The following is a 57,671-nucleotide window of genomic DNA, read 5'->3' as shown; positions in this document are numbered from 1 at the left end:
GGTGGCCAGTGCTTTCAGATCTTCATGGACCTTTTCCGCTTCCTTGCTCTTGCTGTAGGCGCGGCGGCCCAGTTGGCTGTAGATCGCGGTATCAGTGAGCTTTTCCAGCAGTTCGCTGCGCTCTTTGTCATCGGCCTTGAGGAAGGCGCTGAACTCGCTTTGCGCCAGCATGACGGCGCGGGTGAACTGTTCGAAGTTCAGGCCCAGGCGCGCTTCGAGCATGGCTTTGTATTCGGTTTTGTTCTGGCTGCTCAGCACCCGTTCGCTGTCCAGATCGGTCAGGGTCTGGCGGCTGGCCTGGAGTTTTTTGCTGGCGTTGTCCCGTGCGCGGTTGGTTTCCCAGCGGGCGCGGTAGCGGCGGTTATCGATGCCGATGAAATCCACTTCGGCATAACCGCTGCCGGTGCCACGCCGCAGCAAGGTGCGCGGGTCGTTGGTGCTGATATCGCCGTCGATCTCCGGCACTTTGGACTGCCCGACATTGCTCAGCCGTGGGATGGCGCCGAATAACGCCAGGCACAGCGCGTCGAGCAGGGTACTTTTGCCGGCCCCGGTCGGCCCGGTGATTGCGAACAAACCAGCACTGGCCAACGGTTCAGCGGTGAAATCCAGCTCGAACGGACCGGCGAGGGAAGCGAGGTTTTTCAGGCGAATGGCGAGAATTTTCATGGCTGTTCGCTCTCCAGTTGCACGTCCTGCAAGAGCGTGGCGAAATCCTTGAGGGTTTGTTCGTCGACCTCGCTGCCGTAGCTGTCCTGCCAGGCGCGGCTGAACAGTTCCAGCGGGCTGAGTTGGTCAAGGTCGATCAGGCCGTTGCCGCTGTCATCGCCCCCGGCGCCGCCGTTGCCCGCATATTCGGTGGCGATGCGCACCAGACGTACGGCCTTGCCTTGCAGGACGGTTTCGATTTGCTGGCGCAGATCGGGCTGTGGCTCGTCGAGGCGCACCCGAACTTCCAGCCAGGGTTGGCGCTCGATGTCAGCCAGCAGATCGATATTCGGCAAGGACCCCAGTTGCACCAATAACTCGGCCAGAGGAGCCGGTCCGACGCGTTGCAGATTGACTGCGCGAGGAATCAGGCAGGGTTCGACGCTGATCAGTTGATCGCCGTCGCAATTGATTTCGAGAATCTGATGCTGATAGCCGATCTCGGAAAACGATAGCGGGATCGGCGAGCCGCTGTAGCGGATGCGATCTTCACCGTTGACCTTCTGCGGTTTGTGCAGGTGGCCAAGGGCAACGTAGGTGATGCTCGGACCGAACAGACTGGCGGGCAGGGCCTCGGCGTTGCCGATGATCAGGCTGCGTTCAGAGTCTTCGGACACCGAGCCACCGGCCATGTGCGCGTGGCTGATGGCGATCAAGGCCTGTCCCGGTTGGCGCTTGAGGTTGGCGGCTTCGATCAGCAGTTCATGGACCCGACCAATACCGCGCAGGTAGTCGTCGCCCAGGGTGGCGCCCGTGACTTCAGCGGGCCGAAGAAACGGCAGCGCCAGGCACCAGGCGCCGATGTCGCCGTTGGCCTTGGGTAACGGCAGCAACAGCCGCTCGGCATCCAGTTGTCCGTCATCAAGCCACAACACCCGCCCCAGGGCATGGGTGCGCAAACGGCGCATCAGTGGTGCAGGCAGTTCGATGCGCGAGCCGGAGTCGTGGTTGCCGGCGATCATCACAATAGTCAGCAACGGGAGCTGTTCGTGAGCGTTGACGATGAAGTCGTACAGGCGCTCCTGGGCTTTGACCGGCGGGTTGACGGTGTCGAAAATGTCCCCCGCGATCAACAGCACGTCAGGTTGGCGGTCGACCAGGCGGCCCAGCAGCCAGGTCAGAAAGCAGGCGTGTTCGAAGTCTCGCTCCTGGCCATGCAGGTTCTGGCCGAGGTGCCAGTCGGAGGTGTGGAACAAACGCATGGGGAATCCTTGTACAGCCTGTAGGAGCGGACTTGTCCGCGAAGAGGCCGGGTCAGTCAATGAAGATCGAATAAAAACCGCAGATATTCAGCATTATTTCGGGTACAGCGGTGGCAGGCTGGTGTCGGTGGCCGGATTTTGAACCCGCTCACCTGCTGGCAAGGTACGCACGGCGCGCCACAGCTCTTCACCTTGCCAGTACTGGCCGGCCTCGCTGTACAGCGCGCCGTTCAGGCCGTCGAGGGCGTCGGACAAGGGCACGAAACGTGCTGCCATGTCGGCCAGGGTTTCCGGTTGTTGGCGAGCCCAGGCATCCAGAGCCTGACGGGTCGCCTGTGGATCGTTGGCCTGACTGGCACGCCTGAGCTCATCGAGCACGGTGCGCGGGCTCGGACCCGTTTGCACAACCCGAGACACTGCCGGTTGCCAACGCGCGCGCCACCACAGGCCAAAGCCGAGCAGGGTAGTGCAGGCCAGAAATAACGTACTCAGTTGCCACGCCCACAACGTTTGCCCGGTGATGGTCAGGCCGTTCGCGTCGGTGCCCATCGGAGCGTCCATGGACAGACTCGGGTTATTCACCACCTGCAGGGTGCGCGCGGGGAGGCTGCTGTGTTCCAGATGATCTTCAAGGGTGTTCCACCAGACCACGTCCACCGCCGGCAAATCGATTGCGCCTGTGCGTGTTGGCACCAGGGCTTCGCGTTCTTCGCGGCTGCCGATCAGGCCCCGTTCGCTGGTCAGGTTGGCCAATTGAGGCTGATCGGGGTAACGACGCAGGCCACTGACGTCGGTGCCGGGCAGTGGCGTCAGTTGCGCGCTGGACAAACCTTCGGCGCGGATTGTCAGGCTGCGGGTCAGGGAGTCGCCGACCTGGCTGTGTTCCGGCTCCGGGTTCCAGGTCTCGCTCAAGCTCACGCTGCGTGCGGGCAACCATGGAGCGTCGGCAGGGTAGTCGGCGGGCTGGGGTTTTATCCACAGGGGGATTTCGGCGGAGCTGACGTGCACCTGCTTGCCTGGCTTGGGACCGGTCGGGTTGACACCCTGGGCTTGCCCCTGATTCTGGGCCTGAGCGTCCTGCACCAACGTTGCACTGAAGACTTGCGCGGGAATCAGCAACTCGCCGCTGTGCTGTGGATAAATCGCATAGCGTATCTCGATGACGCCGTGGCGAATGCCATTGATCAGTTTTTCATAGGTGCGCGAATCACCGAGTTTCTCGATCCGTGCATCCTGGATCTGCAAGGGCGTCAGGTTGCTGTCGTCGAACAGTGCGACCGAGTGATAGATGCGCAGGGTCAGCACGACTTGAGCTTGAACGTAGACGCTTTCCTGATCGAGGCTGGCGTCGATGAACACCGGCGCCAGCGTGCCCTGGTCCTGGGCTTCGCTTTGCACCACTTGCAACGTGATGGGCTGGCTTTTCAGTTCGCCCAGTTGCAACGAGGGGATGATCACGGTGCCATTCTGCTTCGGCAGCAGGGTAATGATCCATCGTGTGGTGGCTTGAGCGCCGCCATCCAGAGTGGTCAGGTGGTTGATCTGGCGCGTGCCGCGTACGTCGAAATCAGCCTCCAGCGTGGTCAGATCGGGTTTGCCGAACAACGTGACGTCATTGGATTCCAGGGTCAGCTCTACGGTCTCGCCGGAGTTCAGGCGCGCACGATCGACGCTGGCCACCAGCTCGGCAGCCTGAGCCGACAGAGCCATAAGACCCAGCATGAGGCTGATCAATAAAGTGTACGGGCGACTCATCGGGTCTGTTCCTGACGCTGTTGCTGTTCATACCAGAATTTACGTCGCAACAATTCGCCGGGGTCGTCCGGGATCTGTCGCAACCATTGTTCCAGAGCTTGCCGTCGCTCTCCGTCGAGGGCGGTTTCGGCGGGTTTGATCGGTGGTCGGGTGGTGTTTTCATCGCCCAGTTGTGAGCCTGGAACGTCGTTGCCGCCAGCCGGGCTGTTCGGGTTGCTGGTAACGGTGTTGTTATTGGCGCTGCTGTCGTCACCTGACGGAGGCTGATTTGAATTCTGCGGTGCTGTCGCCGCGCCAGCTTGTGGGTCTTCGCCGATGTCGTCTTTTTTGCTGTCGTCCGGCTTGCTGGGGCTGGAGGCCTGTTGCTGCTTGTCCTGTTCCAGCAAACGCTCGACCAGGGCTTTGTTTTTCAACGCCGGCTGCAGATCGGGTTGGCGTTCCAGGGCCTGTTCATAGGCATCCAGCGCGGCTTCCAGTTCGCCAGCCCTGGCCAGCGCATTGCCGCGATTATAGTGGTCGGCGGCGTTGTTGCTTTCAGCAAATCGCTGAGCGGCACTGGCATAGTCGCCGGCCTGGTACAGCGCCACGCCTTGCCATTGCCTGTCCTTGAAGTGTTGCGCAGCTTCGGCGGGCTGACCTTGTTCGAGCAGGCGCTGGCCCTGTTGGTCGGGCCGCAACCACAGGTCGTTGAACTCGAAGGCATAGCTGGGCTGCGGAAGCATGAACAACAGCGGCAGGCACAACAACCAGCCTCGGCGCCCGGCGCAGGCCGCAAGCAACAATAACGGCAGCAGCAGCCAGGGCCCCTGGTCGTCCCAACTGTCCAGATGCACGGTCTGGCCATCGCTGCGAAGGCTTTGCGGACTGTCGAACAGGCCCAGCCCTCGCAGGTCGGAGTCATCCAGTCGGGCCTGTCGATAGCGCCCGTCGATCTGGCTGGCGAAGTCCTTCAGGCTTGGGCTGTCCAGACGGGGCAGCAGGATTGCGCCCTGTGGGTCTCTGAGAAAGCCGCCTTTTTCCTGCGTGACCGGGGCACCGTCAGCGGTGCCGACGCCGAGGATCAGCAGCGGCGGCGACTGACGGCTCAATGCTTCGCGGATGCCTTGGCGTTCCTGTTCGCTGAGTGACGAGCCGATCAACAGCAAGCGGCCCTGGCCCTGCGCACTTTGCTTGAGCAGGGCAAGCGCTTTGGTTACCGCCAGATCGGCGCGGTGCCCAGCCTCGGGCATGATCGAGGGCTTGAGCGCTTCGAGCAGATTGCGACTGGTGGCCAGGTCGTCAGACAGCGGCACCAGGGTGTGAGCGCTACCGGCATAGACGATGATCGCCGTCTGCGAATCGCTGCGGCTCTGCAACAGGTCGAGCAGTTTACGTCGCGCCTGCTCCAGCCGAGTCGGTGGAGTGTCGGTGGCGAGCATTTCCGGGGTTAGCTCCAGCAACACCACCAATGGGTCGGCGGGCTTCTGGCTGGATTGCTCGACGTGCTGCCAACTCGGGCCGAGCAACGCCAGCACGGCGAGGGTCCAGGCCAGGCCCAGCGCAACCCACGGCAATTTGCTGTCGCGACCACTGCCGCCTCCGAGCAATACCGCGTGGAAAGCCACAGGCAGGATCATCTGCCAGCGTCCTGCACGTTTTTGTCGGTGCCAGAGTTGCCACAGCAACCAGCCCAGCAGCGGCAGTAACAGCAACCACCAAGGCCTGAGCCAGTGCGGCCAGAACGTGATCATCGACGCCTCCGCAAACGCTTGAGTCGCTGACGCCATTGCTCATTCGACGGCAGAAAAACTTTCTGTTTGAAAAAGCGTTGCAGCACGTTGTTCGGAAAGCGTTCGCGGATCACCAACAGCATGCTTAATAGCAGCGCGGCGGCCAGCGGCCAGTGATACAACGCCTGGGCCGAGCGTGCCTGGGTCGGTTGTTGGGCGACCGGCTCCAGGGTGTCGAGGGTTTGTCTGATTTTTTGCAATTGCTGGCCGTCACGTGCGCGAAAATATTTGCCCCCGGTGATGTCGGCAATGTGTTTGAGGGTGGGCTCGTCCAGGTCCAGGCTCGGGTTCAACCCCGGTATGCCCAGCGTTCCGCCTTGTTCCGGGTCGGCGCCAATGCCGATCGGGTAGATTTTTACCCCTTCACTGGCGGCCAGGCGTGCGGCGGTCACCGGATCGATTTCGCCGCCGTTGTTGGCGCCGTCGGTGACCAGCACCAATACCCGGCTTTGTGCCGGGCGCAGACGCAGACGCTTGAGACCCAGGCCGATGGCGTCGCCGATAGCTGTATTTTTCCCTGCAATGCCGATCCGCGCTTCGTCCAGCCAGATGCGCACGGTGTGTCGGTCGAACGTCAGGGGGGCCTGGAGATAGGCCCGGCTGCCAAACAGAATCAGCCCGACCCGATCACCTTCGCGATGTTCGAGAAAGTCCCCCAGCAAGTGCTGGACCAGGGTCAAGCGGCTGACCTCATCGTTGTTCCAGTGCATGTCGGGGTAGTCCATGGAACCGGAGACGTCCACGGCCACCAGCAAGTCGCGACCGCTGGCGGCGATCGGCAACGGTTCACCCAGCCACTCTGGACGGGCAGCGGCCATCAGCAATAACAGCCATAGCAGAATAAACGGTGCCTGCTGCCGCCAGCCGGGCAGATGAACCCGCGCCCGACGCCCGGCCAGACTTTCCAGTTCGCTGAGAAAGCTGACCTTGAGCGCCGCTTCACCGCTGTCTGCCGCAGGCAACAGTATTCTCATCAGCCAGGGCAGTGGCAGCAGGGCGAAGACCCACAGCCAGGCGAACTCAAACATGTTTGCGAATCCAGGTCTCGACCGCCTGATTCAGGCCGGTGATGGCTTTGTCGTCGAGTTTGCACTCCGGTTTGTACGCGCCTTCGACCAGCACCATCCAGCGGGTCAGACCGGCAGCGGGACACCGGTTGTCGAGAAAGGCCAGCCACTTGCGGCCGTTCAAGGTGTGACTTTGGCTGTAGGGATAGTGGTTGCGACACAGGCGCTTGAGCAGCGCGTTGATCTGCTGCAGCCAGGCGCCAGCAGGTGCGCCGTCGTAAGGCTTGGGCAGTCCGGCAAGTTCTTCCAGGGCAGCCACCCTCACAGGGTCCAGCGGTTGCTCGGCGCGGCTGACCGGGCGCTTGCCAGACCAGTATCGACGCAAACGCCACAGCCCCCACGCCGCCACTGGAAGCAAGAGCAGGAGCAGCCACCAGCCCGGCGCCGGTGGCCAGAAGCTCACCGCTGCGGGGGGGATCAGCGGTTGCAGTTGCTCCAGGGTATTCATCGTTGTTTACCGGGGCGCTGGGGGTTCAGGTATTCGCGCAGTTGCTCGACCATCTCGCTTTGCGTGCTCAGTGGCATCGATGGCACACGCAGTTTTTGCGCGAGTAATTCCCAGCGTGCGACCCGGGCTTCGCCCTGAGCACGATAGGCCTGGCGCAAGTCCGGTTTGAGGGTGTCGAGTTCCAACTGTGCGCCGCGTTCGGAGAAACGTAACAGGCCGGCTGCCGGCAAAGCGTGATCCAGTGGGTCGGACAGCGGCAACAGCAGCAGATCGCAATGCCTGGACAGCAGACTCAGTTGCTGCTCGGCCGCATCGGACAGCGCCCGCTCATCGCAGATCACGATCACCAGACTGCCGGGGCGCAGTACTTCACGGGCGCGGCGCAGGGCGGTGCCAAACGCGTCGCGGTCGGCGGGGATTTCGGTGTGCAGCGATTGATTGACCCGCACCAGCCGGTTGAGCAACTGCAACAGGCTCTGCTTGCTGCGCCGGGGTTTGATCTCATAGTGCTCGTTGTCGCCGAACACCAGCCCGCCGACCCGGTCGTTATGGCCCAGGGCGGCCCAGCCGATCAGTGCCGCAGCCTGAGCGGCGAGGACCGATTTGAACATCAGGCCCGACCCGAAAAACAGCCGTCGGCTTTGTTCCACCAGAATGAAGATGGGGCGCTCGCGCTCTTCATGGAACAGCTTGGTGTGCGGCTCCTGGGTGCGGGCGGTGACGCGCCAGTCGATGGTGCGCACGTCGTCGCCGGCCTGGTAAACCCGCACCTGATCGAAGTCCACGCCACGCCCGCGCAGCTTGGAGTGGTGCAGGCCGATCAACGGGCTGCGCTGGCTCGGGGTGGAAAACAGTTGCACTTCGCGCACGCGATGGCGCATCTCGATCAGCTCGGCGAGGCTGACGCGTATTCCCGGCTCGGCAATCGGTTGGGGTTGCATGGGGTCAGGCGACAGCCACGACGTCGAGGATGCGCTGGATCACGCGGTCCTGATCTATACCGGCGGCTTCCGCTTCGAACGACAGAATAATCCGGTGGCGCAACACGTCGAACAGCACCGCCTGAATATCTTCGGGGCTGACGAAATCCCGGCCAGCCAGCCAGGCATGAGCCCGCGCGCAACGGTCCAGGGCAATCGAACCGCGCGGGCTGGCGCCGTAAGCGATCCAGTCGGCCATTTCCGGGTCGAACTTGGCGGGTGTGCGCGTGGCCATCACCAGTTGCACCAGGTATTCCTCCACCGCATCGGCCATGTACAGCCCGAGGATTTCCTTGCGTGCGGCGAAAATCGCCTGCTGGCTGACCCGGCGTTCTGGCTTGGTTTCGCCATTAAGTGCTTCGCCGCGAGCCTGCTGAAGAATTTTGCGTTCGACTGCCGCGTCCGGGAAACCGATTTTGACGTGCATCAGGAAGCGGTCGAGCTGGGCTTCGGGCAGCGGATAGGTGCCCTCCTGCTCGATGGGGTTCTGCGTCGCCATCACCAGAAACAGCGGTGACAGTTCATAGGTGCTGCGCCCGACACTGACCTGACGTTCGGCCATGGCCTCCAACAAGGCTGACTGAACCTTGGCCGGGGCCCGGTTGATTTCGTCGGCGAGCACCAGATTGTGGAAGATCGGCCCCTGTTGGAAGACGAAGCTGCCCGTTTCCGGACGATAGATCTCGGTGCCGGTGATGTCGGCAGGCAGCAAATCAGGGGTGAATTGAATGCGGTGAAATTGTGCTTCCACGCCTTCGGCCAGTTCCTTGATCGCCTTGGTCTTGGCCAGACCCGGTGCGCCTTCGACCAGCATATGGCCGTCTGCGAGCAGGGCAATCAACAGCCGTTCGATCAGTTTTTCCTGGCCGAGAATCTGCGTTGAGAGAAAGGTTCGCAGCGCAATCAGCGCTTCACGATGTTCCATCGTTGACTGTTCCTGGCAGGGTGACCGACAGCGTCAAATGACACTGAGGTTGGGGGCGTTACTTTAATCCATCCGGGGCTGTGCCGACTAACGGCTATGGGCTTTTTTCTGGGATTATCAGATTAAGACTGCGGAAGTCTCGGAATTGTCTGACGTGTCGTGTCGAAGCTGTGTAGGAAGTTGGTGCTGGGTAGATCTCCATCACAGCCTTCTGCAGTACTTACACCCGATAAAATGCCGCCGCATTGTCCCAAAGCGCCAGCCGTGCGCCTTGTTCGCCCACTGCATCGATCAGCAGCTCGATATCGCTCGCTGCAAACGGCCGTGGCGCGCGGGTGGAGGGCAGGTCTGTGCCGAACATCAGGGCGTGGGGGTTGGCGGCGAAAATGTCTTTCAGGGCCGAGGCTACCGGGAAGTCCACCCGACCAAAACCACAGGCCTTGATACGTACGCCTTTTTCGGCCAGGCGCAGGACACTGGGCAGACCTTCTTTGCTCAAACCCAGATGATCAATGCTGATCGCCGGTAATTGCAGCAGGCGTTGTTCAATCTCGGGCAACTCGCGGGAGTCGATGTACAGCTCGGAGTGCCATCCCACTTGCTCATGCACGCGATGGGCCAGCGCTTCAAGCTGGTCCAGTTGCTCCGAACCGCCGCGTTTGAGGTTGAACCGCAGTGCGCGCACCCCAAAGCCATTCAGGGTTTGCAGTTCGGCGTTGGTCACGCGACCAGGTAATTGGGTCACGCCAACGAAGCCTGACCCCAGTCGATGCAGGGCGTCGAGCAGATAACCCTGGTCGAAGCCCTGGAAAGAGCCGGACACCACGGCGCCGCCGGTGACGCCCAGTGGCCGGGTTTGGGTCAGGTAATCCTCGACGCTAAAAGGCTCGGGCAGATAACCGTTGTTGGGCACCAGGGGAAAGCGCGAATCAATGATGTGGCAGTGAGCATCGAAAATCGATGGGGTCATGACTGTTCCCGTCTTGGTGTCGGTTAACGATCAAACGATGGGGTTCAGGCAATTTCGCTGACGTAGGTGCCGATGTCTTCCAGAATGATCTCCAGGGTTTCCTGGACATCACGCAACTCGTCCGCCGGTGTCGAGTGACGAATTTCATAGGTGACATGACCCTCGAGCTGCTCAGCGTCGGCGGGGTCGATTTCAACCAGCAGGCGTTCGGCGCTGAGGGTGACTTTCAAATTTTCCAGGGTGATTGTCTTGTCGTCACCGACCGTGATCTCCACCTGATTCTCGTCAGGGAAGCGGGTGAGCGAGAACAGATCGCCTGTTTCCCCGTGGCAGCAGAACAAGGCCATGTCGTCGTATTCGTCATCGCATGGGTTGACGATGAGGGCGGTCGTGTTGATTTGCATGATGGTTTCCTGATCTATCGAGACGGGCGGAATGCGATTTTGCCAGTCTCGGCGATTGTTTGTCGGTTAATTACACGCTATGTCCCAGCGGCCCGCTAGGTTTTTATTGGTCGGGGCAGGGGCTATAATGCGGGCCATTACACCTTCGTAATGCTTAAGAATGTTTACTCGATATGACCCTGATTGTTAGAGACAGCAATGGCACCCAACTGGCCGACGGCGACTCAGTGACGCTGATCAAGGACCTTAAAGTCAAAGGCACTTCGGTTACCCTGAAGCGCGGCACCATGGTCAAGGGCATTCGCCTGACCGATAACGAAGACGAAGTTGAATGCAAGGTCGAGAAAGTCAAAGGCCTGGTATTGCGTACCGAGTTCTTGAAAAAAGCCTGATCCCTGATCATCGGCTGCTTGTCCAGGGGTGCGCAATCGCACCCCGTGACGTTTTACCCACAATCCCCCGCTTCATCCTGCTGGCTGTGATCCTCTTCTCAGTATCGGCAATGCCTTCCCTTGATCATTCAAGAACACCTCATTCGGTGTCGACCTCTGTTTAGAGGGGATTTCGCGCGCCTGTTACGTGCCGATGACCGAATATGTCGCAGCACCGCAAGCAGGGCCGGGCCCGCTATCGTTAAGCTTCGCAGCAGGATGGACACCTCTAAAGACACAGCCCGCCTGGGCAGTCGTTTTTGTAGATGCCCATTTTCTTCGCCGGGTTCACTCCCGGGAAAATGAATGTGACTACCCGATCGTGACGAGCGTTTGTTCTTTAGCTTCACTACCCTGTCATGCTGTGCTGCTTTTGTTTGAAACCCAGCACGCGTGATGGCGATCCCCTGAACGGGATGCGACGCTTCCATCAATAAAAAGCCCAAGCGGAGTACCACAGATGGCGTTCTTCACCGCAGCCAGCAAGTCCGACTTCCAGCATCAACTGCAAGCGGCACTGGCGCAGCACATCAGTGAACAGGCACTGCCACAAGTGGCGCTGTTCGCTGAGCAATTCTTCGGCATTATTTCCCTTGATGAACTGACCCAGCGCCGGCTATCCGACCTGGCCGGTTGCACCTTGTCTGCCTGGCGACTGCTTGAACGTTTTGAACATATTCATCCGCAAGTGCGGGTCTACAACCCTGATTACGAGCGCCATGGCTGGCAATCGACCCACACCGCGGTCGAGGTTCTGCATCACGATCTGCCGTTTTTGGTGGACTCGGTTCGTACCGAGCTGAACCGTCGCGGTTACAGCATTCACACCCTGCAAACCACCGTGCTGAGCGTGCGTCGCGGCAGCAATGGCGAATTGCTGGAGTTGTTGCCCAAGGGTTCTCACGGCGAGGACATCCTGGAAGAATCTCTGATGTACCTGGAGATTGATCGCTGCGCCAATGCTGCCGAAATGAATGTGCTGGTTCGTGAACTCGAGCAAGTGCTGGATGAAGTACGGATCGCGGTCGCTGACTTCGAGCCGATGAAGGTCAAGATCAACGAACTGCTGGCCGGTATCGACACCCTTGAGTTTGCCGTTGAAGAAGGCGAGAAGTCCGAGGTCAAGGTCTTCCTGCAATGGCTGGTGGACAACCACTTCACCTTCCTTGGCTACGAAGAATTCGAAGTCCGTAATGACAATGGCGGCGGCTACCTGGTGTATGACGAGTCGTCCTTCCTCGGTCTGACCAAGCTGCTGCGCGCAGGGCTGACCAAAGAAGACCTGCACATCGAAGACTACGCAGTGAATTACCTGCAAGAGCCGATGTTGCTGTCGTTCGCCAAGGCTGCACACCCAAGCCGCGTGCATCGCCCGGCGTACCCCGATTACGTGTCGATCCGCAAGATCGATGCTACCGGCAAAGTGATCAAGGAATGCCGCTTCATGGGTCTGTACACCTCGTCGGTGTACGGCGAGAGCGTGCGTCAGATCCCTTACATTCGCCGCAAGGTTGCCGAAGTCGAGCGTCGTTCCGGTTTCGACGCCAAGGCGCATCTGGGCAAGGAATTGGCGCAGGTGGTGGAAGTACTGCCGCGTGATGACCTGTTCCAGACCCCGGTGGACGAGCTGTTCAGCACCGTGATGTCCATCGTCCAGATCCAGGAGCGCAACAAGATTCGCGTGTTCCTGCGCAAAGACCCGTATGGCCGCTTCTGCTACTGCCTGGCCTATGTGCCACGCGACGTTTACTCCACCGAAGTCCGGCAGAAAATCCAGCAAGTACTGATGGATCGCCTGAAGGCCAGCGATTGCGAATTCTGGACCTTCTTCTCCGAGTCAGTCCTGGCGCGCGTGCAGTTGATCCTGCGAGTGGACCCGAAAAGCCGTCTCGACATCGACGCACAGCAGCTGGAAAACGAAGTGGTACAGGCCTGCCGTTCGTGGCAGGACGATTACTCCAGCCTCGTTATCGAAAGCTTTGGCGAAGCCCACGGCACCAATGTGCTGTCCGACTTCCCTAAAGGTTTCCCGGCCGGTTACCGCGAGCGCTTCGCTGCGCATTCGGCCGTGGTCGACATGCAGCATTTGCTCAGCCTGACCGAAGCCAATCCGCTGGTGATGAGCTTCTACCAGCCGCTGGCGCAAGCCGGTAAGCAGCAACTGCATTGCAAGCTGTATCACGCCGATACCCCGCTGGCCTTGTCCGACGTCCTGCCGATTCTGGAAAACCTTGGCCTGCGCGTGCTGGGCGAGTTCCCTTATCGCCTGCGTCGAAAAAATGGTCGCGAGTTCTGGATTCACGACTTTGCCTTTACGGCGGGTGAAGGCCTGAACCTCGACATTCAGCAGCTCAATGACACGCTGCAAGATGCGTTCGTGCACATCGTGAGCGGCGATGCGGAAAATGATGCGTTCAACCGTCTGGTATTGACGGCGGGTCTGCCATGGCGCGATGTCGCGTTGCTGCGTGCTTATGCCCGCTACATGAAACAGATTCGTCTGGGCTTTGATCTGGGTTATATCGCCAGCACCCTGAACAATCACACCGATATCGCTCGCGAGCTGACACGGTTGTTCAAAACGCGCTTCTATCTGGCGCGCAAACTGACTGCCGACGACCTTGAAGACAAGCAGCAGCGTCTGGAACAAGCGATTCTGGCGGCACTGGACAACGTTCAGGTGCTCAACGAAGACCGCATCCTGCGTCGCTACCTGGACCTGATCAAAGCTACCTTGCGGACCAACTTCTACCAGCCAGACGCCCAAGGTCATAACAAGAGCTACTTCAGCTTCAAGTTCAACCCGCGCCTGATTCCCGAGCTGCCCAAGCCGGTGCCGAAATTCGAGATTTTCGTCTATTCGCCACGCGTTGAAGGCGTTCACCTGCGTTTCGGTAATGTTGCTCGCGGCGGCCTGCGCTGGTCGGACCGTGAGGAAGATTTCCGTACCGAAGTGCTGGGTCTGGTAAAAGCCCAACAAGTGAAGAACTCGGTCATCGTGCCAGTGGGCGCCAAAGGTGGCTTCATTCCGCGTCGCCTGCCGTTGATTGGCGGCAGCCGTGACGAGACTCAGGCTGAAGCGATCACCTGCTACAAAATCTTCATTTCCGGTTTGCTGGACATCACCGACAACCTCAAGGACGGTGGCCTGGTGCCGCCGACCAATGTAGTGCGTCATGACGAGGATGATCCCTACCTCGTCGTTGCTGCCGACAAAGGCACCGCAACGTTCTCCGATATCGCCAACGGCATTGCCATCGATTACGGCTTCTGGCTCGGTGATGCTTTCGCCTCGGGTGGTTCGGCCGGTTACGATCACAAAAAAATGGGCATCACCGCTAAAGGCGCGTGGGTCGGTGTGCAGCGTCACTTCCGTGAACGCAACATCAACGTCCAGCAAGACAGCATCAGTGTGATCGGTATCGGTGACATGGCCGGTGACGTGTTCGGCAACGGCCTGTTGATGTCCGACAAGCTGCTGCTGGTTGCTGCGTTCAACCACCTGCACATCTTCATCGATCCTAACCCTGAGCCGGCTAACAGCTTCGTCGAGCGTCAGCGCTTGTTCGATCTGCCGCGTTCGGCCTGGAGCGACTACGACGCCAGCATCATGTCCGAAGGCGGCGGGATCTTCTCGCGCAGTGCGAAAAGCATCGCCATCAGTCCACAGATGAAAGAACGCTTCGACATCACGGCCGACAAGCTGACCCCGACCGAACTGCTCAATGCCTTGCTCAAGGCGCCGGTGGATCTGCTGTGGAACGGCGGTATTGGTACGTACGTCAAATCCAGCGAAGAAAGCCACGCTGATGTTGGCGACAAGGCCAACGATGCGCTGCGTGTGAACGGCAACGAACTGCGCTGCAAAGTAGTGGGCGAGGGCGGCAACCTCGGCATGACCCAGCTGGGTCGGGTCGAGTTCGGCCTCAATGGTGGCGGCTCCAACACCGACTTCATCGACAACGCCGGTGGTGTGGATTGCTCCGACCACGAAGTGAACATCAAGATCCTGCTCAACGAAGTCGTTCAGGCCGGTGACATGACCGAGAAGCAGCGCAACCTGCTGCTCGAAAGCATGACCGACGAAGTCGGCAGCCTGGTGCTGGGCAACAACTATAAGCAGACGCAGGCCTTGTCCCTGGCCGCGCGTCGCGCTTATGAGCGGATCGCTGAATACAAGCGTCTGATGAGCGATCTGGAGGCGCGGGGCAAGCTGGACCGTGCCATCGAGTTCCTTCCGACCGAAGAGCAGCTGACCGAGCGCACTGCGGCGGGCCATGGTCTGACCCGTGCCGAACTGTCGGTGCTGATCTCTTATAGCAAAATCGACCTGAAGGAAGCACTGCTCGGATCCCGCGTTCCCGATGACGATTATCTGGTGCGCGACATGGAGACGGCATTCCCGCCGTCACTGGCCGCCAAGTTCTCCGAGGCCATGCGTCGTCACCGCCTCAAACGCGAAATCGTCAGCACCCAGATCGCCAACGACCTGGTCAACCATATGGGCATCACCTTCGTTCAGCGGCTCAAAGAGTCCACTGGCATGAGTGCGGCCAATGTGGCGGGCGCTTACGTGATCGTGCGGGACATCTTCCACCTGCCACACTGGTTCCGTCAGATCGAGGCGCTGGATTACAAGGTTCCGGCCGAAATCCAGCTGGCCCTGATGGACGAGCTGATGCGTCTGGGGCGTCGCGCCACGCGCTGGTTCCTGCGCAGCCGTCGCAACGAACTGGATGCTGGACGCGACGTCGCACACTTCGGTCCGCACATCGCGGCGTTGGGTCTCAAGCTCGACGAGCTGCTGGAAGGCCCGACCCGGGAAGTCTGGCAGACCCGTTATCAGGCGTATGTCGAAGCCGGCGTACCCGAGTTGCTGGCGCGCATGGTCGCAGGCACCAGCCACTTGTACACGCTGTTGCCAATCATCGAAGCGTCGGACGTCACCGGGCAGAATGCTGCCGACGTGGCCAAGGCTTACTTCGCCGTGGGCAGCGCGCTGGACGTGACCTGGTACTTGCAACAGATCAGCAACCTGCCGGTGGAAAACAACTGGCAGGCCCTGGCACGTGAAGCCTTCCGTGACGACATCGACTGGCAGCAACGGGCGATCACCGTGTCGGTCCTGCAGATGCCGGATGCTCCAGCGGATGTCGAAGCACGTCTGGCGTTGTGGCTTGAACAGCACCTGCCAATGGTCGAGCGCTGGCGCGCAATGCTGGTCGAGCTGCGTGCGGCCAGCGGAACTGACTACGCGATGTATGCGGTCGCCAACCGTGAGTTGCTGGATCTGGCGATGAGTGGTCAGGCTGTTGTGGTTTGATGGTTTGAGTTGAAGCGGTAACAAGAAAAGCCCTGCATCGCGAGATGCGGGGCTTTTTTGTTTTCTGACTCTGACAGTCTTGAAGGCAAAAAAAACCCCGTCACCAGGACGGGGTTTTTTCAACGCGGTGTTTCGTTACGCTTGAATTACCGGGATGTTGGCATTGGCTGCCGACTCACGGAATTCTGCGATCTGGTCGAAACTCAGGTAGCGGTAAACGTCCGCTGCCATGGTGTCGATTTCTTTCGCGTAGGCCATGTATTCCTCAACGGTCGGCAGGCGACCCAGGATCGATGCAACAGACGCCAACTCAGCCGAGGCCAGGTAAACGTTCGCGCCATCGCCCAGACGGTTGGGGAAGTTACGGGTCGACGTGGACACCACGGTAGCGTTAGGTTCAACGCGTGCCTGGTTACCCATGCACAGCGAGCAACCTGGCATTTCCATGCGTGCGCCAGCTTTGCCGTAGATGCCGTAGTAGCCTTCTTCGGTCAACTGGTGCGCGTCCATTTTGGTCGGAGGCGACAACCACAGACGGGTTGGCAGCGAACCTTCAACTTTCTGCAGCAGTTTGCCGGCAGCGCGGAAGTGACCGATGTTGGTCATGCACGAACCGATGAACACTTCGTCGATCTTCTCGCCAGCAACGCTGGAAAGCAGACGGGCGTCGTCCGGGTCGTTTGGCGCGCAGAGCACAGGCTCTTTGATGTCAGCCAGGTCGATTTCGATGGTTTCGGCGTATTCGGCGTCAGCATCGGCAACCATCAGCTCAGGGTTGGCAACCCAGGCTTCCATCGCTTGAGCACGACGTTCCAGAGTACGAGCATCACCGTAGCCTTCGCCGATCATCCAGCGCAGCAGGGTGATGTTGGACTTCAGGTACTCGGAGATGGACTCTTTCGACAGCTTGATGGTGCAACCGGCAGCGGAACGCTCGGCAGAGGCGTCGGACAGCTCGAAAGCCTGTTCGATGCTCAGGTTGTCGAGGCCTTCGATTTCCAGGATGCGACCGGAGAATGCGTTTTTCTTGCCTTTCTTCTCTACGGTCAGCAGGCCAGCCTGAATCGCGTAGTAAGGAATGGCGTGAACGAGGTCACGCAGGGTGACGCCCGGTTGCATTTTGCCTTTGAAGCGGACCAGGATCGATTCCGGCATGTCCAACGGCATAACGCCCGTGGCAGCAGCGAACGCGACCAGACCGGAACCGGCCGGGAAGGAAATCCCCATTGGGAAACGGGTGTGCGAGTCACCACCGGTACCGACGGTGTCCGGCAGCAGCATACGGTTCAGCCAGCTGTGGATGATGCCATCGCCCGGACGCAGGGAAACGCCGCCGCGGGTCATGATGAAGTCAGGCAGTGTGTGGTGAGTCTTGACGTCGATCGGCTTTGGATATGCCGCGGTGTGGCAGAAAGACTGCATGACCAGATCGGTAGAGAAACCCAGGCAAGCCAGGTCTTTCAATTCGTCGCGGGTCATCGGGCCAGTCGTGTCCTGGGAACCGACGGTGGTCATCTTCGGCTCGCAGTACGTGCCTGGACGAACACCGGCGACGCCGCATGCCTTGCCGACCATTTTCTGCGCCAGGGTGAAACCCTTGGTGCTGGCAGCCGGTTGTTCAGGCAGCTTGAACAGGGTCGAAGGTGGCAGACCCAGTTCGGTACGGGCTTTTTCGGTCAGGCCACGGCCGATGATCAGCGGGATACGGCCGCCAGCACGAACTTCGTCGAGCAGTACCGGGGTCTTCATTTCGAAGGTGGCCAGGACTTCTTCGCTGTTGTGCTTGGTGACTTTACCGGCATGCGGGTAAAGGTCGATCACGTCGCCCATGTTCATCAGGGAAACGTCGAATTCGATCGGCAGAGCGCCAGCATCTTCCATGGTGTTGTAGAAGATTGGAGCGATCTTGTTACCGAAGCAGAAGCCGCCGGAGCGCTTGTTCGGTACGAAAGGAACGTCGTCGCCGAAGAACCACAGCACCGAGTTGGTAGCTGATTTACGCGAAGAACCGGTACCGACCACGTCACCGACGTAGGCGATAGGGAAACCTTGGCCGCGCATGGTTTCGATCTGTTTCATCGGGCCAGTCACGCCTTGTTCATCAGGCACGATGCCGTCACGGGCCATTTTCAGCATGGCCAGGGCGTGCAGCGGGATGTCAGGACGGGACCAGGCATCAGGTGCAGGGGACAGGTCGTCGGTGTTGGTTTCGCCGGTGACCTTGAACACGCGCAGGCTGATTTTGTCGTCCAGAACAGGGCGCTTCTGGAACCACTCGCCGTCGGCCCAGGATTGCAGAACACCTTTAGCGTGAACGTTGCCGTTCTTGGCTTTTTCAGCCACGTCGTGGAACGCGTCGAACATCAGCAGGGTGTGCTTGAGTTCTTTGGCCGCGACTGGCGCCAGTTCAGCGTTGTCCAGCAGGTCAACCAAGGTGACGATGTTGTAGCCACCTTGCATGGTGCCCAACAGCTCAACGGCACGCTTTTTGTCGATCAGCGGAGAGGTGGCTTCACCTTTGGCCAGAGCGGACAGGAAGCCAGCTTTGACGTATGCAGCTTCGTCAACGCCTGGTGGAACGCGATTTGTAATCAGGTCGACAAGGAAAGCTTCTTCGCCAGCCGGGGGATTTTTCAGCAGCTCGATCAGGCCTGCGGTTTGTTCGGCGTTAAGCGGCTGGGGCACGATACCCTGGGCGGCACGCTCTTCGATGTGTTTACGGTAGGCTTCAAGCACAGTATTACCCTCATCAGTGGTCCCAAATGGGTGTCCGGGACGCTCATCCAGAAAATTATCCGCACCCATGCGCTTTTTAGGCTTTTTGAGCCATTTGGCCGGGGAGTCGGTAATTTCTTACAGAAGCTGTTTTCAAAGTTTTACGCCTGCAGGACGGCTGATGAGTGTCGACACAGGATTTTTCGAAGAGAAATACCTGCATCAACACCGGACTGCTGGGTTACTTGACTGTGCTCGTGACGCTTTGAAAACAGCTTCTAACGGACATTGGCGCCTTAAAAGGCTCGATGATTCTACGGCAAAAATCGGGTAAAGGTAAGTTAGACCCTGCATGTTCAGGGGTGACCCTCGTTAGACAAAGGGCTAACATGCGCGCTTGTTTTGCCTGTTGCCGTCCTCTCGACCATGTCCAATCAAACCATCAAGACCCCCTGCATCGGCCTCTGTTCCACTGTTTATGGGGATCTGGTGTGCCGTGGTTGCAAGCGATTCCACCACGAAGTGATCAACTGGAATGGTTACAACGAGGATGAAAAGCGTGCGGTCTGGCTACGCCTGGAGCAACTGCTCGTCCAGGTCATGACCGCCAAGCTTGAAGTGTTCGACGCCGCCAAGCTGCGTCAGCAGCTGGAAAAACGCAAAATCCGCTTTGTGCCGCATCAGTCGGCCTATTGCTGGGCCTACCAACTGATTGCCCGCGGTGCGCGGGTTATCAGTCAACTCGACGCGTATGGCGTGGTGCTGATGCCAGAGTTTCGTAGCTGGGCTCTGCCAGAATTGCGCGATGCGATTGATCGCGAGTTTTTTCTGCTGTCAGAAGCCCATTACGAACGGTACATCGCTCCGGGTTTTCTCAAGGATGCGTTTGGCGTCAGGTAAATCGATTCAAGCCCTTCGCGAAGGCGATGTAACAAGCGCAAACGCTATCAGCCCTTGGCCGCCAACTCTTCCAGATGAGCAATGATCTCTTCGGTTTTCAGCACGAGCACATCGGTTTCCAGTGAATCGAGCACCACTTCGGCGGTGTTGCCGATCAGTGCGCCGGAAATACCCGTGCGCGCCACAGTGCCGATCACGGTGACGACGGCGTTGAGTTTGCGCGCGGTATAGGGGATCAGCACGTCGGCCGGGCCTTCGGCGATGTGCAGGTGGGCGTCATCGACATCGAACTCGGCCTGAAACGCCCGGCATTGATCCCGGTAGCGGGCTTCGATGCTTTCCTTGAGCTGAAACACCGGGTCGGCTGCTGACAGCATGGGTGAAGGGTGCGCGGTGATGACATGCAGTTGCGCCTTGGCCAGCGCGGCAATCTGGAAGCCGTGATCAACGATGCTGAAATGCAGGGCGCGGTGCTCGCCGTCAGAGTTACCGACATCAACCGCCGCCAGAACCACTCCGCCAGTCCACGGCGTCGAGGTTTTGACCATCAGCACCGGGCTTGGGCACAGCCGCAGCAATTTCCAGTCATCGGGAGTCAGCAGGGCTTTTTTTAGCGGGTTATCGGGGAAGTGCTGCTTGATGACCAGGCCACACCCTTTGTCCAACTGAGCATCAATGATGGTTTGATGCAGCGTCTCGTTCCACTGCTGCTCAGCGGTAACGCTGAAGCCTTCGCTGACCAACCCGGTCGTGAGAACGCTGAGCAGGGCCGAATGGTCATGTTTTTTGTCGTAGACCAGCAAATGCAGATGCGCTCCAGTGACCGCGGATATCAGTTTGGCGCGTTTAAGGGCCAGGCTTTCGGCATGTTGAGGCTCGATTATCACGAGGATGCTGCGAACGGCTTGCATGAGTTGGATCTCCCTGGATGCGACTGGCTATTTTCACAGCGGCTGTTTGAGTACAACTATAGTTGCAGTCTGCCGACCGGGTTGTTGATCCAGATCAGGTCAAATCTGCTGCAAGGCGCTGGTTCATTCGCTCCGCCCTCGTATAATGCTGCGTTTTGCCCACCCAGCCGTGCTGTGAGCCTATGCAACTGAACCCTGAAATCGACGCTTCACATCCTGTAACCAAGGTTTCGAGGACGCCCGTGCTGCCTGAAATCCATGAGTTTCTAGGGTGCAGGACCCCCGCGGGCTGGATTGAGGCGGCGTTGGTCAATCAGGAAAAGATGCTGCTTGATCACAAGAACTGTGAGTTCAAGGCCGCCAGCACGGCCATGAGCATGATCGCCAAATACGGTTCGTATCCTGACCTGGTCATGATGATGTCGCGCTTGGCCCGTGAGGAGTTGGTGCACCATGAACAGGTCTTGCGGCTGATGAAAAAGCGCAAAATCGAATGGCGCGCCTTGTCAGCCAGTCGTTATGCCTCTGGGCTGAGAGCGGCGGTGCGGACCCATGAGCCCGTTAAACTGGTCGATACGCTGGTGGTGGGTGCGTTTATCGAAGCGCGAAGCTGTGAGCGTTTCGAAGCCTTGGTGCCGTATCTGGATGAAGAGCTGGGCTGCTTCTATGACGGGTTACTGAAAAGTGAAGCCCGGCATTTCCAGGGTTACCTCAAGCTGGCCTATCAATACGGTGAAGCCGCTGACGTCGAGCGGACCGTCGAAAAAGTCAGGGTGCTCGAAGCCAGTCTCATCGACAGTCCCGATGTCGAGTTCCGCTTCCACAGTGGTATTCCGAGCCAGTTGTCCCGCGATTAAAGGCCTTCAAGCGCCTGCAGCCCGCAGAACTTTCTGTGTGAATAGGCCAGCGGCGCCCCTTCACGGCTTTTGACGGCCACGACTTTGCCGATGAACACGGTGTGGGTCCCTAGATCCATCTGCTGTTCGATATGGCAATCAAAGCTGGCCAGCGCGTTGTCCAGCAGGGGCGCGCCCGTCGTGTGTTGGGTCCAGTCAGCGCAGGCAAAGCGGTCGCCGTTTTCCAGTTTGATCTGCCCGGCAAACACCTGGGCCACCGGCTGCTGTTCGGTTTCGATCACGTTGACGCAGAAACAGCCGTTCTGATCAATGGCTTTCGACGCCAGGTTGTTGCGGTTCACGCACACCAGCAACAACGGTGGTTCAGCCGAGACCGAGGTCATCGCGCTAACGGTTACGCCAAATCGACCACCGGCACCGTCGGTGGTGATCACCGTTACTCCCGTGGCACATTTGCCCATGGCAGCAATGAATTCGGCCGGGGTGGCCGCAAGGGTCGCGGCGGTCAGCACGCTGACATCATCGGGTTGAAACCGCACGGAAGTATTCATTGCGCACATCCTCTTTGTCGCTGGGAGATGGCTTGATTCTGCGAGTGGACGCTCAATACCGAAATTACTTAATTTGTTTGGCTTGACCCTAAAAAGCTGAAGGCCAGCTTTTAGCTAGGCAACAACCACAAATAACCTAATTTATTTGTGCCCGACCTCATGAACAGAATGCCCCCAGACACAGCGCCCGGCGCAAACAACCGTTGGCACATCATGGGGATTCACAATGATCAGAACAGGTGAGCAGTATCGCGACTCCATCCGCGACGGCCGTGAGGTTTACATCAATGGCGAGCGGGTGCTGGACGTTCCTTCACACCCTGCCTTCAAACCGCTGGTGGACATTCGGGCCCGCATCTATGACATGCAGCATGATGCCGCCACCAAAAGCAAAATGACCTATCAGGACGCCAGCGGTGAATCCCATGCCATTGGCTTGAAGCTGCCGCGTACCCAGCAGGACTGGTGGGATAAACGCAATTCCACCGATGCGGTGCTCAACGATATCGGTGGTGTGGTTACCCGTGTGGGTGACGAAACGGTCGGTGAAATGTGGTCGCTGTTCGACGGCCAGGATGTGCTCAACGAGGTCAATCCGCAGTTTTCGGCCAATATTCGTAATCACATCGACAAGGTGCTCTACAGCGACACCTTCCACGTATCGGCCAACACCGACCCCAAAGGCGACCGATCCAAGCGTCCGCAGGATCAGGACCCGGACATGCTCTTGCATGTAGTCAAGGAAACCGATGCCGGGATTATCGTTCGCGGCGCGAAGTACGAGACCGCTGCCGCTTATTCGAACCAGGCGTTCACTAAACCGACCATCGCCAACTGGGGTAACTCCGAGCTGTCGAACTATGCCGTCGGCTTTATTTGCGACCTGGGTTCGCCGGGGCTGAAATTTATCTGTCGCAGCGGTTTTGCCGGGCGTGGCAGCGATGATGACTATCCATTGGCCAACCGTTTCGATGAAGTCGATGCGCTGGTGATTTTCGACAACGTCCTGATCCCTTGGGAAAACGTGCTGTTCTACCAGCACACCAAAGCCGCGACCTTCATTCGTTCAACCTTGCACCGCTACAGCGCATTCGCCTTTGTGCAGCGCAACTTGAAAGTGGCAGACATGCTGATCGGGGCGGCGCTGTTCAATGCCCGTCAGACCGGCCTGGAAAATCAGCAGGCGGTACAGGAAAAGCTCGCACAACTGGCCTGTTATCGCGAAGGGATCAATGCGCACCTGACCGCGTCCATCGCGTTGGCGGAGAAGAGCCCCGGCGGTTTGCTGATGCCCAACCAGTCGCTGCTGTACACCGGGCGCGTGCTGGCAACCTCGCAGTTGCACAACATGACCCACATCGCCCGCGAATTGTGCGGCGGGCAGATCTGCGTGACCCCGGACGCCGCCAGTTTCAAACACCCGGAAGCGGGCAAGTGGCTGAACAAGTATTACTCGGTCAATGAAGACTGGGTCGCCGAAGACCGCCGCAAGCTGCTGGCTTTCGCCCGCGACCTGATGAATTCGGATTACGCCGGGCATCGACTGACCTTCCAGCTGTTTGCCCAATCGCCGCCGTTCGCGCATTTGGCGGCGGTCTATCGCAACTTCGACTGGGACGGCCCTCTGGATTTCGTGCGCAAGTCTGCCGGCCTTTCCGAACGTGTCATGGGCAACAAAGCCAAACCGGTAGCCGCTGCGCCGGTAATGCCGCCCAAGCTGGCGGTGAAAGCCTGATCCACCTATTAGAACTGGCCGCTTTTAGCGGCCAGGCCCTGACGATTTTTTGCAGGTTCCCAGCATGAGCACACCCACTCACACGCGTATCCGGATGTTCAATACCAAACAGACGTACCCGAACCAGACCCTGGACAACGATTTGTGTCAGGCCGTTGTGGCGGGTAACACGGTGTATGTGCGGGGCCAGGTCGGTACCGATTTCGAAGGTCAGTTGGTCGGCCTTGGCGATCCTGCTGCCCAGGCTGAACAGGCGATGAAAAACCTCAAACAATTGCTCGAAGAAGCTGGCAGCGACCTGAGCCATATCGTCAAGACCACCACCTACATCACCGATCCGCGCTTTCGCGAGCCGGTGTATCGGGTTGTCGGCAAGTGGCTCAAGGGCGTGTTTCCGATTTCTACCGGGCTGGTGGTCGCCGGTCTCGGCCAAGCCGAATGGTTGATGGAAATCGACGTCATCGCAGTCATCCCGGACGCAGGAAACACACAATGACCTTCTCCATTGTTGGCCGTTGTGCCGAAACCGGGCAGTTCGGTATCGCCATCAGCTCGTCAAGTATCGCCGTGGGCGCACGTTGCCCGTGGCTACGGGCCGGGGCAGGGGCCGTGGCGACCCAGAACATCACGCTACCCGCGCTCGGTCCGGAAATTCTTGACCTGCTGGAGGCCGGGGAGAGCGCGAGTGTTGCGCTGGATAAAGCTTTGACCCGGCATGGTTTCAGCCAATACCGGCAGGTGGCAGTGATTGACCAGCACGGCGCAACGGCGCTGTTCACCGGCAATCAGGCGCTGGGTCTGCACAATGCGCTGGCGGGCGAGCAGTGCGTGGCTGCCGGAAATCTATTGGCCGATACAGCGGTCATCTCGGCGATGGTCGCCGCTTTCGAGGCAACAAACGGTGAAGCGCTGGCCGATCGTCTGCTGGCGGCCATGCACGCTGCCATGGCGGCTGGCGGTGAAGCCGGCCCGGTGCATTCGGCGGCATTGTCGGTGGTCAGCGATTTGCTCTGGCCGATTGTGGACCTGCGGGTGGACTGGGCGGAACACGACCCGATAGGCCAACTGGATCAACTCTGGCAAGCCTATCGTCCACAGATGGATGACTACGTTATCCGTGCGTTGGACCCGACTCGCGCCCCTCGGTATGGCGTCCCCGGTGATGAATGAACCTGTTTAAAAGTCATGCGCTGCTGGAACGGCTGATCGCCTTCAATACCGTCAGTCGTGAGTCGAACCTGGCCTTGATCGAATTCATCCGCGACTACCTCGCGGGTTTTGGCGTGGTCAGCGAAGTGTTCTTCAACGAGGACAAGACCAAGGCCAATCTCTTCGCCAGCATCGGACCCGGCGAGCGCCCGGGGGTTGTCTTGTCCGGCCATACCGACGTGGTGCCGGTGGACGGCCAGCCGTGGACTGTCGACCCGTTCGCCTTGAGTGAGCGTGACGGGCGCTTGTACGGCCGGGGCACGGCGGACATGAAAGGCTATATAGCCTGCGTGTTGGCCGCCGTGCCGGACTTTGTCGCACGACCACTACGGGTGCCGCTGCACCTGGCGTTTTCTTACGACGAAGAAGTCGGCTGCCTCGGCGTGCGTTCCTTATTAGCCGAATTGGCGCAGCGCGAGCCCAAACCCCTGGCGTGCATTATCGGCGAGCCGACAGCGTTGCGACCGGTGCTCGGCCATAAAGGCAAGCTGGCCATGCGTTGCTGCGTCCAGGGTGCGGCCTGTCACTCTGCGTATGCACCGCAAGGGGTAAATGCCATCGAATATGCGGCCCGCCTGATCGGCAAGTTGGGGCACATCGGTGAGGCGTTGGCGCGGGTCGAGGCCCATGACTCGCGTTTCGATCCGCCGTGGTCAACCGTGCAGACCGGCATCATTCATGGCGGCACGGCGCTTAATATCGTCCCGGCGCAGTGTGAGTTCGATTTCGAGGTGCGGGCCTTGCCCAGCTTCGATCCGCAGCAGGTGGTGACGGAACTGCAAGCGTTTGCCGAAGCAGAACTGTTGCCAAGGATGCAGGCCGTGCGTCCAGAGACCGCCATCCGTTTTCAGTCGCTGAGTGGCTACCCTGGGTTGGCGACCGATCCACAAGGGTTTGCCGCTCAACTGATTGCCCGGCTTAGCGGTTCCAGCGATTTCGGCACGGTGGCCTTTGGCACGGAAGGTGGGTTGTTCGACGAAGCCGGCATTCCCACCGTGGTCTGCGGGCCGGGCAGCATGGAGCAGGGCCACAAGCCGGACGAGTTCGTCACTGTCGAGCAGATGCAGGGCTGTGAGCGAATGCTTGATCGGTTGGTGCAGTGGTTGCGTGTGCCGGATTGACGATTGGGTCTTTGTACTGTGATGGGTTCAAGGCTGTTGGGATTTTGCCGTCAGCTGTTCACAGCAGTAATCGGCAAACAGCTGTGCCGGTTTGGTCAGTTGCCCACGCTTGAGCCAGGCGGCCACCAGCCCTGAGCCGGTGACATCTTCCACGATGTCCACGCACACCACCTTCTTCCCGTCGTAGGTGCATTCCGAGTGCGGGCGGGTGACCAGGATCGAGAAGCCGAAGCCCTGGCCAACCATGCCTCGAACCATCTCAATTGATGGCGAGCTGAACGCGATGCGGGGTGTCAGGTCCAGTTCTTCGAACAGGCTGACGAAGTACGTCCGGCTTGGCTGTACATCCAGCAAAATCATCGGTTCCAGACACAGGTCACGCAGCGAAACCTGGGCTTGCTGGGCGAAACGATGGTCGGCGGGTAACAGCGCGTAGGGGCGTTGCGCAGGCATCAGCGGCTGGGTTTCGATGGTGCTGTCCAGGTCGTGCTCATACAGAATCGCCAGGTCGAAACTGCCAGAGGTCAGGCCCTGCACCAGTTCCTGTTGTTCGCCGTCGCGGATGCGGATCTCCACCCCCGGATACAGCGCATTGAACCCGGCAATCAGCTGCGGCAGGTACAACGGCGCGACGGTTTCGAAGCAGCCAATATCAATCTGTCCGGCAACCACATCATTGTCGGCCAGTGCGTTCTGTTCGAATTCCTTGGCCATGCGCAGCAATTCCTGCGCCTTACGGTAGAAGCGTGCACCACTGGGGGTCAGTGAAACGCCTTGGGCGTGATGACGGATCAGCAGCAGCACGCCGAAGCTTTCCTCCAGCCCTTTGATCGCCGTGGAAATCGACGGCTGTGCGATGTACAGCTTGCGCGAGGCCTCGGCGACACTGCCGCATTCGACCGTGGTGATGAAGTACTTCAGTTGACGCAGATTGTAAGCAGCCACAGCGAACCTCGTTCAATAGGGTGTGTGGGTGATTTCGAAGCACGTAATGACCCCGCTTCAAGTACAAGCAATTTGCACACCGTCGCACCTTGGTACCTACGCACTTTAGCGACTAAAGCCCACGACCAGGCCTGTCGGCTGCCCAGTTTTTTCATGGCCTGCGAACACATATTTAATATTTTTCCTCGTTGCCGGGTTCAGCCACCATCGAACCCACGAGCCCGCGCGCCGATTCGAGTGCGCCCGGTAAAAGGAGTCTGAAGGTGTTCGAACTTGAATATTGGCAACGCCAGGCCGCAATGCTGCGTTTTCGTGACCGCGCATTGATCGGCGGCCGTCAGGTGGTCGCGCAGTCGGGGCAGACCTTCGCTGCGATCAACCCCGCCACTGGAGCGTGCCTGGCGCAGGTGGCCGCGTGCGGCAGGGAAGAGGTCGATGCCGCAGTGCTCAGTGCTCGTCAGGCGTTCGAGTCGGGCAGTTGGTCGGCGCGTTCACCGACTGAACGCAAACAGGTGCTGTTGCGCCTGGCCGACTTGATCATGGCCAACCGTGAAGAACTGGCGCTTCTGGACTCGCTGAACATGGGCAAGCCGGTGATGGACGCCTACAACGTCGATGTGCCGGGTGCTGCCGGGGTATTTCGCTGGTACGCAGAAAGCCTCGACAAGCTCTACGACCAGGTCGCGCCGAGTGCGCAGAATGTGCTCGCGACCATCACCCGTGAAGCGCTTGGGGTGGTTGCGGCCGTGGTCCCGTGGAACTTCCCGCTGGACATGGCCGCCTGGAAACTTGCCCCGGCGCTGGCCGCAGGCAATTCGGTGGTGCTCAAACCTGCCGAGCAATCGCCGTTCTCCGCGTTGCGCCTGGCCGAGTTGGCGCTGGAAGCCGGTGTGCCCGAAGGGGTGCTGAATGTGGTGCCTGGCCTGGGTGAGCAAGCAGGCAAGGCCTTGGGGTTGCACCCGGATGTCGATTGCCTGGTGTTTACCGGCTCCACCGAAGTCGGCAAATTGTTCATGCAGTATTCCGCACAATCCAACCTCAAACAGGTGTGGCTGGAATGCGGCGGCAAGAGCGCGAACCTGGTCTTTGCCGATTGCCAGGACCTCGACCTTGCTGCGCAAAAAGCCGCCTTCGGTATCTTCTTCAATCAGGGCCAAGTCTGTTCGGCCAATTCGCGGTTACTGGTCGAGCGTTCAATCCATGATCAGTTCGTCGAGCGCCTGCAGGCTCATGCCGAGTATTGGCAGCCGGGCGATCCGCTGAACCCGGCAAGCACACTCGGCGCCATCGTCGACAGCCGCCAGACCGCACGCATTATGAATTTCATCCACGGCGCCCAGGAGCAGGGCGCACGCTGGGTTTGCGGCGGACGGAAACAGACGTTCAATGGCTCCGACAACTTCATTACGCCCTGCATCTTCACCGACGTGCGAGCGGACATGCGCCTGTTTCGCGAGGAAGTCTTCGGTCCAGTGCTGGCGGTCAGCGCTTTCGATGACGAGGCCCACGCCCTGAAACTGGCCAATGACAGCGTGTATGGCCTGGCCGCTTCACTGTGGACCGACGACCTCAACCGCGCCCATCGCGTGGCGCGGCAATTGCGTGCCGGTACGGTTTCAGTGAACACCGTCGACGCGCTGGACGTGACGGTGCCGTTTGGCGGCGGCAAACAGTCCGGTTTCGGCCGCGACCTGTCCCTGCATTCATTCGACAAATACACCCAGTTGAAGACCACCTGGTTTCAACTGCGCTGATTATAAAAAGGGAGATCTGGCGATGACGATCCAACGTGAAACCCGCGACTACCAGGCAGCCGATGCCGCCCACCACATCCATGCGTTTGTCGATCAAAAGGCCTTGAACGCTGAAGGGCCGCGCGTGATGGTCAGGGGGGACCGCCTGAATTTGTGGGACAACGATGGTCAGCGTTACCTGGACGGCATGTCCGGGCTGTGGTGCACCAATCTGGGTTACGGGCGCAAGGACCTGGCTGCCGCAGCCACCCGGCAGTTGGAGCAATTGCCGTACTACAACCTGTTTTTCCACACCACGCACCCGTCGGTGATTGAGCTGTCGGAACTGCTGTTCAGCCTGTTGCCCGACCACTACAGCCATGCGATCTATACCAACTCCGGCTCCGAGGCCAACGAAGTACTGATCCGCACGGTGCGGCGTTACTGGACGATCCTCGGTAAGCCCGAGAAGAAAATCATGATCGGTCGCTGGAACGGTTACCACGGTTCGACCCTGGCCAGTTCTGCGCTCGGTGGCATGAAGTTCATGCATGAGATGGGGGGGATGATCCCCGACGTCGCGCACATTGACGAACCCTACTGGTATGCCCACGAAGGCGATTTGAGCCCGGCCGAGTTCGGTCTGCGCGCCGCCCGGCAGTTGGAAGAGAAGATTCTCGAGTTGGGCGCGGACAAGGTGGCGGCCTTTGTCGCCGAACCGTTCCAGGGCGCAGGCGGGATGATCTTTCCACCTGAAAGCTACTGGCCGGAGATTCAACGCATCTGCCGCAAATACGATGTGCTGCTGTGTGCCGATGAAGTGATCGGCGGTTTCGGTCGCACCGGCGAATGGTTCGCCCATGAATATTTCGGTTTTGAACCGGACACCCTGTCAATCGCCAAAGGCCTGACGTCCGGCTACATCCCCATGGGCGGCCTGGTGCTGTCCCGGCGCATGGCCGAAGTGTTGGTGGAGCAGGGCGGTGTGTTCGCTCACGGCCTGACCTACTCCGGGCACCCGGTGGCAGCGGCGGTCGCCATTGCCAACCTCAAGGCGTTGCGGGACGAGGGCGTAGTCAGTCGGGTGAAAACCGATATCGGCCCGTACCTGCAGCAGTGTCTGCGCGAAGTGTTCAGCGCGCATCCGTTGGTGGGCGATATCCAGGGGGTGGGGATGCTGGCGGCTTTGCAGTTTGCCGAGGACAAAGCCACGCGCAAACGCTTTGCCAATGAAAACGACATTGCCTGGCGCTGCCGGACCCTGGGCTTTGAGGAAGGCGTGATTATTCGCTCAACGCTGGGGCGGATGATCATGGCCCCGGCCTTGGTGGCTACTCACGCTGAAATCGATGAACTGATCGAGAAAACCCGGCGTGCGGTAGACCGCACCGCCGAGGAGTTGGGTCGGCTCTGAGGACGGCCCTGCGGACCGTATCGCGGGCTTGCCCTCCATGCGGTCGCAACATGATACGGATCTGAGAGAGCGCTTATGACCATCGCTGAACAGCAGTACGATTTCATTATTGTCGGCGCGGGGTCCTCGGGCTGTGTGCTGGCAAACCGCTTGAGTGCCAACCCGGCCTGGCGGGTATGTCTGATCGAGGCCGGTGGGCATGACAATAGCCCGCGTATCCAGACGCCAGCCGGGACCATCACGCTCTATAAAAGCCCGACCTACAGCTGGAACTTCCACTCCACGCCGCAAGCACAACTCAACGACCGGTCGTTGCATTGCCCGCGAGGCAAGGTGCTCGGCGGCTCGACGTCGATGAACAGCATGATCTACATCCGTGGCGCATCAGCTGATTACGACCGTTGGGCGCAACTGGGTTGTCACGGCTGGAGTTGGGCGCAGGTGCTGCCGCTGTTCAAAAAATCCGAGCGCAACCTGCTGGACCAGGACTTGAACTACCACGGCACCCAGGGCGAGCTGTGCGTTGATTCGGCGCGTGATCCCAATCCGCTGTCGCGACTGTTTGTCAAAGCCGCCGGGCGCATAGGCTTACGGCGCAACGATGACTTTAATGGTGCGACCCTCGAAGGCGCTGGCCTCTATAACTTGACGCAAAAAGAGGCGAAGCGCCTGAGCAGTTATCGCGCTTTTGTCGGCCCGATATTGCAGCGGTCTAACCTGACGGTGCTGAGTGATTGTCAGGTGCGCTCGCTGGTCATCGAGAACGGCGCGGCGCAAGGCGTGCTGGTTGAAATGAACGGCCAGTCGTTGCGGCTTGGCGCCAGCCGGGAAGTGTTGCTGTGTGCGGGCACAATCGGCTCGGCGCAGATTCTTCTGGAATCCGGTGTCGGGCCCAAAGCCCAGCTGGAAGCGGCCGGCATCGCCGTTAAGGTCGACCTGCCCGGGGTTGGCAAGAACCTTCAGGATCACCTCGACGGGTTGGTCACGGTGCGCTCGCCGAGCCCGCTGACGCTGGGCTTTTCCCTAGGGTCGCTGCCCACGGTGTTGCTGTCGCCGTTCAAGTACCTTTGGCGAAAAACCGGCTGGCTCACCACCAACTATGTTGAGGCGGGCGGGTTTGCGCGAACGCCGTTAGCGGACGCGCTGCCGGATGTGCAGTTTCATTTTGTGCCGGGTTATCGCAGCCATCGCGGTCGGTTGTTCGAATGGGGGCACGGTTACGCGATCCACACGTGCGTGCTGCGGCCCAAAAGCATCGGCAGTCTGCGTCTGGGCAAGAATCGCCAGCTTGAGCTGGATTACAACTTTCTCGACGACATGGACGACGCCCGGGTACTGATCGAGGGCCTGAAACTGGCTCGCAGGATTCTCGCGGACGCAAGCTTTGACGGCCTGCGCGGCAAGGAAATACTGCCGGGTGATCAGGTGCAGACGGACGAGCAATGGCTGGCGTACGTCCGGCAACACGCAGCCACGGTGTTCCATCCGGTAGGCACCTGCAAAATGGGGGTGGACGCGATGAGCGTGGTCACTCCCCAGTTGAAGGTCAATGGTCTCAGCAAGCTACGCGTCGCCGATGCCTCGATCATGCCGACACTGGTCAGCGGCAATACCAATGCACCGTGCATCATGATCGGCGAGAAGGCTGCGGAGATGATCGTGCAGGAGCATGGGGAGGAGGCCCGCTTGCGTTCTGGAGGCAGCGTCTCAGGAAGGCCGCGTCACGCCATTCGCGAATAAACTCGCTCTCGCGGAGGCGCTTTGTCGAGCCTCAACGGAAGCGGGTTCACTCGCAAAAGTAGTGTTCTGCATACCCCTCTATCAAAACCGCACCCACCCCGGGCATTGGCGGTTACGGCGCCCTTTTGCAGTGCGGGCTGATGAGGTTTTTCATCGTTCGCAAAGACATATTTAGTATTTTTCCTATCCCTTGGCTTAGGCCAACATCGACCACGCCAGTCAGCCAACGACTGGCACTTCAAGGTCCATCAGAGACCGTACGTCGCACCCGTTCAAGGCCATTGGCCGTACTGCCCCGCAAGACAAAACTAAATCAATAACTGTGGGAGTGCCTTCATGATCAAGCCCTTGCTAACACGCATTGCTCGTCCCCTTGCCCTGACCGCCATCGCTGTCGGTGTCGCCACCAGCGCCCAGGCCGGAACGCTGTCTATCGGTCATACCACCTGGGTCGGCTACGGCACCTTGTACCTGGCCCAGGAACTGGGTTACTTCAAGGAAAACGGCCTGACCGTCGAATTGCCGGTCATTGAAGAAGCCTCGATGTACATGGCCGCCCAAGCCTCGGGCAAGCTTTCCGGGTCGGCCTCGACCCTCGATGAAGTGCTCAAGTATCGTCCGCAGTTCTGCTTCAGAGCAGTTGCCGCGCTCGATGAAAGCCATGGCGGCGATGGCGTGTTAGTGGGCAAGGAGGTCAACAGTCTGCAGGAGCTCAAGGGCAAAGCCGTGGCGGTGAACGAAGGTTCGGTGTCGCAGTTCTGGCTGTCTTATCTGTTGAAAAAGAACGGCATGAAAATGAGCGACATCACCGTGCAGAACATGACCGCTGACGATGCCGCCACCGCATTCATTGCCGGTCGTGTGCCCGCTGCCGTGACGTGGGAACCGCATCTCTCATTGGTGCGCTCCAAGCAACAAGGCAAGGTGTTGATCGACAGCAGCTCGACCCCCGGTGTAATCGTTGACGTGGTAGCCCTCAACTGTTCCGTCATCGAAAAACAACCGAGTGACGTCAAGGCATTGGTTGCGGGCTTGTACAAAGCGGTGCAGTACACCAAGGACCACCCGACAGAGGCATACACCATCATGGCCAAGGGCGTCGGCGGTTACCTGGCCGATCCTGCAGAGCTGGCTGCCGCCGCCAAAGGTGTGCGTTTCTACGATCAGGCCATGAGCGAGAAATTGTTGGGTTCGCCGGGCAAGCCGGGTGAGGGCTCTACCGTGATCAAGCTGGCAAATGAAACCGCCAGCGAGCTGCAGGGCAAGCCTTTCAACGTCAGCTATGACGACCTGGTCGACAGCCGGTTTGTTACCCCGCGATAGGAGCTCAGCATGTCCAAGCGCAATTCATGGCTGAACCGTTGTATTACGCCCAAGACCGGGCTGCCGGTGCAATTGATCTGGAGTGCAGGCGGGTTGGCCTGGCTGTTATTGATCGGCCTGTGGGCCGGATTGTCATACGGCGGCGTGGTGCCGGGCATGTTTCTGCCGACACCGGGGGCGGTTTTTGACGCCGCAGTGCGGTTAAGCCGTGACGGCACGCTTGGGCTGCATGTCTGGGCCAGCTTGGAGGTGGTGATGGTGGGGTTCATCGTCTCGTCCCTGGTGGCGGTGCCCCTGGGTTTGCTGATGGGCAGCTTTCGTATTGTTCAGGCGTTCCTTGAACCGATGGTCAACTTCATCCGCTACTTACCGGTGACGTCCTTTGTACCGCTGTTCATTCTCTGGATCGGGATCGGTCTGGAGCAGCGGGTCTCGGTGATTATTTTTGGGGTGTTCTTTCAGCAACTGGTGATGATCGCCGACGTGTCCAAAGGCATTTCCAAGGACTTGATCAACGCCTCCTACACCCTGGGTTCGAGCCGCCGGGACGCGGTGGTGCATGTGATCGCCCCGGCGTCGTTGCCGGGCGTGCTCGATACGCTGCGAGTGACCATGGGCTGGGCCTGGACCTACCTGGTGGTTGCCGAGTTGGTGGCCGCCTCCAGCGGTTTGGGTTACTTGAGCCTGAAAGCCATGCGTGGCTTCCAGGTGGATGTGATTTTCCTGGCGATTGCGATCATTGGCCTGTTGGGGCTGATCACCGATCAACTGTTCCGATTCCTACGACTGAAGGTGGCCGCATGGGCTCTGTAACTGCAGCGAAACCACGTGTTGTCACGCCACCGGCCATGCCTTCATCGCACGCTGCGCCACGCTTGCAAGTGGACAATGTCAGCCTGCGCTATCAAAGCCCCAGTGGCGGCACCTTCACCGCGCTGGAGCAGGTCTCCTTCGAGGTTCCCGACCAGCAGTTCGCGGTGTTGGTCGGGCCGTCCGGCTGCGGCAAGTCGAGCTTGCTCTACCTCACGGCAGGGCTGGCGGAGCCCACGGAAGGCGAGATTTATGTCGGCGGTGAGCGTGTGGAAGGGCCGGGCGCCGACCGCGGCATGGTCTTTCAGGGCTATACATTGTTTCCATGGTTAACCGTACGGCAGAACATCGAGTTCGGCCTTAAACGGCGGAAAATGCCCGCCGCCCAGCGCAAGGAAATCGTCGACTATTACCTCAACGAAGTCGGGTTGACGCAGTTTGCCGACAACTTCTCCAAACAACTCTCCGGCGGCATGATGCAACGAGTCGCCATTGCTCGTGCCTTGGCCAACGATCCGCAGATTTTGCTGATGGATGAACCCTTCGGTGCACTCGACAGCCAGACCCGCCTGCAGATGCAGCAATTGCTGTTGCGGGTTTGGGGGCATAGCAAAAAGACCGTACTGTTCGTCACCCACGACATTGACGAAGCCATCCTATTGGGTGATCGCGTCTATGTCATGGGCGCGCGCCCCGGGCGTATCAAGCAGATTCTTGATGTGCCGATCGAACGTCCTCGTACTCTGGACATGGTCATGGAGCGTTCATTCATCGACATGAAGCGCGAAATTTTCGGTCTGCTTCATGATGAACTGGAAGAAGCGCACTGACGCCTCGGTCCCTCCACGTTCGTTGACCCTCTGCTATCAATCGATCCCCTCTCTTGAGTCGTCGTGAGAGTGGGATCGTTTGTCATTCAGTTAGTAAGCTTGCTAATTAATGCGTTGACATTCGCTGCCTAGGCAGTAATATTTCGCCAACTCTCTGCCTAGGCAGCTTTTTGGTGGCTCGATGAAGCATTTCACGTCTGACAACTTCAACTCCGGTCTCATGGGTCTGTTGATCGGGCGCACGAACGCGCTCAAAGACCGCCTGCTGGACACGCATCTGGTGCCCTACGGTGTGACCGCATCGCAGTTTAAAGTGCTGGTTATCATTGCCCAGTTTGCTGCCGACACCCCGGCCGAGCTGTGCCGTCACCTGTCGCTCGACAGTGGCTCAATGACCCGCATGCTGGACCGTCTTGAGCAAAAAGAGCTGATCACCCGCACCCGCTCGGACACTGATCGGCGTCAGGTACATCTGGCGTTGACCGAAGAGGGACAAACGCTTTCGGACCGGCTTCCGCAGATCGGTGCCGAGGCCATGAACGAGCTGTTGGGTGCGCTCGAACCGGCCGAACTGAAGAGCCTTGAGCAGATACTGACCAAGGTGCTGGTAGCGGCCGATGATCAGATCACCATTGCCCGCCTGGGTTTTAAAGCGACAGGTGCGAAATGAGTAACGTGACCCTGCGGACCTCATTGAGTCTGGTGTTTCTCGCCATGAGCCTGGCCGGGTGCGCCAGTTACCGTGGTCTTGGCACCGAAGGCACACGCCTGGATGCGAAAAACCTCCAGGCCGCGCAGACGCTCGATGGCGTGACGTTGTCGCCCGCCGCCTGGCCAAAAAGCGATTGGTGGAAAAGCCTCGGTGATCCGCAACTTGATGGTCTGATCCGCGAAGCCTTGCGCGACAGCCCCGACATGCAAATCGCCAGCGCCCGGGCGCATCAGGCCAGTGCCACGGCGTATGCCGCCGACGCCGCGCGGATGCCGACTGTCGACGCTGAAGGGGGTATCACGCGGTCACGTCTGTCCAGCGATCAGAGCCCGACAGGCGAGGGCGGCACCTACTCTACCGTGCGTAATCTGGGTGTGAATTTCAATTACACCTTCGACCTGTGGGGCGGCCAACGCGCCACGTGGGAAGCTGCCCTGGGTCAGGCGCGTGCCGCCGAAGTCGATCGGCAAGCCGCGCAACTGACCCTCGCCGCCGACGTTGCCCGCGCCTACAGCGACCTTGGTCAGGCCCATGTGGTCCATGACCTGGCGGCTGAAGACCTGAAACGCACCCAGCAAATGCTTGAGCTGGGTAACCGTCGTCTGAAGTCCGGGATCGACAGTCGCTATCAGTTCCAGCAGACCGAAAGCCTCGAAGCCAGTTCTGAAGAGCAACTGATCAATGCGGCAAAACGCCTGCACAGCGCGAAAATAGCCTTGGCGGTGTTGCTGGGCAAAGGGCCGGACCGGGGTGAAGACATCGCCCGCCCGACTATTCTTCAGCCCAGCGCAGTCGCCTTGCCGTCGGCGCTGCCAGCTGAGCTGCTCGGGCGTCGTCCCGATCTGGTGGCCGCGCGTTGGCGGGTGGAAGCCGCGAGCAAAAGTATTGTCGCTGGCAAAACCCGTTTTTACCCGAACCTGAACCTCAGTGCCGCCGCAGGCACCGAGTCTTTGCTGGGTGACGCGATGTTCGGTTCGGCCAGCCGCTTCTTCAATATCGCGCCTGCCGTGTCCTTGCCGTTGTTCGATGGCGGGCGTCTGCGCGCCGATCTCGATGCTCGCGATGCCGATTACGACCTGGCCGTCGCGCAGTACAACAAAAACCTGGTTCGGGCGTTGGGTGATGTCAGCGACACGCTCTCTCAACTGCGTGCCATCGGTGGTCAGATCGACGCCAAGCAACGCGCCACCGACATCGCTCAAGACTCCTACAACACGGTGGTTCAACGATTTGGCTCGGGGATAGGCAACTACCTCGATGTGCTGAGCATTGAACAGCAATTGCTCCAGTCACAACGCCAACTGGCGGATCTCAACGCCGAACGAATCGATTTGTCGATCCAGTTGATGCAGGCACTGGGTGGAGGCTTTCAGGGTGAAAGCCAAGGCCTGAACACCTCATCAACCGCTTCGCTGACTGAATAACTCAAGGTAATCGTCATGGCTACTGCCGCTACCGAAAAGACGTCTGTACACGACCAAAAAGCTCAGAACGCAGTTCAGAACAAAGATCGGGATCAGAACCCGCGCAAGCGCAAGATCTGGCTGCTGGTGGTCCTGATGCTGGTGATCCTCGGCGGTCTCGGTATCTGGGGCTGGTATGAAATCTACGGGCGCTGGAACGAAAGCACCGATGACGCCTACGTAAACGGCAACGTGGTGGCCATTACGCCGCTGGTTACCGGGACGGTGGTGAGCATCGGCGCGGACGATGGCGATCTGGTCCGTGAGGGCCAGGTGCTTATCCAGTTCGACCCGAGTGATGCCGAAGTCAGCCTGCAAAGCGCCGAAGCCAATCTGGGTAAGACGGTGCGCCAGGTGCGCGGTCTTTACAGCAATGTCGACGGGATGAGGGCTCAGTTGGCCGCGCAACGGGCCGAGGTGCAGAAAGCCCAGGATAACTACAACCGCCGTAAGAATCTTGCCGCAGGCGGGGCGATCTCTCAGGAAGAGTTGTCCCATGCCCGCGATGACCTGACGACCGCGCAAAATGCGTTGAACAACGTCCAGCAGCAATTGGCTACCAGCTCCGCGCTGGTGGACGACACGGTGGTGTCCTCGCACCCGGATGTGAAAGCGGCTGCCGCGCAGGTGCGTCAGGCTTACCTGGGTAACGCCCGCAGCACCTTGATTGCCCCGGTCACCGGCTACGTGGCCAAGCGCACCGTGCAATTGGGCCAGCGGGTTCAACCCGGCACCGCGTTGATGGCGGTGATCCCGCTGAATCAGCTGTGGATCGATGCCAACTTCAAAGAAACCCAGCTGGGCAAGATGCGCATCGGTCAGCCGGTGGACATTGAGTCCGATCTGTACGGCAGTGACGTGAAGTTCAGCGGCACGGTTGACAGCCTGGGTGCTGGCACGGGTAGCGCGTTTGCCTTGCTGCCAGCGCAGAACGCCACGGGTAACTGGATCAAGATCGTACAGCGCGTGCCGGTGCGGATTCACATCAACGCTGAGCAGTTGAAAGAGCATCCGTTGCGCATTGGTCTGTCGACCGTGGTCAACGTCAACCTGCACGATCAGAGTGGCCCGGTATTGGCACAGCAACCGCCGCAGAAGGCCTCGTTCAGTACCCGTATCTACGAGGAACAACTGGCTGACGCCGACGCCCTGATCACGCGTTTAATCCACGATAACAGCGCCAACAACAGCCGAACGGTTCAGCGCTGATTCGCCAATCCGTGTGCTCCGGCCTTCTGGCCGGAGCGACGTTCAAGTGTTAAAGGATTCGCGATGAGCTCGACCGCCCCGGCCTCTTTTACGCCGCCCAGTTTGTTGATGTGCACCATCGGCCTGTCGCTGGCGACCTTTATGCAGGTGCTCGACACCACCATCGCCAACGTCGCTTTGCCGACCATCTCCGGTAATCTGGGGGTGAGTTCGGAGCAGGGCACGTGGGTCATCACCTCGTTTGCGGTCAGTAACGCGATCGCCTTGCCGCTGACCGGTTGGCTTAGCCGTCGGGTGGGTGAGGTAAAACTGTTTATCTGGGCCACCGTGCTGTTCGTGATGGCGTCGTTTTTGTGCGGGATTTCCCAGTCGATGCCCGAGCTGGTCGGCTTTCGCGTGCTGCAAGGCGTGGTCGCCGGTCCGCTGTACCCCATGACCCAGACGCTATTGATTGCGGTCTATCCCCCGGCCAAAAGGGGGATGGCACTGGCATTGCTGGCGATGGTCACGGTGGTGGCGCCCATTGCCGGGCCGATCCTCGGCGGATGGATCACCGACAGCTACAGCTGGCCATGGATTTTCTTCATCAACATCCCAATCGGCCTGTTCGCTGCGTTCGTAGTGCGTACACAAATGCGCACGCGGCCGGTGGTTACCAGCCGTCAGCCCATGGATTACGTCGGCCTGCTGACATTGATTGTGGGTGTGGGTGCGCTGCAAATCGTGCTCGACAAGGGCAATGACCTGGACTGGTTCGCGTCCAGCTTCATCGTGATAGGCACCATCATTTCAGTGGTCTTCCTGGCGATATTTATCATCTGGGAAATGACCGACCGGCACCCCATCGTCAATTTGCGCCTGTTCGCCTTCCGTAACTTCCGCATCGGGACCATCACCTTGGTGGGGGGCTATGCGGGATTCTTCGGCATCAACCTGCTGCTGCCGCAATGGCTACAGACACAGATGGGGTATACCCCGACCTATGCCGGGCTGGCGGTGGCGCCCATTGGTATTCTGCCGGTGCTGATGTCGCCTTTTGTCGGAAAATACGCGCACAAATTCGACCTGCGACTGCTGGCCGGGCTGGCGTTCTTTGCGATAGGGCTGAGCTGCTTCATGCGTGCCGATTTCACCAATCAGGTTGATTTTGAGCATATTGCGCTGGTGCAACTCTTCATGGGGGCTGGCGTGGCGCTGTTCTTCATGCCGACGTTGACCATCTTGCTGTCTGACTTGCCGCCTGATCAGATCGCCGACGGTTCGGGGCTGGCGACGTTTCTGCGGAACCTGGGGGGCAGTTTTGCCGCATCGCTCACCACCTGGATCTGGATTCGGCGGGCGAATCAGCACCATGCCTATTTGAGCGAAAACATCAGCACCTATGAGCCCGCGACTCGCGACGCGCTGAACAATCTGGGCGGGGCGGGCAGTCAAGCCTACGCGCAGCTTGAGGGGATGCTCAACAGCCAGGCGTACATGATGTCGACCGTCGACTACTTCCACATGCTGGGCTGGGCTTTTATGGGCTTGATCGTGCTGGTGTGGATGGCCAAACCACCGTTTACGGCGAAGGCGGGACCGCCGGCGGGGCATTGATAGGCGGACCCCAGCCGCCCCGTCTGCAACCGCGTAGCAAACTGTAGGCGCGCGCTTGCCCGCGATAGGCCGGGGTGGCGTCCGACACGAAGGACCTTCCTGCGATAGTGAATCCAGCCATTTTGCGACTGCTTCGCAGCCGATCGCGGGCAAGCACGCTCCTACAAAGGATCAGCGTTCGGATGAAAATATAATAAAATTTATTTTTATTTTTCAATGAGTTAAAGGTTGCTTGATAAGAGATACCGTCCCGTCTTCGACGCCGCGCTGTCGCGCAGCAAACTGGGTCCTGTAGGAGCTGCCGAAGGCTGCGATAAGGTCCAAAGGACCTTCAGCGGTCTCAAGAAAGCGACCGGTTTCGTCGGACGCGACCCCGCCGCGATGGCGTCAGTGAATCAACGCCGGTACCGGCACAAAATCAAACGCCGCCAACTGGAAACCCTGCTCATCCACCTGCAACGCCCAGCCCTGACGATCCCAATCCCCCAGGACAATCCGCTTTGCTGCATCGTTGCCGACCTGCAGTTTATGAATCGCCGGGCGGTGGGTGTGGCCGTGGATCAGCGTGCGCACACCGTATTGCGCCATGATCCGTGGGATTTCCTCGGGCGTGACGTCGACGATGTCGTTGGCTTTCATGCGGGTCTGCGCGCGACTTTCGTTGCGCAGCTTGCGCGCCAGTTTGTGTCGGGTGCCCAAGGGCAAATGGCGCAAGACCCACAAGGTCATCGGGTTGCGCAGGTAGCGGCGCATGCGCATGTAGGCTTCGTCGCGGGTACACAGGCTGTCGCCGTGCATCAGCAGCACCGGCTCGCCATTGAGTTGCACCACGCTTGGGTCTTTCAACAAGGTGCAGCCTGCAGCCTTGCAGAACGCTTTCCCGACCATAAAGTCGCGATTGCCGTGCATCAGGAACACCTGCGTGCCGCTGTCGCTCAATGCGCGCAGGGCTTTGCAGATCGACAGTTGGAACGGCGACATGGCGTCATCGCCGATCCATGCCTCGAAAAAATCCCCGAGGATGTACAGCGACTCGGCCGCGCGGGCCCGGCCGTCGAGTAATGTCAGAAACGCCCGTGTGATGTCCGGGCGCTGCTCTTCCAGGTGCAGATCAGAGATCAGCAATATCACTCAATGATCTCGGCGTTCACGATGATTACGTCTTCGGCAGGCACGTCCTGGTGACCGGCTTTCATGGTGGTCGCCACGCCTTTGATCTTCTCGACTACGTCCATGCCCTCTACCACTTCACCAAACACGGTGTAGCCCCAGCCTTGAACGGTCGGTGCCGTGTGGTCGAGGAAATCGTTGTCGCCCACGTTGATGAAGAACTGCGAGGACGCCGAATGCGGCTCCATGGTGCGGGCCATGGCCACGGTGCCTTTTCGGTTGGAAAGGCCGTTGTTGGCTTCGTTTTTGATCGTGGCGCGGGTTTTTTTCTGTGCCATGCCCGGCTCGAAACCGCCGCCCTGGATCATGAAGTTGCTGATCACACGATGGAATATGGTGTTGTCGTAATGGCCTTCTTTAACGTACTGCACAAAGTTGGCCACGGTTTCCGGCGCTTTATCGGCGTTCAGTTGCAGGACGATGTCGCCGTGGTTCGTGCTCAGTTTGACTTTGGACATTGTGAAAATCGCTCGTTTTGAATTCGTGGAAGGCGCGCGCGCTGGTCGCAACACCTTGACAGCTTCGGCTATGATAAGCGCTTTGATTTAGTCGGCCTACCCTGGCCGCGCACTTGTACGTTCAAGGATCCTATGAGCAAGCCCACTGACTCCACTGCGAATTCCAAGGCAGGTCCTGCTGTCCCGACCAATTTCCTGCGCGCAATCGTGCAGGCAGACCTGGACTCGGGCAAGCACACCCAGATCGTGACCCGTTTCCCGCCTGAGCCCAACGGTTACCTGCATATCGGCCACGCCAAGGCGATCTGCGTGAACTTCGGTCTGGCTCAGGAGTTCGGTGGCGTAACGCACCTGCGTTTCGATGACACCAACCCGGCCAAGGAAGACCAGGAATACATCGACGCCATCGAAAGCGACGTGAAGTGGCTGGGCTTCGAGTGGGCCGGCGAAGTGCGTTATGCCTCGCAATACTTCGATCAATTGCACGACTGGGCCGTAGAGCTGATCAAGGCGGGCAAGGCGTTCGTCTGCGACCTGAGCCCCGAGCAGTCCAAGGAATACCGCGGTAACCTGATCGAGCCTGGCAAAAACAGCCCGTTCCGTGAGCGCAGCGTCGAGGAAAACCTGGACCTGTTTGCCCGGATGAAGGCTGGCGAGTTCAAGGACGGTGAGCGTGTACTGCGGGCCAAGATCGACATGGCCTCGCCGAACATGAACCTGCGCGACCCGATCCTGTACCGCATTCGCCATGCGCATCACCATCAGACCGGCGATAAGTGGTGTATCTACCCGAACTATGACTTCACTCACGGTCAGTCGGACGCCATCGAAGGCATTACCCACTCGATCTGCACCCTTGAATTCGAAGGCCATCGCCCGCTGTACGACTGGTTTCTGGACAACCTTCCAGTGCCGAGCCATCCGCGTCAGTACGAGTTCTCGCGTCTTAACCTGAGCTACACCGTCACCAGCAAGCGCAAGCTCAAGCAACTGGTCGACGAGAAGCACGTGAATGGCTGGGACGACCCGCGCATGTCGACCTTGTCGGGGTTCCGTCGTCGCGGCTACACCGCGGGCTCGATCCGTAACTTCTGCGAGATGGTCGGCACTAACCGTTCCGATGGCGTTGTCGATTTCGCCATGCTCGAATTCAGCATCCGCGATGACCTCGACCACAGCGCGCCGCGTGCCATGTGCGTGCTGCGTCCGCTGAAAGTCGTGATCACCAACTACCCGGAAGGTCAGGTCGAGATGCTCGAGCTGGCGCGTCACCCGAAAGAAGACATGGGTGTACGTGAACTGCCGTTTGCCCGCGAAATCTACATCGACCGTGATGACTTCATGGAAGAACCGCCAAAAGGCTACAAGCGTCTGGAGCCCAACGGCGAAGTGCGCCTGCGTGGCAGTTACGTGATTCGCGCCGATGAAGCGGTCAAGGACGCCGACGGCAACATCGTCGAACTGCGTTGCTCGTACGATCCGGAAACACTGGGTAAAAACCCTGAAGGGCGCAAGGTCAAAGGCGTGGTGCATTGGGTGCCGGCTGCGGCAAGCCTCGAGTGCGAAGTGCGTCTGTACGATCGTCTGTTCCGCTCGCCGAGCCCGGACAAAGCGGAAGACGGCGACAGCTTCCTGGACAACATCAACCCTGATTCCCTGCAAGTGCTCACGGGTTGCCGTGCTGAGCCGTCATTGGCGCAAGCGCAGCCGGAAGACCGTTTCCAGTTCGAACGCGAAGGTTATTTCTGCGCGGACATCAAGGACTCGAAACCCGGTCAGCCGGTGTTCAACCGTACTGTGACGCTGCGTGACTCATGGGGTCAGAGCTAAGGAATCATCGTGCTTTCAATTTACAACACGCTCACCAAGAGCAAGGAAGTCTTCAAGCCTCTGGACGGCAACAAGGTGCGGATGTACGTGTGCGGCATGACCGTGTACGACTTCTGCCACCTTGGGCATGGCCGCAGCATGGTCGCGTTCGATCTGGTCACCCGCTGGTTGCGTTTCAGTGGGTATGACTTGACCTATGTGCGCAACATCACCGATATCGACGACAAGATCATCAACCGTGCCCGTGAAAACGGCGAGTCCTTCGAGGCGCTCACTGCACGCATGATTGATGCGATGCACGAGGACGAGGCGCGGCTGAACATTCTGCCGCCGGACATGGAGCCGCGCGCGACCGATCATATCGCGGGCATGCACGTCATGATCCAGACCTTGATCGACAAGGGTTATGCCTACGCTCCGGGCAATGGCGACGTGTATTACCGCGTCGGCAAGTTTATGGGGTACGGCAAGCTGTCGCGCAAGAAGATCGAAGACCTGCGCATCGGTGCGCGGATCGAAGTGGATGAGTCCAAGGACGATCCGCTGGACTTCGTGCTGTGGAAGGGCGTCAAGCCGGGCGAACCGAGCTGGGAGTCGCCATGGGGCGCAGGGCGTCCGGGCTGGCATATTGAATGCTCGGTGATGTCGACTTGCTGTCTGGGCGAGACCTTCGATATTCATGGCGGCGGCAACGATCTAGAGTTCCCGCACCACGAAAACGAAATCGCCCAGAGCGAGGCGGCCACTGGCAAGCCTTACGCCAATGCCTGGATGCACTGCGGCATGATCCGCATCAATGGCGAGAAGATGTCCAAGTCCTTGAACAACTTCTTCACCATTCGCGACGTGCTGGAGAAATACCAGCCGGAAGTGGTGCGTTATCTGTTGGTGTCCAGCCATTACCGCAGCTCGATCAACTACTCCGAAGACAGCCTGAAAGAGTCCAAGGGCGCGCTGGAACGTTTCTATCACGCCCTTAAAGGCTTGCCTGCCGTAGCGCCTGCCGGTGGCGAAGCGTTCGTCGAACGTTTCTCTGCGGCGATGAACGACGACTTCGGCACGCCGGAAGCCTGCGCGGTGCTGTTCGAGATGGTGCGCGAAATCAACCGTCTGCGTGACACCGATCTGGCGGCAGCTGCGGGTTTGGCGGCACGTCTGAAAGAATTGGCCAGTGTGTTGGGTGTTTTGCAGCTCGAGGCGGATGACTTTTTGCGTGCAGGCGCAGAGGGTCGGGTCGATGCGGTTGAAGTCGAAGCGCTGATTCAGGCTCGATTGAGTGCTCGTGCCAACAAGGACTGGGCTGAATCGGACCGCATTCGCGACCAACTCACGGCGATGGGCGTGGTGTTGGAAGACGGCAAAGGCGGTACGACCTGGCGTTTGGCGGACTGACTGACTGTTGAGTCATGAAAAACGGCACCCGAGGGCGCCGTTTTTTATGCCTGATCCCGGGCACTCAGACGTGCAGGGTTTCCGCAGCGTACAAGGTGTTTTCCAGCAGGCAGGCACGGGTCATCGGGCCAACGCCGCCCGGTACCGGAGTGATCCAGCCAGCACGGGGCAGGGCGGTTTCATACACCACGTCGCCGACCAGCTTGCCGTTTTCCTGGCGATTGATGCCAACGTCGATCACGATGGCGCCTTCCTTGATCCACTCACCTTTGACCAGGCCGGGTTTGCCAGCAGCGACAACCACGAGATCCGCACGGCCCACATGGCCTGGCAGGTCGCGAGTGAAGCGGTGGGTCACGGTGACCGTGCAGCCCGCGAGCAACAGTTCCATCGCCATCGGGCGGCCGACGATATTGCTGGCGCCGACGATGACTGCGTCCATCCCGTAAAGATCGACACCAGTGCTTTCCAGCAAGGCCATGATGCCCTTGGGGGTGCAGGGGCGCAGCAGGGGGATGCGTTGCGCCAGCCGACCGACGTTATAAGGATGGAAGCCATCCACGTCTTTGTCCGGGCGAATGCGCTCCAGCAGTTTTGAGGCATCCAGATGCGCGGGCAGTGGCAGTTGCACCAGGATGCCGTCGATATTCGGATCGTCGTTGAGGCGATCGATCAGGTCGGTCAGCTCATCCTGCGAGGTGTCGGTAGGCAAGTCATAGGCTTTGGAGTTGAAGCCGACTTCTTCACAGTCTTTACGCTTGTGCGAGACATAAACCTGGGACGCGGGGTCGTTGCCAACCAGAATCACCGCGAGGCCCGGTGTCCGCAGGCCCTGTTCGCGACGCTCGGTGACACGTTTAGCGATCTGCTGGCGCAGGCCGGCTGCGATCGCTTTACCGTCGATTAGTTTTGCTGTCATGACGCGTGATTAACCATCGAAAGGGATTGAAAAAGAGCGCGCATTCTCGCATGCCGTGGCGCGAGGGCAAAGGCGCTTGGTCTGTATATTCCTCTAACTCCTTTATCTAACTGAATTTTTTTCGAAAAAGAGTTGACGACCTCGGGGCTCGTCTATAAGATTCGTCGCACTTGTCGGGCACAGCCTAGCACTGGTTAAGAAGGTCGGGCAGAGTTGTAGATTGGCTCAGCGTGACTGAAGCTCTTAATTTGTAATCGGTTAATGAATACAGATTAAATAAGCGCCCGTAGCTCAGTTGGATAGAGCATCCGCCTTCTAAGCGGATGGTCGCAGGTTCGAGTCCTGCCGGGTGCGCCATTTAGGCAACTTTGGCACAAGTAATGTTACATCGGTCACACGCTATATGGTGGGCGTAGCTCAGTTGGTAGAGCACGGGATTGTGACTCCCGTTGTCGAGGGTTCGATCCCCTTCGTCCACCCCATATTCGAAAGGCGCCTGACTTAAAAATCAGGCGCCTTTGCTTTAAAGGCTTGAAGCGCGGACGTGGTGGAATTGGTAGACACACTGGATTTAGGTTCCAGCGCCGAAAGGTGTGAGAGTTCGAGTCTCTCCGTCCGCACCAAGATACAAGCTTTGTGAAATGCCCGCGGCATTCATAAAGCAACAGAAAGCCGCCTAGTGCGGCTTTTTTTTGTTTCGGAATATTGAAAATTTCGCCCGGCGCGACCACCCGCTTCGTCCGTTTTTACTGGCGTTCGGCGGTTTTTTGGTTGATATAAAGGGCAGGCTGCGCACCAGGGGTTCCTTATATAGGGTGTGCCAGACGCGTCGCTTGCTGCCTTGCGTCAATCGTTCGCAATGGGCGTCGTCGCCCCCCTGCCGGCTGCTTGAATTCATGCTGCTTACTTACCCTTTTCAGTGGGGTGACTTCTTGAGTTTGACCCACTAGAATGCATGCCCTTGATTCTGGGGTCGGAAACGGCCGGCTAACGTCTGTGCAACGAGGAATATCCATGCAAGTTTCTGTTGAAAATACTTCCGCTCTTGAGCGCCGCATGACCATTGGCGTGCCTGCCGAACGCATCGAGACTGAAGTCAACAAGCGTCTGCAGCAGACTGCCCGTAAAGCTAAGATCCCGGGCTTCCGTCCTGGCAAAGTGCCTATGAGCGTGATCCGTCAGCGTTATGAAGACGGCGCTCGTCAGGAAGCACTGGGCGATCTGATTCAGGCAACGTTTTACGAAGCAGTGGTTGAGCAGAAACTCAATCCAGCTGGCGCACCTTCTGTAGAGCCAAAAACCTTTGAAAAAGGTAAAGACCTGGAATACGTGGCTACTTTCGAAGTATTCCCGGAATTCACGGTTGCAGGCTTCGAGTCCATCGCTGTCGAGCGTCTGAGTGCAGACGTGGCTGACGCCGATCTGGACAAAATGCTGGAAATCCTGCGCAAGCAAAATGTTCGTTTCGAAGTCACTGAGCGTGCTGCTCAGAACGAAGATCAACTGAACATCGATTTCGTTGGCAAGGTTGATGGCGAAGTGTTTGCTGGCGGCTCTGCCAAAGGTACTCAGCTGGTGCTGGGTTCCGGTCGTATGATCCCTGGCTTCGAAGACGGTCTGGTTGGCGCTAAAGCCGGCGAAGAGCGTGTTCTGAACCTGACCTTCCCGGAAAACTACCAGAACCTGGAGCTGGCCAATAAAGCCGCCGAGTTCACCGTGACGGTCAACACTGTTTCCGAGCCTAAATTGCCTGAGCTGAACGAAGAGTTCTTCACTCAGTTCGGCATCAAGGAAACAGGCATCGACGGTTTCCGTACCGAAGTTCGCAAGAACATGGACCGTGAGCTGCGTCAGGCGATCAAGTCCAAGGTCAAGAACCAGGTGATGGACGGCTTGCTGGCCTCCAATCCGATCGAAGTGCCTAAAGCACTGCTCGAAAACGAAGTGAACCGTCTGCGCGTGCAGGCTGTTCAGCAGTTCGGCGGCAACATCAAGCCGGATCAACTGCCAGCCGAGCTGTTCGAAGAACAAGCCAAGCGCCGTGTAGAGCTGGGCCTGATCGTTGCTGAAGTGGTCAAGCAGTTCGATCTCAAGCCTGATGACGCTCGTGTTCGCGAGATGATTCAGGAAATGGCATCGGCTTACCAAGAGCCTGAGCAGGTCGTGTCCTGGTACTACAAGAACGACCAGCAGCTGAACGAAGTGCGTTCGGTTGTGCTGGAAGAACAAGTTGTGGATACTGTTTTGCAGAAAGCTAGCGTGACCGACAAATCGGTCTCTTACGAAGAAGCAGTCAAGCCGGTAGAAGCTCCACAAGCCGACTGATTTTTCTCTCGTTCGAAAACACCCATAAGCCAGCCTTCGTGCTGGCTTATGTGTATTCAAGAAATGACTATTTGGGAGTGAATGCGAGACATGTCCCGCAATTCTTATATTCAGCAGAACTCTGACATCCAGGCCGCTGGCGGCCTGGTCCCGATGGTTATCGAGCAGTCCGCCCGTGGCGAACGCGCCTATGACATCTACTCGCGCCTCCTCAAGGAGCGGGTGATCTTTCTGGTAGGTCCGGTAGAAGACTACATGGCCAACCTGATTGCGGCGCAGCTGTTGTTCCTTGAAGCCGAAAACCCGGACAAGGACATCCATCTCTACATCAACTCACCAGGCGGTTCGGTGACTGCGGGCATGTCGATCTACGACACCATGCAGTTCATCAAGCCAGACGTGTCGACCATTTGCATCGGTCAGGCCTGCAGCATGGGTGCTTTCCTGCTGGCTGGCGGCGCCGCTAAAAAGCGTTACTGCCTGCCAAACTCGCGAATGATGATTCACCAGCCACTGGGCGGTTTCCAGGGGCAGGCATCGGATATTGATATCCATGCCAAGGAAATCCTGTCCATTCGTGCTCGCTTGAATGAAATTCTCGCACACCACACCGGGCAAACGATTGAGACCATCGAGCAAGACACCAATCGGGATAACTTCATGGGCGCCGGGCGCGCTGCTGAATATGGTTTGATCGATCAGGTTCTTACTCAGCGTCAAATGGCTCGCTAAGCAGCTCAATCGTAGGTGGTTGGAACAACTGGCCACCTGCGGACTTGAAAAAGCCCGCAATAGCCTTCATCTTGTGTTGCAAGCCTACCGGATTGGATCGATCGAATGACTGACACCCGCAACGGCGAGGACAACGGCAAATTGCTCTATTGCTCCTTCTGTGGCAAAAGCCAGCATGAAGTGCGCAAATTGATTGCCGGCCCCTCGGTTTTTATCTGCGACGAGTGCGTCGACCTGTGCAACGACATCATCCGTGAGGAGGTGCAAGAAGCCCAGGCCGAAAGCAGCGCGCATAAATTACCATCGCCTAAAGAAATCAGCGGCATCCTTGATCAGTATGTGATTGGTCAAGAACGTGCAAAAAAGGTTCTGGCAGTAGCGGTGTACAACCACTACAAGCGTTTGAACCAGCGCGACAAGAAGAATGATGATGTTGAACTCGGTAAAAGCAACATCCTGCTGATCGGCCCAACCGGCTCCGGCAAGACGCTGCTCGCTGAAACATTGGCTCGTTTGCTCAATGTGCCGTTCACCATCGCTGACGCCACCACCCTGACCGAAGCTGGTTATGTGGGTGAGGACGTGGAAAACATCATTCAGAAGCTGTTGCAGAAATGTGACTACGACGTAGAAAAAGCCCAGATGGGCATTGTCTACATCGATGAAATCGACAAGATTTCGCGCAAATCCGACAACCCTTCGATTACTCGCGATGTTTCCGGCGAGGGCGTGCAGCAAGCCTTGCTGAAGCTGATTGAAGGCACCGTGGCTTCCGTTCCTCCTCAAGGGGGTCGCAAGCATCCACAGCAGGAATTCCTGCAGGTGGACACACGTAACATCCTGTTTATCTGCGGTGGCGCTTTCTCGGGCCTCGAAAAGGTTATTCAGAGCCGTTCCACTCGCGGCGGCATCGGCTTCAATGCCGAAGTACGCAGCAAGGAAGAAGGCAAGAAGGTTGGCGAATCGCTGCGTGAGGTTGAGCCTGACGATCTGGTCAAGTTCGGTCTGATCCCAGAGTTCGTGGGCCGTCTGCCGGTTCTGGCGACGTTGGACGAATTGGATGAGGCTGCTCTGATGCAGATTCTCACCGAGCCGAAAAACGCGTTGACCAAGCAGTATGCAAAACTGTTCGAAATGGAAGGTGTGGAACTCGAGTTCCGTGCTGACGCACTGAAGTCGATCGCCAAGCGCGCACTTGAGCGCAAAACAGGCGCTCGCGGTCTGCGTTCCATTCTCGAAGGTGTTCTGCTCGACACCATGTACGAGATCCCCTCGCAGTCCGAGGTGAGCAAGGTGGTGATCGATGAGAGCGTCATCGAGGGCACGTCCAAGCCGTTGTTGATTTATGAAAACAGCGAGCCGGTTGCCAAGGCTGCCCCAGACGCGTAAGCGAAACTGCTGCGTTGACAGGTAATAAAGAGGGGGCCTTCGGGCCCCTTTTGCTTTTCCTGCGTCAGAGCTTGTTTTTTTAAGACGCTACCCCCATCTTGACTTCAAGCTAACTTCCATATGTTCCGGCCTTATGGCCGCCGTAGAGGCGAAATCATGAAGACCACCATAGAATTGCCTCTCTTGCCATTGCGCGATGTCGTGGTTTATCCGCACATGGTTATCCCGCTGTTTGTGGGGCGCGAGAAATCTATCGAAGCCCTCGAGGCCGCGATGACGGGGGATAAGCAGATTCTTTTGCTCGCGCAAAGAAATCCTGCAGACGACGATCCAGGTGAAGAGGCGCTTTATAGCGTCGGCACCGTTGCAACCGTATTGCAGCTGCTCAAGTTGCCTGATGGCACCGTTAAGGTGTTGGTCGAAGGCGAGCAGCGTGGCACCGTCGAACGCTTCATTGAGGTCGATGGCCATTGCCGCGCTGAAGTGACGTTGATCGACGAGGTCGATGCACCTGACCGCGAATCTGAAGTGTTCGTGCGCAGCTTGCTGGCCCAGTTCGAACAGTATGTGCAGCTGGGCAAAAAAGTCCCGGCTGAAGTCTTGTCATCCCTCAATAGCATTGATGAGCCGGGCCGCCTGGTCGATACCATGGCCGCGCACATGGCGCTGAAAATCGAGCAGAAGCAGGCCATTCTCGAAATCGTCGATCTGCCTGCACGGGTAGAGCACGTACTGGCTTTGCTGGATGCTGAAATTGATCTGTTGCAGGTCGAGAAGCGCATTCGCGGCCGCGTCAAAAAGCAGATGGAGCGCAGCCAGCGCGAGTACTACCTGAATGAGCAGATGAAGGCCATTCAGAAAGAGCTGGGCGACAGTGACGAAGGTCACAATGAAATCGAAGAGCTGAAAAAGCGCATCGACGCTGCCGGCTTGCCTAAGGACGCCTTGACCAAAGCGCTGGCTGAGCTGAACAAGCTCAAGCAAATGTCGCCGATGTCGGCTGAAGCGACCGTGGTGCGTACCTACATCGACTGGTTGGTGCAAGTGCCGTGGAAGGCTCAGAGCAAGGTGCGTCTGGACCTGGCTCGCGCTGAAGACATTCTTGACGCCGACCACTATGGGCTGGATGAGGTCAAGGAACGCATCCTTGAATACCTCGCCGTGCAAAAACGCGTGAAGAAAATTCGCGGTCCGGTTTTGTGCCTGGTAGGTCCGCCGGGTGTGGGTAAAACGTCTCTCGCAGAGTCGATTGCCAATGCGACTAACCGCAAGTTCGTGCGCATGGCCCTCGGTGGTGTGCGTGATGAAGCGGAAATTCGTGGTCATCGCCGGACATATATCGGTTCCATGCCGGGAAGATTGATACAAAAGATGACAAAAGTGGGCGTGCGCAACCCGCTGTTCCTGCTCGATGAAATCGACAAAATGGGCAGCGATATGCGTGGCGATCCGGCTTCTGCATTGCTGGAAGTGCTCGACCCTGAGCAGAACCACAACTTTAACGACCATTACCTGGAAGTCGATTACGACCTTTCCGACGTGATGTTCCTGTGCACCGCGAACTCGATGAACATTCCTGCGGCATTGCTGGACCGGATGGAAGTCATCCGTCTGCCTGGCTATACCGAAGACGAAAAAATCAACATCGCGGTCAAATACCTGTCGCCAAAACAGATTCAGGCCAACGGCTTGAAGAAAGGCGAGGTTGAGATAGACGAGGAAGCGATTCGCGACATCGTCCGCTACTACACCCGTGAAGCCGGCGTGCGGAGCCTGGAGCGGCAAATCGCCAAGATCTGCCGCAAGGCGGTCAAGGAACACTCGCTGGAAAAACGCTTCCAGGTCCGTGTTACCGCGGAAATGCTTGAGCATTTCCTGGGTGTGCGCAAATTCAGCTACGGTTTGGCCGAGCAACAGGATCAAATCGGACAGGTGACAGGCTTGGCGTGGACGTCGGTGGGCGGCGAATTGTTGACCATCGAAGCGGCCGTAGTGCCCGGCAAAGGTCAGTTGATCAAGACCGGTTCGCTGGGTGATGTGATGGTCGAATCCATCACGGCTGCCCTGACCGTTGTGCGCAGTCGTGCGAAAAGCCTGGGAATCCCCGTGGACTTCCATGAGAAGCGTGACGTTCATATCCATATGCCAGAAGGGGCTACCCCGAAAGACGGCCCTAGCGCTGGCGTAGGCATGTGCACGGCCCTTGTTTCAGCGCTGACACAGATCCCGGTCCGTGCCGACGTGGCAATGACCGGTGAAATCACCCTGCGGGGGCAGGTTCTGGCCATCGGCGGTTTGAAGGAAAAACTGCTTGCGGCACACCGTGGCGGAATCAAAACGGTGATCATTCCCGAGGAAAACGTACGGGATTTGAAAGAAATTCCGGACAATATCAAACGGGACCTGCAGATTAAACCGGTTAAATGGATTGACGAGGTCCTGCAAATTGCGCTGCAATACGCGCCGGAGCCCTTGCCGGATGTGGCCCCGGAGATGGTTGCAAAGGACGAAAAGCGCGAGACTGACTCTAAGGAGAGAATCAGCACGCATTAGCCTGAATGGCCTTCCTTGACAGCTTTTTAGAGCCCTTGTTATAAAGCGGCTCTTTAAAGTGTCTGTAGGCCATTCAGCACTCGTTTTTGTCTACACCAAAAAACTTAGAAACATACTCAATATAGATATAAGGGGACTTAGAGTGAACAAGTCGGAACTGATTGATGCTATCGCTGCATCTGCTGATATCCCGAAAGCTGCTGCTGGCCGTGCGCTGGACGCAGTAATCGAATCCGTCACTGGCGCTCTGAAGGCTGGCGACTCTGTGGTATTGGTTGGGTTTGGTACTTTCTCCGTAACAGATCGTCCTGCTCGTATCGGTCGTAACCCGCAGACCGGTAAGACGCTGGAAATCGCAGCAGCCAAAAAACCAGGTTTCAAAGCCGGTAAAGCCCTGAAAGAAGCTGTTAACTAAGTTTCTTTCAAGCCTTTGCCCATCCAGGACCTGGTCATTCTTGTCCTGGCAGCGGAGCGGTAGTTCAGTCGGTTAGAATACCGGCCTGTCACGCCGGGGGTCGCGGGTTCGAGTCCCGTCCGCTCCGCCAGTTACGAGAAGGCGCATCCTCGGATGCGCCTTTCTTCTATCCGGATTCCACCCACGCTCCGCGGTTGGTTAATCTTTACAACCGTTCTGGGGGACGCATGCTGCAAAATATCAGGGACAATTCCCAAGGCTGGATTGCCAAGACGATCATCGGGGTCATCGTGGCATTGATGGCCTTGACGGGTTTTGACGCCATTTTCAGGGCCACCAGCACGAGTCAGGATGCTGCCAAGGTCAATGGTGAAGAAATCACGACAAACGAGCTGAGTCAGGCGGTCGATATGCAACGCCGTCAGCTGATTCAGCAGTTGGGCAAGGATTTCGATCCTGCGCTGCTGGATGACAAAATGTTGCACGACGCAGCCTTGAAAGGGCTGGTTGATCGCAAGTTGTTGCTGCAAGGTGCAGCCGATTCGAAATTTGCTTTCTCCGAAGCGGCTCTGGATCAGCAGATTTTGCAGACACCTGAGTTTCAGGTAGACGGCAAATTCAGCGCTGACCGTTTCGATCAAGTGATTCGTCAACTGGGCTTCAGCCGTTTGCAATTCCGCCAAATGCTGACCCAGGAAATGCTCATTGGTCAGTTGCGTGCCGGTCTGGCAGGTAGCGCTTTCGTGACCGATGCTCAGGTTGATGCGTTCGCTCGTCTGGAAAAACAGACTCGCGATTTCGCCACGCTGACATTCAAGGCTGACATTGCAGCCGCGAAAGTGACCGACGATGAGGTCAAAGCGCATTACGACGAACACGCCAAAGAGTTCATGAGTCCGGAGCAGGTCGTACTCGACTACATCGAATTGAAGAAGTCTTCTTTCTTCGATCAGGTTGCAGTCAAGGACGCCGATTTGCAGGCGGCTTATCAGAAAGAAATCGGCAACCTTGCCGAGCAGCGTCGTGCTGCGCACATTCTGATCGAAGTGAATGACAAACTGAACGAAGCTCAGGCCAAAGCGAAGGTTGAAGAGATTCAACAGCGTCTGGCCAAAGGTGAGGATTTCGCGGCCCTGGCCAAGGAGTTTTCCCAGGACCCGGGTTCGTCCAGCAAAGGTGGTGACCTGGGTTACGCGGGCAAGGGTGTCTATGATCCGGCTTTCGAAAAGGCGCTGTATGACCTGAAGAAAGATCAGGTCTCGGGGCCGGTACGCAGCGACTACGGTTGGCACTTGATCAAGTTGTTGGGCGTTGAAGCACCGTCGGTGCCGAGCTTCGCCAGCTTGAAAGACAAGCTTACCCACGAATTGAAAAGCCAGCAGGTCGAGCAGCGTTTCGTTGACGTGACCAAGCAGCTTGAAGATTCGGCGTTCGAAGCGTCCGATCTGGTGCAGCCTGCTCAAGAGCTGAAACTGAAAGTACAAACCACTGCGCCATTTGGTCGTGAGGGCGGTGAAGGCCTGACCTCCAACCGTGCAGTGATCCAGGCCGCGTTCAGCCCGGAAGTGCTTGAAGAAGGCTCCAACAGTGCACCACTGGAACTTGATCCGGAAACGGTTGTGGTCGTACGGATGAAGGAACACCGTCAGCCAGAGCAGTTGCCGCTTGAAAGCGTTGCCAGCAGCATTCGTGCACAGCTGATCAAGAATCACGCCACTGAAGCGGTCAAGACCAAGGGTGCCGAGCTGGTTACAGGTCTGCGTGATGGCAAGATCGCTCTTGCTGCGAAGCAGAACGGTCAAAGCTGGAAAGTCCTGGAAGCGGTCACCCGCAGTCAGGAAGGCATCGATCCGGTGGTTCTGCAGGCGTTGTTCCGCATGCCCAAGCCTCTGGGCAAGGACAAGCCGTCCTACACCAGCCTGACGTTGGCTGATGGCAGCTTCGTGGTGGTGCGCCTTAATGGTGTCAACGAAGCCGCAGCGCCGACAGCTGATGAGAAGGCCCAGTACCGTCGCTTCCTCGCCTCGCGTGCCGGCCAGCAGGATTTCGCTGCTTACCGCGCACAGTTGCAAAGCAAAGCGAAGATCACCCGTTACTGACGTCTGATCCCGCGACAAAAAAGAAGGCCGCTCAATGAGCGGTCTTTTTTTGTCTGAAGTTTTTTGTGCCTGAACAGGCACTTTCGAAATTCCCGCAGGGCCGAAAACAAAAAGCCCGCCGTTCGTGAGAACGGCGGGCTTTTTGGGTGCGGCGCGTCGAGTTTTTACTCTTCGAGGTTGCCCATCGCGGTGGTGTTGAAGCCGCCGTCGACGTACATGATCTCGCCGCTGATGCCGGACGCGAGGTCCGAGCACAGGAACGCGCCGGCGTTGCCGACTTCATCAATGGTCACGTTGCGACGCAGCGGTGTTTGCGCTTCGTTGGCAGCGAGCATTTTGCGGAAGTTCTTGATGCCGGAGGCGGCGAGGGTGCGGATCGGGCCAGCCGATACTGCGTTCACGCGTGTGCCTTCCGGGCCAAGGCTACCGGCCAGGTAACGTACACCGGCTTCCAGGCTGGCCTTGGCCATGCCCATCACGTTGTAGTTAGGCATGGTGCGCTCTGCACCCAGGTAGGACAGGGTCAGCAGGCTGCCGTTGCGGCCTTTCATCATTTCGCGACCGGCCTTGGCCAGTGCGACAAAGCTGTAGGCGCTGATGTCGTGAGCGATGCGGAAACCTTCGCGCGTTGTCGCTTGGGTGAAGTCACCGTCAAGCTGGTCGCCAGGGGCGAAGCCGACCGAGTGAACGATCACGTCCAGGCCATCCCACTTCTTGCCCAGTTCTTCGAAGACCTTGGCGATCTCTTCGTCGCTGGCCACGTCGCAAGGGAAGCACAGTTCCGGGCCTGAGCCCCAACCTGCGGCGAACTCTTCGACACGACCTTTCAGTTTGTCGTTCTGATACGTGAAGGCCAGCTCTGCGCCCTCGCGATGCATGGCGGCAGCGATGCCGGATGCGATGGACAGTTTGCTAGCGACGCCGACGATCAGGACGCGCTTACCGGCGAGAAAACCCATGTGTTGTTCCTCTTCAGGTTAATCGACAGCTACCGGCGCCAAAAAGGCGGCTTCCAGCAGCTGCTGTGTATAGGTATGTTGCGGTGCAGCGAAAATGCTGCGCGCCGCACCCTGTTCAACGACTTTCCCCTGCTTGACCACCATCAACTGGTGGCTAAGCGCTTTGACTACCGCCAGGTCATGGCTGATAAACAAATAGGTCAGGTTGTACTTTTTTTGCAGTGAGCGCAGTAGCTCCACCACTTGGCGCTGAACGGTCCGGTCGAGCGCCGAGGTGGGCTCGTCCAGCACAATCAGCGCCGGTTTTAACACTAATGCCCGGGCAATGGCGATTCTCTGCCGTTGCCCGCCGGAAAATTCGTGGGGGTAGCGGTACCGGGTTTCCGGGTCCAGACCTACCTCCTTGAGCGCTTCGATGATGGCGAGTTCCTGTTCGGCCTCTGTGCCCATGCCATGTATGCGCAGGCCCTCACCAACGATTTCGCCTACACACATGCGCGGGCTCAGGCTGCCGAAAGGGTCCTGAAACACCACCTGCATTTGCCGACGCAGCGGACGAATCTCCTGTTGCGTCAGGCAGTCTAGCGTTTTGCCTTGAAACCGTATGGCGCCCTTGCTACCGATCAGCCGAAGAATCGCCAGGCCCAGCGTCGACTTGCCCGAGCCGCTTTCACCGACAATCCCCAAGGTATGCCCTTGGGGCAGGCTGAAGGTGATGCCATCGACCGCTTTGACATGATCGACGGTTTTTTTGAACAGGCCTTTCTTGATCGGAAACCACACCCGCAAGTCATCGACTTCGAGCAGCGGTGCGCCGGCAACGTTGTCCACCGGGCCACCACTGGGCTCGGCCCCCAGCAATTCTTGCGTGTACGGATGCTGAGGTGAACGGAACAGCTCCTCACATGACGCTTGTTCGACGATGCGACCGTGCTGCATGACACATACCCGATGCGCAATTCTTCGAACCAGGTTCAGATCATGGCTGATCAGGAGCAGCGCCATGCCCAGTCTGGCCTGCAGTTCGGTGAGTAACTTGAGGATTTTCAGCTGTACCGTCACGTCGAGTGCGGTGGTCGGTTCGTCGGCGATCAGCAGTTCAGGCTCATTTGCCAAGGCCATGGCGATCATTACACGCTGTCGCTGGCCGCCTGAGAGCTCGTGTGGCAGAGCTTTGAGTCGTTTCTCGGGCTCGGTTATGCCTACCAGCTCAAGCAGCTCCAGTGTGCGCAGGGTGGCCGCCTTGCCCTGCAAACCTTTATGCAGGCCAAGTACTTCATTGATTTGCTTCTCAATGGACTGCAGCGGGTTAAGCGAGGTCATCGGCTCCTGGAAAACCATGGCGATGCGGTTGCCACGGATCGCGCGCAACCTTTTCTCGCTCAGCGTCAGCAGGTCATGCCCAGCGTAGTAGATGGTTCCGCTGGGATGGCGCGCCAGCGGGTAGGGCAGCAGGCGCAGAAACGAGTGCGCGATGACTGACTTGCCAGAACCGCTTTCGCCGACCAGCGCCAGGGTTTCGCCCCGGCGGATATCGAAGTTGATGCCTTCGACCACGCGATGGACCTGCTCGCCGGTAACGAACTCGACGGCGAGATCGCGGACTTCGATCAAATTGTCCTTGTTCATCTCATTTCCTTGGGTCGAAAGCGTCGCGGGCGGATTCGCCAATGA

46 protein-coding genes and 4 tRNA genes (2 of these 50 cut by a window edge) are annotated in these 57,671 nt (G+C 58.6%); 30 read left to right on the top strand and 20 right to left on the bottom strand.

Annotation, left to right across the window (positions count from 1 at the left end):
- From K0F75_RS08935 to K0F75_RS08890, 10 genes are all read right to left on the bottom strand, one after another.
- Nucleotides 1-669 carry the beginning of an AAA family ATPase gene (locus K0F75_RS08935; protein WP_219061513.1) on the bottom strand. Its footprint begins 2,988 nt before the window's first position, so 669 of the gene's 3,657 nt are visible here — the first part of the coding sequence; the start codon lies at nt 667-669; its stop codon lies off the left edge, out of view.
- On the bottom strand, nt 666-1,910 hold the full coding sequence (locus tag K0F75_RS08930; RefSeq protein ID WP_219061512.1) for an exonuclease SbcCD subunit D C-terminal domain-containing protein: 1,245 nt from the start codon (nt 1,908-1,910) through the stop codon (nt 666-668). The genes K0F75_RS08935 and K0F75_RS08930 overlap by 4 nt, the downstream gene beginning before the upstream one ends.
- Nucleotides 1,911-2,003: 93 nt before the next feature.
- Complete coding sequence (locus tag K0F75_RS08925; RefSeq protein WP_219061511.1) at nt 2,004-3,665, bottom strand: BatD family protein; 1,662 nt, start codon at nt 3,663-3,665, stop codon at nt 2,004-2,006.
- Entirely contained in the window at nt 3,662-5,395 is a 1,734-nt protein-coding gene (locus K0F75_RS08920; RefSeq protein WP_219061510.1) for a VWA domain-containing protein, read from the bottom strand. Before K0F75_RS08920 ends, K0F75_RS08925 begins: the two co-directional genes overlap by 4 nt.
- Nucleotides 5,392-6,462, bottom strand: coding sequence for a VWA domain-containing protein (locus K0F75_RS08915; RefSeq protein WP_219061509.1), 1,071 nt, complete (start codon nt 6,460-6,462; stop codon nt 5,392-5,394). Before K0F75_RS08915 ends, K0F75_RS08920 begins: the two co-directional genes overlap by 4 nt.
- A complete protein-coding gene (locus K0F75_RS08910) occupies nt 6,455-6,949 on the bottom strand; it encodes a DUF4381 domain-containing protein (RefSeq protein WP_219061508.1) in 495 nt (164 codons plus the stop codon). The genes K0F75_RS08915 and K0F75_RS08910 overlap by 8 nt, the downstream gene beginning before the upstream one ends.
- Complete coding sequence (locus tag K0F75_RS08905; protein ID WP_219061507.1) at nt 6,946-7,890, bottom strand: DUF58 domain-containing protein; 945 nt, start codon at nt 7,888-7,890, stop codon at nt 6,946-6,948. The genes K0F75_RS08910 and K0F75_RS08905 overlap by 4 nt, the downstream gene beginning before the upstream one ends.
- Before the next feature lie 4 nt (nt 7,891-7,894).
- Nucleotides 7,895-8,854, bottom strand: coding sequence for a MoxR family ATPase (locus K0F75_RS08900; RefSeq protein ID WP_219061506.1), 960 nt, complete (start codon nt 8,852-8,854; stop codon nt 7,895-7,897).
- 220 nt (nt 8,855-9,074) lie between these two features.
- Complete coding sequence (locus tag K0F75_RS08895) at nt 9,075-9,824, bottom strand: amidohydrolase (RefSeq protein ID WP_219061505.1); 750 nt, start codon at nt 9,822-9,824, stop codon at nt 9,075-9,077.
- A gap of 44 nt (nt 9,825-9,868) precedes the next feature.
- Nucleotides 9,869-10,228: a hypothetical protein gene (locus tag K0F75_RS08890; protein WP_219061504.1), complete on the bottom strand. Its 360-nt coding sequence runs from the start codon at nt 10,226-10,228 to the stop codon at nt 9,869-9,871.
- Nucleotides 10,229-10,401: 173 nt separating this feature from the next.
- Here K0F75_RS08890 and K0F75_RS08885 point away from each other — a divergent pair, with 173 nt between their 5' ends.
- Both K0F75_RS08885 and K0F75_RS08880 read left to right on the top strand, forming a co-directional pair.
- Nucleotides 10,402-10,620: an alkylphosphonate utilization protein gene (locus K0F75_RS08885; RefSeq protein ID WP_257604287.1), complete on the top strand. Its 219-nt coding sequence runs from the start codon at nt 10,402-10,404 to the stop codon at nt 10,618-10,620.
- 499 nt (nt 10,621-11,119) lie between these two features.
- A complete protein-coding gene (locus K0F75_RS08880; RefSeq protein ID WP_219061503.1) occupies nt 11,120-15,982 on the top strand; it encodes an NAD-glutamate dehydrogenase in 4,863 nt (1,620 codons plus the stop codon).
- A 135-nt stretch (nt 15,983-16,117) separates the two neighbouring features.
- Here K0F75_RS08880 and acnB read toward each other — a convergent pair whose 3' ends face one another.
- Nucleotides 16,118-18,718 carry a bifunctional aconitate hydratase 2/2-methylisocitrate dehydratase gene (acnB, locus tag K0F75_RS08875; RefSeq protein WP_219061502.1) on the bottom strand — a complete coding sequence of 867 codons (2,601 nt, stop codon included), beginning with the start codon at nt 18,716-18,718 and terminating at the stop codon, nt 16,118-16,120.
- A gap of 405 nt (nt 18,719-19,123) precedes the next feature.
- On the opposite strand from acnB, the gene K0F75_RS08870 reads away from it, so the two are divergent.
- Entirely contained in the window at nt 19,124-19,597 is a 474-nt protein-coding gene (locus K0F75_RS08870; protein WP_219061501.1) for a DUF1289 domain-containing protein, read from the top strand.
- Nucleotides 19,598-19,644: 47 nt separating this feature from the next.
- On the opposite strand, the gene K0F75_RS08865 is transcribed toward K0F75_RS08870, so the two are convergent.
- Nucleotides 19,645-20,508: a universal stress protein gene (locus K0F75_RS08865; RefSeq protein WP_219061500.1), complete on the bottom strand. Its 864-nt coding sequence runs from the start codon at nt 20,506-20,508 to the stop codon at nt 19,645-19,647.
- A 182-nt stretch (nt 20,509-20,690) separates the two neighbouring features.
- On the opposite strand from K0F75_RS08865, the gene K0F75_RS08860 reads away from it, so the two are divergent.
- A complete protein-coding gene (locus tag K0F75_RS08860; RefSeq protein ID WP_219061499.1) occupies nt 20,691-21,365 on the top strand; it encodes a tRNA isopentenyl-2-thiomethyl-A-37 hydroxylase MiaE in 675 nt (224 codons plus the stop codon).
- Here the strand turns inward: K0F75_RS08860 and K0F75_RS08855 are convergent.
- Nucleotides 21,362-21,916, bottom strand: a complete 555-nt coding sequence (locus K0F75_RS08855; protein WP_219061498.1) for a flavin reductase family protein — start codon at nt 21,914-21,916, stop codon at nt 21,362-21,364. The two genes, K0F75_RS08860 and K0F75_RS08855, sit on opposite strands and share 4 nt — an antisense overlap.
- Nucleotides 21,917-22,142: 226 nt before the next feature.
- On the opposite strand from K0F75_RS08855, the gene K0F75_RS08850 reads away from it, so the two are divergent.
- The 4 genes from K0F75_RS08850 (at nt 22,143) to argE (ending at nt 25,981) form a co-directional block, all read left to right on the top strand.
- A complete protein-coding gene (locus K0F75_RS08850; protein WP_219061497.1) occupies nt 22,143-23,651 on the top strand; it encodes a 4-hydroxyphenylacetate 3-hydroxylase family protein in 1,509 nt (502 codons plus the stop codon).
- 64 nt (nt 23,652-23,715) lie between these two features.
- Nucleotides 23,716-24,147: a RidA family protein gene (locus K0F75_RS08845; RefSeq protein WP_219061496.1), complete on the top strand. Its 432-nt coding sequence runs from the start codon at nt 23,716-23,718 to the stop codon at nt 24,145-24,147.
- A complete protein-coding gene (locus K0F75_RS08840; protein WP_219061495.1) occupies nt 24,144-24,821 on the top strand; it encodes a DUF1028 domain-containing protein in 678 nt (225 codons plus the stop codon). The genes K0F75_RS08845 and K0F75_RS08840 overlap by 4 nt, the downstream gene beginning before the upstream one ends.
- Complete coding sequence (argE, locus tag K0F75_RS08835; RefSeq protein ID WP_219061494.1) at nt 24,818-25,981, top strand: acetylornithine deacetylase; 1,164 nt, start codon at nt 24,818-24,820, stop codon at nt 25,979-25,981. Before K0F75_RS08840 ends, argE begins: the two co-directional genes overlap by 4 nt.
- Before the next feature lie 27 nt (nt 25,982-26,008).
- Here argE and K0F75_RS08830 read toward each other — a convergent pair whose 3' ends face one another.
- The gene (locus tag K0F75_RS08830; RefSeq protein ID WP_219061493.1) at nt 26,009-26,926 is read right to left on the bottom strand and encodes a LysR substrate-binding domain-containing protein; all 918 of its coding nucleotides are present in this window, start codon (nt 26,924-26,926) and stop codon (nt 26,009-26,011) included.
- 263 nt (nt 26,927-27,189) lie between these two features.
- Here K0F75_RS08830 and K0F75_RS08825 point away from each other — a divergent pair, with 263 nt between their 5' ends.
- The 10 genes from K0F75_RS08825 to K0F75_RS08780 all read left to right on the top strand — a co-directional run bounded on the left by K0F75_RS08825 (nt 27,190) and on the right by K0F75_RS08780 (nt 39,756).
- Nucleotides 27,190-28,680, top strand: a complete 1,491-nt coding sequence (locus K0F75_RS08825) for an aldehyde dehydrogenase (RefSeq protein ID WP_219061492.1) — start codon at nt 27,190-27,192, stop codon at nt 28,678-28,680.
- Between the two features lie 22 nt (nt 28,681-28,702).
- A complete protein-coding gene (locus K0F75_RS08820; protein ID WP_219061491.1) occupies nt 28,703-30,073 on the top strand; it encodes an aspartate aminotransferase family protein in 1,371 nt (456 codons plus the stop codon).
- Nucleotides 30,074-30,148: 75 nt separating this feature from the next.
- Nucleotides 30,149-31,813 carry a GMC family oxidoreductase gene (locus tag K0F75_RS08815; RefSeq protein ID WP_219061490.1) on the top strand — a complete coding sequence of 555 codons (1,665 nt, stop codon included), beginning with the start codon at nt 30,149-30,151 and terminating at the stop codon, nt 31,811-31,813.
- A gap of 336 nt (nt 31,814-32,149) precedes the next feature.
- On the top strand, nt 32,150-33,136 hold the full coding sequence (locus tag K0F75_RS08810; RefSeq protein ID WP_219061489.1) for an ABC transporter substrate-binding protein: 987 nt from the start codon (nt 32,150-32,152) through the stop codon (nt 33,134-33,136).
- A 9-nt stretch (nt 33,137-33,145) separates the two neighbouring features.
- Nucleotides 33,146-33,949, top strand: a complete 804-nt coding sequence (locus tag K0F75_RS08805; protein ID WP_219061488.1) for an ABC transporter permease — start codon at nt 33,146-33,148, stop codon at nt 33,947-33,949.
- Nucleotides 33,937-34,776 (top strand): ABC transporter ATP-binding protein, encoded by an 840-nt coding sequence (locus K0F75_RS08800; protein ID WP_219061487.1) that lies wholly within the window; start codon nt 33,937-33,939, stop codon nt 34,774-34,776. The genes K0F75_RS08805 and K0F75_RS08800 overlap by 13 nt, the downstream gene beginning before the upstream one ends.
- A gap of 181 nt (nt 34,777-34,957) precedes the next feature.
- Entirely contained in the window at nt 34,958-35,446 is a 489-nt protein-coding gene (locus K0F75_RS08795; RefSeq protein ID WP_219061486.1) for a MarR family winged helix-turn-helix transcriptional regulator, read from the top strand.
- Nucleotides 35,443-36,912 carry an efflux transporter outer membrane subunit gene (locus K0F75_RS08790; protein WP_219061485.1) on the top strand — a complete coding sequence of 490 codons (1,470 nt, stop codon included), beginning with the start codon at nt 35,443-35,445 and terminating at the stop codon, nt 36,910-36,912. Before K0F75_RS08795 ends, K0F75_RS08790 begins: the two co-directional genes overlap by 4 nt.
- A 15-nt stretch (nt 36,913-36,927) precedes the next feature.
- Nucleotides 36,928-38,160, top strand: coding sequence for an HlyD family efflux transporter periplasmic adaptor subunit (locus K0F75_RS08785; RefSeq protein WP_219061484.1), 1,233 nt, complete (start codon nt 36,928-36,930; stop codon nt 38,158-38,160).
- Between the two features lie 63 nt (nt 38,161-38,223).
- Complete coding sequence (locus K0F75_RS08780; RefSeq protein ID WP_219061483.1) at nt 38,224-39,756, top strand: DHA2 family efflux MFS transporter permease subunit; 1,533 nt, start codon at nt 38,224-38,226, stop codon at nt 39,754-39,756.
- A gap of 387 nt (nt 39,757-40,143) precedes the next feature.
- Here the strand turns inward: K0F75_RS08780 and lpxH are convergent, their stop codons facing one another.
- Together lpxH and K0F75_RS08770 are read right to left on the bottom strand one after the other, a co-directional pair.
- Nucleotides 40,144-40,887 carry a UDP-2,3-diacylglucosamine diphosphatase gene (gene lpxH / locus K0F75_RS08775; protein WP_219061482.1) on the bottom strand — a complete coding sequence of 248 codons (744 nt, stop codon included), beginning with the start codon at nt 40,885-40,887 and terminating at the stop codon, nt 40,144-40,146.
- Complete coding sequence (locus K0F75_RS08770; protein WP_219061481.1) at nt 40,884-41,384, bottom strand: peptidylprolyl isomerase; 501 nt, start codon at nt 41,382-41,384, stop codon at nt 40,884-40,886. The genes lpxH and K0F75_RS08770 overlap by 4 nt, the downstream gene beginning before the upstream one ends.
- 132 nt (nt 41,385-41,516) lie before the next feature.
- On the opposite strand from K0F75_RS08770, the gene K0F75_RS08765 reads away from it, so the two are divergent.
- The gene (locus K0F75_RS08765; protein WP_219061480.1) at nt 41,517-43,214 is read left to right on the top strand and encodes a glutamine--tRNA ligase/YqeY domain fusion protein; all 1,698 of its coding nucleotides are present in this window, start codon (nt 41,517-41,519) and stop codon (nt 43,212-43,214) included.
- Between the two features lie 9 nt (nt 43,215-43,223).
- Nucleotides 43,224-44,606: a cysteine--tRNA ligase gene (gene cysS / locus K0F75_RS08760; protein ID WP_219061479.1), complete on the top strand. Its 1,383-nt coding sequence runs from the start codon at nt 43,224-43,226 to the stop codon at nt 44,604-44,606.
- 64 nt (nt 44,607-44,670) lie between these two features.
- Here cysS and folD read toward each other — a convergent pair whose 3' ends face one another.
- A complete protein-coding gene (gene folD, locus K0F75_RS08755) occupies nt 44,671-45,525 on the bottom strand; it encodes a bifunctional methylenetetrahydrofolate dehydrogenase/methenyltetrahydrofolate cyclohydrolase FolD (RefSeq protein ID WP_219061478.1) in 855 nt (284 codons plus the stop codon).
- A 280-nt stretch (nt 45,526-45,805) separates the two neighbouring features.
- Between folD and K0F75_RS08750 the strand changes: the two genes are divergently transcribed.
- From K0F75_RS08750 to K0F75_RS08705, 10 genes are all read left to right on the top strand, one after another.
- Nucleotides 45,806-45,882 (top strand) — tRNA-Arg (locus K0F75_RS08750).
- A gap of 49 nt (nt 45,883-45,931) precedes the next feature.
- Nucleotides 45,932-46,007: transfer RNA gene (locus K0F75_RS08745), tRNA-His, on the top strand.
- A gap of 56 nt (nt 46,008-46,063) precedes the next feature.
- Nucleotides 46,064-46,148, top strand: a tRNA-Leu gene (locus K0F75_RS08740).
- A 391-nt stretch (nt 46,149-46,539) separates the two neighbouring features.
- The gene (gene tig, locus K0F75_RS08735; RefSeq protein ID WP_219061477.1) at nt 46,540-47,850 is read left to right on the top strand and encodes a trigger factor; all 1,311 of its coding nucleotides are present in this window, start codon (nt 46,540-46,542) and stop codon (nt 47,848-47,850) included.
- 90 nt (nt 47,851-47,940) lie between these two features.
- Complete coding sequence (gene clpP / locus K0F75_RS08730) at nt 47,941-48,582, top strand: ATP-dependent Clp endopeptidase proteolytic subunit ClpP (RefSeq protein ID WP_219061476.1); 642 nt, start codon at nt 47,941-47,943, stop codon at nt 48,580-48,582.
- A 105-nt stretch (nt 48,583-48,687) separates the two neighbouring features.
- The gene (clpX, locus tag K0F75_RS08725; protein ID WP_219061475.1) at nt 48,688-49,971 is read left to right on the top strand and encodes an ATP-dependent Clp protease ATP-binding subunit ClpX; all 1,284 of its coding nucleotides are present in this window, start codon (nt 48,688-48,690) and stop codon (nt 49,969-49,971) included.
- A gap of 156 nt (nt 49,972-50,127) precedes the next feature.
- A complete protein-coding gene (gene lon / locus K0F75_RS08720) occupies nt 50,128-52,524 on the top strand; it encodes an endopeptidase La (protein WP_219061474.1) in 2,397 nt (798 codons plus the stop codon).
- Nucleotides 52,525-52,666: 142 nt separating this feature from the next.
- On the top strand, nt 52,667-52,939 hold the full coding sequence (locus K0F75_RS08715) for an HU family DNA-binding protein (protein ID WP_002552737.1): 273 nt from the start codon (nt 52,667-52,669) through the stop codon (nt 52,937-52,939).
- 53 nt (nt 52,940-52,992) lie between these two features.
- Nucleotides 52,993-53,069, top strand: a tRNA-Asp gene (locus K0F75_RS08710).
- Between the two features lie 97 nt (nt 53,070-53,166).
- On the top strand, nt 53,167-55,038 hold the full coding sequence (locus K0F75_RS08705) for a SurA N-terminal domain-containing protein (RefSeq protein WP_219061473.1): 1,872 nt from the start codon (nt 53,167-53,169) through the stop codon (nt 55,036-55,038).
- Between the two features lie 164 nt (nt 55,039-55,202).
- Here the strand turns inward: K0F75_RS08705 and fabI are convergent, their stop codons facing one another.
- The 3 genes in view from fabI to K0F75_RS08690 are tightly spaced (at most 18 nt apart) and all read right to left on the bottom strand, a layout consistent with a single transcriptional unit that may run on beyond the window.
- Nucleotides 55,203-55,997 (bottom strand): enoyl-ACP reductase FabI, encoded by a 795-nt coding sequence (gene fabI, locus K0F75_RS08700; RefSeq protein ID WP_219061472.1) that lies wholly within the window; start codon nt 55,995-55,997, stop codon nt 55,203-55,205.
- An 18-nt stretch (nt 55,998-56,015) separates the two neighbouring features.
- Entirely contained in the window at nt 56,016-57,626 is a 1,611-nt protein-coding gene (locus K0F75_RS08695) for an ABC transporter ATP-binding protein (protein ID WP_219061471.1), read from the bottom strand.
- Between the two features lies 1 nt (nt 57,627).
- Nucleotides 57,628-57,671, bottom strand: the 3' portion of a protein-coding gene (locus tag K0F75_RS08690) for an ABC transporter permease (RefSeq protein WP_219061470.1). 976 nt of this gene lie beyond the right edge of the window; the window shows 44 of its 1,020 coding nt (coding positions 977-1,020); its start codon lies off the right edge, out of view; it ends in the stop codon at nt 57,628-57,630.

Origin of the sequence: Pseudomonas sp. UMAB-08 (assembly GCF_900095225.1) — a bacterium.
Classification (GTDB): domain Bacteria; phylum Pseudomonadota; class Gammaproteobacteria; order Pseudomonadales; family Pseudomonadaceae; genus Aquipseudomonas.
This window is presented reverse-complemented; position numbering and strand designations above follow the sequence as displayed.

Bases quoted from the DNA above. Each gene is read 5' to 3' on its own strand.
- K0F75_RS08930 (WP_219061512.1), bottom strand. From the start codon at position 1,910: ATGCGTTTGTTCCACACCTCCGACTGGCACCTCGGCCAGAACCTGCAT.
- K0F75_RS08925 (WP_219061511.1), bottom strand. From the start codon at position 3,665: ATGAGTCGCCCGTACACTTTATTGATCAGCCTCATGCTGGGTCTTATG.
- K0F75_RS08920 (WP_219061510.1), bottom strand. From the start codon at position 5,395: ATGATCACGTTCTGGCCGCACTGGCTCAGGCCTTGGTGGTTGCTGTTA.
- K0F75_RS08915 (WP_219061509.1), bottom strand. From the start codon at position 6,462: ATGTTTGAGTTCGCCTGGCTGTGGGTCTTCGCCCTGCTGCCACTGCCC.
- K0F75_RS08910 (WP_219061508.1), bottom strand. From the start codon at position 6,949: ATGAATACCCTGGAGCAACTGCAACCGCTGATCCCCCCCGCAGCGGTG.
- K0F75_RS08905 (WP_219061507.1), bottom strand. From the start codon at position 7,890: ATGCAACCCCAACCGATTGCCGAGCCGGGAATACGCGTCAGCCTCGCC.
- K0F75_RS08900 (WP_219061506.1), bottom strand. From the start codon at position 8,854: ATGGAACATCGTGAAGCGCTGATTGCGCTGCGAACCTTTCTCTCAACG.
- K0F75_RS08895 (WP_219061505.1), bottom strand. From the start codon at position 9,824: ATGACCCCATCGATTTTCGATGCTCACTGCCACATCATTGATTCGCGC.
- K0F75_RS08890 (WP_219061504.1), bottom strand. From the start codon at position 10,228: ATGCAAATCAACACGACCGCCCTCATCGTCAACCCATGCGATGACGAA.
- K0F75_RS08885 (WP_257604287.1), top strand. From the start codon at position 10,402: ATGACCCTGATTGTTAGAGACAGCAATGGCACCCAACTGGCCGACGGC.
- K0F75_RS08880 (WP_219061503.1), top strand. From the start codon at position 11,120: ATGGCGTTCTTCACCGCAGCCAGCAAGTCCGACTTCCAGCATCAACTG.
- K0F75_RS08870 (WP_219061501.1), top strand. From the start codon at position 19,124: ATGTCCAATCAAACCATCAAGACCCCCTGCATCGGCCTCTGTTCCACT.
- K0F75_RS08865 (WP_219061500.1), bottom strand. From the start codon at position 20,508: ATGCAAGCCGTTCGCAGCATCCTCGTGATAATCGAGCCTCAACATGCC.
- K0F75_RS08860 (WP_219061499.1), top strand. From the start codon at position 20,691: ATGCAACTGAACCCTGAAATCGACGCTTCACATCCTGTAACCAAGGTT.
- K0F75_RS08855 (WP_219061498.1), bottom strand. From the start codon at position 21,916: ATGAATACTTCCGTGCGGTTTCAACCCGATGATGTCAGCGTGCTGACC.
- K0F75_RS08850 (WP_219061497.1), top strand. From the start codon at position 22,143: ATGATCAGAACAGGTGAGCAGTATCGCGACTCCATCCGCGACGGCCGT.
- K0F75_RS08845 (WP_219061496.1), top strand. From the start codon at position 23,716: ATGAGCACACCCACTCACACGCGTATCCGGATGTTCAATACCAAACAG.
- K0F75_RS08840 (WP_219061495.1), top strand. From the start codon at position 24,144: ATGACCTTCTCCATTGTTGGCCGTTGTGCCGAAACCGGGCAGTTCGGT.
- argE (WP_219061494.1), top strand. From the start codon at position 24,818: ATGAACCTGTTTAAAAGTCATGCGCTGCTGGAACGGCTGATCGCCTTC.
- K0F75_RS08820 (WP_219061491.1), top strand. From the start codon at position 28,703: ATGACGATCCAACGTGAAACCCGCGACTACCAGGCAGCCGATGCCGCC.
- K0F75_RS08815 (WP_219061490.1), top strand. From the start codon at position 30,149: ATGACCATCGCTGAACAGCAGTACGATTTCATTATTGTCGGCGCGGGG.
- K0F75_RS08810 (WP_219061489.1), top strand. From the start codon at position 32,150: ATGATCAAGCCCTTGCTAACACGCATTGCTCGTCCCCTTGCCCTGACC.
- K0F75_RS08805 (WP_219061488.1), top strand. From the start codon at position 33,146: ATGTCCAAGCGCAATTCATGGCTGAACCGTTGTATTACGCCCAAGACC.
- K0F75_RS08800 (WP_219061487.1), top strand. From the start codon at position 33,937: ATGGGCTCTGTAACTGCAGCGAAACCACGTGTTGTCACGCCACCGGCC.
- K0F75_RS08795 (WP_219061486.1), top strand. From the start codon at position 34,958: ATGAAGCATTTCACGTCTGACAACTTCAACTCCGGTCTCATGGGTCTG.
- K0F75_RS08790 (WP_219061485.1), top strand. From the start codon at position 35,443: ATGAGTAACGTGACCCTGCGGACCTCATTGAGTCTGGTGTTTCTCGCC.
- K0F75_RS08785 (WP_219061484.1), top strand. From the start codon at position 36,928: ATGGCTACTGCCGCTACCGAAAAGACGTCTGTACACGACCAAAAAGCT.
- K0F75_RS08780 (WP_219061483.1), top strand. From the start codon at position 38,224: ATGAGCTCGACCGCCCCGGCCTCTTTTACGCCGCCCAGTTTGTTGATG.
- K0F75_RS08770 (WP_219061481.1), bottom strand. From the start codon at position 41,384: ATGTCCAAAGTCAAACTGAGCACGAACCACGGCGACATCGTCCTGCAA.
- K0F75_RS08765 (WP_219061480.1), top strand. From the start codon at position 41,517: ATGAGCAAGCCCACTGACTCCACTGCGAATTCCAAGGCAGGTCCTGCT.
- folD (WP_219061478.1), bottom strand. From the start codon at position 45,525: ATGACAGCAAAACTAATCGACGGTAAAGCGATCGCAGCCGGCCTGCGC.
- tig (WP_219061477.1), top strand. From the start codon at position 46,540: ATGCAAGTTTCTGTTGAAAATACTTCCGCTCTTGAGCGCCGCATGACC.
- clpP (WP_219061476.1), top strand. From the start codon at position 47,941: ATGTCCCGCAATTCTTATATTCAGCAGAACTCTGACATCCAGGCCGCT.
- clpX (WP_219061475.1), top strand. From the start codon at position 48,688: ATGACTGACACCCGCAACGGCGAGGACAACGGCAAATTGCTCTATTGC.
- lon (WP_219061474.1), top strand. From the start codon at position 50,128: ATGAAGACCACCATAGAATTGCCTCTCTTGCCATTGCGCGATGTCGTG.
- K0F75_RS08705 (WP_219061473.1), top strand. From the start codon at position 53,167: ATGCTGCAAAATATCAGGGACAATTCCCAAGGCTGGATTGCCAAGACG.
- fabI (WP_219061472.1), bottom strand. From the start codon at position 55,997: ATGGGTTTTCTCGCCGGTAAGCGCGTCCTGATCGTCGGCGTCGCTAGC.
- K0F75_RS08695 (WP_219061471.1), bottom strand. From the start codon at position 57,626: ATGAACAAGGACAATTTGATCGAAGTCCGCGATCTCGCCGTCGAGTTC.